The organism is Psychrobacter sp. JCM 18901 (genome assembly GCF_000586435.1).
Taxonomy (GTDB): Bacteria; Pseudomonadota; Gammaproteobacteria; order Pseudomonadales; family Moraxellaceae; genus Psychrobacter.
Genome location: NZ_BAWH01000003.1, coordinates 57,672 through 115,342, shown reverse-complemented (window position 1 = coordinate 115,342; position 57,671 = coordinate 57,672). Strand labels below are relative to the sequence as shown.

The window sequence follows — 57,671 nt, the reverse complement described above, 5'->3', positions numbered from 1 at the left end:
CTGAAAAGCGCATGGAGAGTAGCCAGCTGGATAAACGAGATAAATAAACGACCCATCGCCTACTCTCCACATTTATTTTTAACACTTATTCTCAACTTTTAAATACCTTCAAACCTTATCAACACTTCTACTGCTTAGTCCGCTAAGCAATAGAAGCTAAGGGTTTGTTGTCTGTAAAAACAGGGAGCCGCACATGCAGCGCCATACTTTACGCCCATTTGCAGGGCGAACATCATCCGAACCTGGTAATAATCCAAAAGCATCAGTCAGTGAAGTCATGCAGCAGGCGGCTCATTTTTCAATTTATGCGCCTCTGCGGTTACTTGCATTGATGGCATTATGCATAACAACTTTCACCACCACAGCGTATGCGGATCATGATGGTCAGGTACATGACCACGATACGGATACCGCTCATAGTGAGCAATCTTTGGTCACACCTGTCAACGTAGCCACTTCTACTCAAGCCAGCACCTCAGATACCTCAAATATTTCAACAGCAACTTCTACAAACTCAGGCGATGCCATTCAACAATTTGTGGCGGGTGATTTTAGCCAGCGTCAAACCATGTTAAGTGACTGGCCTGGATCGGTTGAGAGTCTAGATAGCTTGGTTGAATTCATTGCCAATGATGAGCTTTATCAAGGCAACGGTGGGCAAACGTATTTACTGAATAAAGATGATCAGTTATTTACCTATCCCAATAAAGAAGAGACAGCCGATTGGCCTAGTGACTTATCACAAATCACCTTGACCAATGCGCTACGCTCGGCGCTTATCTTTGGGCAAGCTAAGGTAAAGCTAGCATCTGACAAACCTGCACAGCGACTACAAGCTGTGGACATTTTGGCCGACAATATTGACCAAGTAGATCCAGCAACTATTACGACAGCAGCGGCAAATGAAGACAACACTAAAGTTAAAAAAAGCACTAACCGCATTACAGGCTCGTATAGATTTCAAAAATGGTGACCTACCCACTCAAATCGCAGCTGTGAACCTACTTGCAGATAGTGATAACCCACAAGTTTTGGTCGATATTGAATCTGCTCGCGGCTGATGGCTAGATGCCTCGCTTAAAGCTGCACTTATCGATGCTGAATCTAGCGTGTCACGCCGTATCGAAATCAGCACATGGACGGGTCATATTTTCACCGGTATGAGCACCGCCAGTATTTTACTGCTAGCGGCGCTTGGCCTTGCCATTACCTTTGGTCTGCTTGGCGTGATTAATATGGCGCATGGTGAGCTGATTATGATTGGGGCTTATACCACTTATATGGTTCAAAACTTCTTTCAAGCTTATATCCCAGATATGGCAGGTTGGTATTTGCTTGCTGCTATTCCAGCTGCTTTTTTAGTCAGCGCTGTCATCGGTATGATTATTGAACGTATCGTGATTCGTCCACTATATGGTCGTGAGCTAGAAACATTATTGGCTACCTTTGGCGTAAGCTTAATATTGATGCAGTTGGTACGGATGATTTTTGGTGCGCAGAACGTTGAAGTCAGTAACGTGGCGTGGCTCAGCGGCGCATATCAGGTGTCCTCAAGTCTCGTACTGCCTTATAACCGTATTGCCATTATTGGCTTTACCGTCATTGTCGTGGCACTACTGGTGTACTTACTCAACAAAACGCGCTTTGGATTGTTTATAAGAGCCGTTACCCAAAACCGCCAAATGGCACGTGCTGTTGGCATCCCCTCTGCACGTATCGATATGATGGCATTTGGTTTGGGTTCTGGCTGGCTGGTATGGCTGGCTGTGCCCTTGCCCAAGTAGGCAACGTAGGTCCTGATCTGGGTCAAACCTATATCATTGATACCTTTTTGGTCGTCGTTGTTGGCGGGGTCGGACAAGTATGGGGTGCAGTATTGGCCGCCTTGGGACTTGGTGTGAGTGGTACGGTACTTGAGATTGGTATCGGTGCAGTATTGGCTAAGATTGTGTTGTTGGTTCTTGTGATTCTGTTTATTCAGAAACGGCCACAAGGTTTATTTGCACTCAAAGGCCGCTTTGTCGAATAAGGAGACTGCTATGATACTGACCAAATTACTGTCTGATACGCCGCGTAGTGCTGTTTTAATTGGCTTATGTTTTGCCGTACTACTGATATTGCCTTGGCTACATCTTATGCCGGAGACTTCAGCTTTTCACCTTTCAGCCTACTGGATTACCCTAATTGGCAAAATCATGGCGCTAGCGATGGTGGCTTTGGCACTAGATCTCGTCTGGGGCTATGCCGGTATTTTGAGCTTGGGACATGGTCTGTACTTTGCTTTGGGTGGTTATGCGTTTGGCATGTACCTAACACGTGAGACAGCAGGCGATGGCTTACCGGACTTTATGCGGTTCTTGAGCTGGACTGAAATGCCCTGGTATTGGGCTGGCACGCAGCACTTTTGGTGGGCAGTCGCACTGGTTGTATTAGTGCCTGGCTTGGTTGCATTTATCTTTGGTTTCTTTGCCTTTCGCTCCAAAATCAAAGGCGTTTATTTTTCTATCATCACTCAAGCCATGGTCTACGCGGCAGCCTTGCTGTTCTTCCGTAATGAGACAGGCTTTGGTGGCAATAACGGCTTTACTGGTTTTACTACCCTTTTAGGCTACGACATTACCGCTGCCTCTACTCGCTCAATGCTGTGCTTTGTCACGGCCTTAGCATTGTTAGTCTCTTATATGGGTTTGCGTCATTTAATGAATCAGCCTTATGGGCGAGTCCTCGGTGCCATTCGTGACAGCGAGAACCGCCTGCAGTATCTAGGCTACCGTACTCTGTGGTACAAGCTATCTGCTTGGGTATTATCCGCTGTCATTGCTGGTGTCGCAGGAGCGCTATACGTGCCACAAGTAGGCATTATCAATCCGAGTGAGATGAACCCAGTGAACTCAATTGAGATAGCTGTCTGGGTAGCGACTGGTGGTAGAGGAAGCTTAATTGGCGCGATTTTAGGAACTGGTGTGGTAAATGCTGTGAAAACCTACTTTACGGTCGCCTACCCTGAATTTTGGCTATTGATATTAGGCGGACTATTCGTCGTCGTGACGTTGTTTTTACCCAATGGCATTATGGGCTTGTTCGATCGATTCAAAAAGGAGAAACAATAATGCTAAATGATAAATCACCATCGACCGAACAATCGATTAAGGCGCTGTCTGAATATGATCATACTGATGGACGTGACGGTCTCAGTCATCCCAAAAATCTGGCGTCGACTTTAGCCATGGTATTGCTCTGTACTTAGAAGATGTGAGCGTTTGGTTTGATTCGTTTCGCGCACTCAACAATCTGTCGCTCTATATCGAAGAAGGCGAGCTACGCTGTATCATCGGCCCCAACGGCGCTGGCAAAACCACGCTCATGGATGTCATTACAGGTAAAACCCGCCCTACGGAAGGCAGCGTGTTTTTTTGGTCAAACTCACAACCTTGCCAGCTTATCTACCGAACAAATCGCTGAAGCTGGCATCGGACGTAAGTTTCAAAAACCTACTGTCTTTGAAAATTTTACCGTAATGGATAATCTGTTACTTGCCGCGCCAAAAGACAAACGTGTGGTCAAAAGCTTATTTAACAAACTCGATGCCGATACTCGCGATACCCTTGACGCGACTCTACAGCAAATTCGCCTGACCGACAAAATCAACAAGCCCGCTGGATTGCTTTCACATGGGCAGAAACAGTGGTTAGAGATTGGCATGCTACTGATGCAAAGCCCCAAGCTAATTCTGCTTGATGAGCCTGTGGCCGGTATGACTGATGCAGAAACTGAACATACCGCTGAGCTGTGTCTACGGCTCAAAAAGAACCATACCTTAGTAGTAGTCGAACATGACATGACCTTTATCGATGCCATCAGTGAAAAAGTCACAGTATTGGCACAAGGGGCGATTTTGGCCGAAGGTACGTTAGCTGAAGTGCAAGCCAATGAAACAGTGATTGAGTCCTACTTAGGTCGATAGCCGAACGAATCATCTAGACGAGTCAAACGAATATTCCCTTTGAAATATTAGAAAAGTTTTAGAGTTTAGGAGACAGCCATGTTACAAGTGAACGATATCAACCAGTATTACGGCGGCAGTCATATTTTACGAGATGTCTCGTTTACAGCGCCTGTAGGCGCATGCAGCGTGGTACTTGGACGTAACGGCGTAGGCAAAACCACGCTACTTAAATGCTTGATGGGGATACTACCGATTAAATCAGGAGAGATTTTGCTCAATGATAAAGACATCAGCAAGATGTCTCCAGAGCAACGTGTCCGAGCAGGTCTAGCTTATGTACCACAAGGTCGCGATATTTTTTTCGACACTGACGGTAGAAGAAAACATCTTGATTGGTATGGCCAAGTTTTCACGCAGCAAGGCCAAACATGTACCCAAGCATCTGTATAATATTTTTCCAGTACTAGATGAGATGAAGCATCGGCGCGGTGGTGATCTGTCTGGTGGTCAGCAGCAGCAGCTTGCTATCGCCCGTGCCCTAGCCTCCGAGCCGACTGTGTTAATTTTGGACGAGCCAACTGAAGGTATTCAGCCCTCTATCATTAAAGATATTGGCCGAGTTCTACGAGACCTAGCAGATAAAGGTGATATGGCCATTGTACTGGTTGAGCAGTTCTATGAATTTGCCGAAGAGCTTGCTGACAATTACACCGTGCTATCACGCGGCAAAGTAGTGTCACAAGGCGCTGGCGATACGATGGTTGAAAACAAAGTACAAGATCTGGTCGCTATCTAATTTCTTTTAATAATAGATGTAATAATACAAATTGGTAGTGAACGCTCGATAATGCTAAAAATGGCACTTTTATCTCAAGCTACTAGCTACCAAGATTACATATCATCACGAAAACACTCCTTAATTAAAGTCATTTTTTTCACCTCACTTCTTATCTTTTTTGACTCTTAGCCTATACATTCTGTATCATCTCAAAGAATCAAATTACTCATACACTCTGATTGGCACTAGAGCAATTATGTATGCCCAGCGAACGAAATTTGCTATTATAGTCAGCATTTTATTATCAATATTATGATGCCTTTATGATGATTCATCCTCAGTACGATCCTGTAGCATTAGCAGTTGGACCTGTCGAAGTCCATTGGTATGGGCTGATGTATTTGTTGGCATTTGCCGCCGCCTACGGACTGGCGTGGTATCGCAGTACCAAACGTGAAGGCTGGACGACAGATATGGTTTCAGACTTGGTGTTCTTTGGCGCACTTGGTGTGATATTAGGTGGCCGTGTCGGCTATGTATTGTTTTATCAGTTCGGTGAACTGCTCCAAAACCCTGCCTATCTGTTTAAAGTCTGGGAAGGCGGTATGTCATTCCATGGTGGCCTGATTGGTGTCATGTTGGGTATGCTGTATTTTGCCCGCAAATATAAAAAGACACCTTTCCAAGTGCTCGATTTTGTCGTTCCCTGCGTACCAACTGGTTTATTGTTCGGACGTATTGGTAATTACATCAATGCCGAACTATGGGGCCGCGTCTCTGATGGTGGCTATAACTGGTTGACCTACTTCCCGCAGGCCGCTAGCGTTGATATGCAGCAGCTACAAGCCAATCCTGCGCTACAAGACCTGATGACTGAGGTCAATGGCCAGTACCTGTTGCCTCGTCACCCGTCGCAACTGTATGAAGCCCTTGCAGAAGGTCTACTGTTATTTCTATTCTTGTGGTGGTACTCATCGAAGCCCCGTCCTCGTATGGCAGTGACTGGTGTCTTTATGCTTGGTTATGGCTTTAGCCGTTTCATCATTGAGTTTTTTTCGCCAGCCAGACATCGACCAAGGATTCATCTTGCTAGGCTGGATGACCAAAGGTCAGATACTAAGCGCCCCAATGATAATTATCGGTCTGTTCTTGATCGGTTATGCCTATAAACGCGGCATCTACGACTGGGGTAAGCAAGCTGCTTATTAAGCCTACCTTTTTGTGATAAAGGTTGATGACTTAAAATAGGATAAGCTGTCAGAACACCTACCCTAGCAATACTTTTAATAATGACAGTGTATATATCGACTATCCATCTAGCCTGTATGTACTGTCAGCAGTAACTAAAGAGCATTTTATGATCAATGGCACCCAAAGTAATAACGAGCAAGGCTATTTAGATTTGCTACGCCACGTTCTCGACAATGGCGCCGAAAAAGGCGATCGTACTGGTACTGGTACGCTTAGCCATTTTGGCGCACAGCTACGCTTTAACTTAGCAGATGGCTTTCCACTGCTAACGACCAAAAAGGTTCACTTTAAATCTATCGCTTATGAGCTATTATGGTTTTTAAGTGGCAGCACTCATGTCGATTATCTACAACAGAATAATGTTCGTATCTGGAATGAGTGGGCAACAGCAGAACAGACCGCACGCTTCAACAGACCTGCTGGCGATTTGTCCTATCTATGGTCATCAATGGCGTAACTATGGCGCGACCAAAAATGAAGATGCCAGTTATAACGCTGATGGCGTCGATCAAATCGCACAGGTCGTTGAACAGATAAAGACCAATCCGAATTCACGCCGTTTGATTGTTTCTGGCTGGAATCCAGGTGAAGCAGAGCAAGTAGCCCTACCACCATGTCATACGTTATTTCAGTTCTTTGTCGCAGACAACAAGCTGTCATGCCAGCTGTATCAGCGTTCGGCTGACTTTTTTTTAGGCGTGCCTTTTAATATTGCGAGCTATGCGCTATTGACTCATATGGTCGCGCAGGTATGTGGTCTAGAAGTTGGAGAGTTTGTCTGGACAGGTGGTGATTGCCATATCTATCAAAACCACCGTGAACAGGCTGAGCTACAGTTAACACGCTCGCTATATAAACTGCCGACATTGTCTTTGAATCCTGATGTTAAAGACATATTTGCGTTTGAGTACGAAGACATTAACGTCAATGACTATGAGTCGCACCCTGCTATCAAAGCCAAAGTTGCCGTATAAAGTTAGTCTGGTTAACTACGCTAAATAAAAGCAAAATTTAAGAATATAATAAAAAGGATATATTATGAGCTATGCCCATACCGAAGTTGCCCAAATCGCTGCTATTAGTAGCAATCGTTGTATCGGCAAAAACAATGAGCTACCGTGCATATCTCAGCAGATTTGCAACATTTCAAAAGCATGACGACCAAAGAAAATGATAGTAAGATTCAAGGTATTGTGATCATGGGTCGTAAGACATTTGAGTCAATGGGTAGCAAACCATTACCAAAGCGTGTGAGCTTCATTGTCACGACACAGATGGACTATGCTGAGACAAAAGGTCTTGCAGATAGCAGCAATGCTTATGTGGTACACAACTTAGATGACGCACTGACACAAGCAGCTAGCCTGGCTCATGGCGCGCATCTCGATACGATTTGGGTAATTGGCGGCGAGCGTGTATTTAGTGACGCTCTGATGTACACCGACCGTATTGAGCTGACTCATGTAGATACTGATATTGCTGACGGCGATGCATTTTACCCTGATCTGCCAGAACGATTTAAAGTAGCAGACGAATCTGAGCAAATGCACGATGAAAAAAAGTGATTTAAGCTTTAAGTTTACCACTTATAAAGTAGAAACTGATAAGTAGTAAAAGCCTATTGAAAAAGGGGCAGTCTTGGATAATTTTACTTATCCAAGACTGCCCCTTTTTTTGTTTAATGTTCATACAGCCTTTTACATAACTAACAAGATAAGAACTTCTGTTTGGTAATATCTAATCTATTACTCATGCAATACCTTGTACACCGTTTTTGCGAGTACTGGTCCGATGCCTTGTACGCCTGCCAACTCTTGCTGTGAAGCACCAAGCAGCTGCTGCATACCACCAAAGTGATTGAGCAAGTCACGACGACGTTTCTCACCCAGTCCCGGTATCACCTCTAGCACTGATGATGAGCGACGCTTATCGCGTTTTTTTACGGTGAGCGGTAATCGCAAAACGATGCGCCTCATCACGAATATGCATCAGCAAATGCAATGCTTTGCTATCCATCGGTAGATCTAACGGCTCGTGATCTAAAAAGTGCAATACCTCAAGCCCAGCCTTGCGCCCTTCCCCTTTTGCCACACTGATGAGCAAGGTGTCGCCAAGAATACCCAATTCAGTCAATACTTCTTTGGCAATGCCAAGCTGACCTTTACCACCATCAACCAATAGTAAATCCGGCAATGGTTGTTTCTTGTAACGCCGAGTCAGCACTTGTTTCATCGCTGCATAGTCATCGCCACCTTGGATATCATGGATAGCATACTGACGGTAATCACGACGGCGCGAGCCACCTTGGTCAAACACCACGCAGCTACCAATGGTCGCCTCACCCATCGTATGTGAGATATCGAAGCATTCAATACGATCAATCGTCCGATCAGTGACAGTCGCCAGTACGTCTTTTAGCGCACCAAAGCGCGCATGTAGCTCTAGATAATCGCCAAGCTTGGTTTTTAATGCATTACTGGTATTTAGTGTTGCTAAGTCCAGCCACTCTGAACGGTGCTCACGCACATTGGTCTTGATGACTACTTTATTACCGAAATGCGTTGCCAATGCTTCACTTACTGCCACTTGATCTGGTATCTGATGGCTCAATATGATTTCAGCGGGCAAATCATCGGTCACTTGGAAATAAAATGACGTAATAAAAGCCGATAAATTATCTGCTAACGACTCACTACCATCCACATCTGGGAAATAATTTTTTTCCACCCAATACACGTCCACCACGTACCGTCAGTACGTTCACACAGGTCATGCCAGCCTGACTGGCAATCGCAATCACATCTGCCTCACCTTGTACGGTATAGACTGCTTGCCTTGCTTGTACTTCACGTAGCATGGACAGCTGATCGCGATAAAATACCGCCTTTTCAAAATCTAACGCTTCAGCTGACGCTTCCATCTTTTCAATCAGCGTACTATGGATGTCACTAGAGTCGCCTTTTAAAAAAACGGATGGTATTGTTCACATCTTCTGCGTACTCTTCTGGCGATACCAAACCGACACAGGGCGCACGGCAACGTTTGATCTGATACTCAAGCAAGGACGTTGACGCTGCTTAAAAAAGGTATTGGTACATTGACGCATTTGAAACATCTTTTGCATCAAGACCAACGTTTCTTTTGCCGCATGTGCAGAGGGAAACGGGCCAAAGAATCGACCTTTTTGATGATTGCCTTTGCCGCGACCGTAAGCCAAACGTGGATAAGCTTATCGGCTGAGATAAATACATACAGATAGGATTTATCATCACGCAGCAGCACATTATAAGGTGGACGATGCTCTTTGATTAGATTCTGTTCAAGCAACAGCGCTTCGGTCTCACTACGCGTAATGATAGTCTCAATATTATGAATCCGCGCCACTAGCGCCCGCGTCTTTGGATGATCAATCGTCTTGGCAAAATAGCTATTTACTCGGCTTTTTAGCGACTTAGCTTTACCAACGTATAAGATGTCGCCGTTCTTACCCAGCATCTTATACACCCCTGGCAAGTTAGGCAGGCGTTTAATCAGATGCTTAAGACGGGCTTTTTTTATCATCGACAGGACTCGATTCTGAGACATTAACCATAGAATTTATTGCTCTTAAAAATCTTAGTAATACTGCTAGTTATGGGGCGGGAGTCATTGTTTTACAAGCCAATTATTATCGCAGCGCTACCCATAAAAAAAAGCCAGCTTTCGCCGGCTTAGTTTGTTCTATTATCGTTTATTCAATCACATACTACTAATGACGGAAGTTTGCCATCAGTGCTGGGATACCCGGCAGCATACCGACGATAGCCATGACACCTGTCAGTACCACGAACATAATACCCGGTATGATCCAGCGGCTCATCTTAGTCAAATTCGCACTACGTTCTTTAGAGCCAATCAAGCCCAAGTTATCAAGCAACAACGTGAGCGACCAACCAAAGGCAGGATTCACCAATGCAGAGGCAAAGACCACAATCGCAGCAGACTGCGTGGTTTTACCTTCACGCGTCATCTCCATACCAGCTTCTAGTAATGGAATAAACACCCCAACGATCAAGGCCACACACATCACTGGTTGCCAGATGGCTAAATCCATTGGATAGCCCCAAACCCCTGCGATAATACAAAATAGAGCCGTCAATAAAGCACCGGCAGGAATTGGACGTTTAGCAATCGCCGCAGGAACAATATACGTTCCCCAAGATGACGCAAAGTTGGAGCCGCCCAATACAGAGCCGACTACCTGACGAAATGAAGCACTGGTCATAGTGTCATCAATATCCATAAGCACTTTTTCAGTACGCTTAGGATAGCTGATTTTTTTGGAACACCTGATGGCCCAAGAAATCTGGCGACCACATTGCCACGGCCAAAATAGCAAACGGCAGTACTACAATGAAGCTTTCAATCGTCGGCAGACCTAACATCCAACCTGTGTTTTCGCCCCACCAATACATTGGATTCATGTTTGGTAGACCTGGCGCTGTTTTGAACTCAAAAGGTGCGCCCAATGCAAATGCAAGACCTCCACCTAACACACAGCTTAGCGGAACCGCGAGCCAGCGTTTTTGCCAATGCTCAAGCAATGCATACAGCAGAATAGTCGCCAGAATAATAAAGAAAGCGATATGCGACATGCCAATCCCTTCTGCCCAAGCAAAGAGATTTTTGACCTGTGATGTGGTTCCGATAAAGCCCAAGTAAATCAATAGGCCACCGCACACACCTTTACTGGTTAAGTTGGCTAGTAGACTCCCCCCTTTACTAATCGCGAGGAGCAGACCAAAAGCACCGATAAGCAAACCAAAGGCCATCGGGTGCCCACCAGCTGCTACCACAATAGGAATCAAAGGAATAAGTGGACCGTGAGTACCAGCAAGGTTGGCCGTCGGCAATAAAAATCCCGAAAATAAGATAATAAAGAAGGAGACGATCAATAGCTCGTAGCGTACGTTTTCTAGAACAAACGCATCACCTAAGCCGAGTGGACCTGCAAAGGTTGCTGCAATGGCGCCCACCATAACAACTTTACCGATGGTCGCGGCCATTGCTGGAATAGTATCTTCGTATTCAAAACGGTAATCACGGAATGGTAAATTAGGACGCCAGCGTTTCGGCTGCATGATTTGTAATTCATGGTTTAAGTAAGCATCACGACTGTCAAAACTAGAACTGGCTTATGCAAATCTACATAACTGCCTTGTACTTGACTGTCGTGGTTTACGTTCGAGGTCGGCGGATTAGACCTGAAGAGGGGGTCTGAGGGTTACTCATCACATTTCCTTGTGTCGATTACGTCTTTGATTGACTGCACACGCTCTGCTCTAATGTCATAGACCAAAGCGCCTATTACAAACTGCGAACTATTGTATGCCAAGACTTGATGAAATGCGAACCTAAAACCATTTAAAGATACTATGTATCTCATTATAACATATAAACTAAAGTTTTCATTTAAGACAAAATTGACCTTAATAGAAAACCATGAGGAAAAAATCTCTCTGTTATAGACTTTGAATTAGGATAAACGACCGTTTTATTGATAACAATTTACATCTAGGTGGATTTTTATCACATAGATGAATAGCAAAGATAGTTATAATAAATAATGATCGTTACCTGTAAGTGGGCATAAATATGTCATTTCGGTTACGCTTTAGAGCTAGCGGGCTGGGTACTTTTTAATTATGATAAATACTTTTTATCGATTTATTTCCCAGTGATACTGTGTAAAACCGCATTATTGATACAATCAAAAAAATTGAGAAAAGGCAACAGGACAAGTTTATGAGCGTATTACCTACCAACCTTGAGACTTTGAAACGTCGGGCCAAGCAAAGCATCATGCCATTGCTGACACCGCATTTATTAAAGCTACGCCTTAATACTTATGCACCATACATTGGCGCAGGTATCAAAATCGATCATATTAGTCTCGATCAGGGTTTGTGCGTGGTCAGCATGGGACTAAACACTCTGAACAAAAATATCGTCGGTACTCAGTTCGGTGGTAGCTTATATTCAATGGTTGACCCTTTTTATATGCTTATGCTGATGCATCAACTGGGTAGTAATTACGTGGTGTGGGACAAAAGCTCACATATTGATTTCATTGCGCCTGGCAATAGCAAAGTCACTGCACGCATGAAAATACCTAGCTCTGAAATTATTACTATTCAAGATCTAGCAAAAGAAGGCGAAGCGGTATTCCGTGAATATAAAGTCGATATCGTTGATGAGCAGCAAAAGCTCATTGCAACCGTTACCAAGACTTTATACATTAGACTGCGCAAATACAGTAAGTCCAAAGAGCAAGTCAACCGCATCGATACATTTGATGCTCAATAAACTTTGGCTTATAACTGGCACTATCAGAGCTGATAAAACTCAAATTATTAATGCTATACATACAAAAACCCCAATCTAGCTTTCGCATAGATTGGGGTTTCGTCTTTTTTGGTATGGCCCGCTTATTTATAAATAAACCTATGAATAAGGGCTTGTATCTACTATTACCTTGTCTTGAGCCAATCCTAAAATTATAGGACTAACTCAAAACGGCAAACTTGTGCTTAGATACCAGGTGCAGTATCAACTGCATCAGGTACACCAGCGTCAGTTTTTTTCTGAGCTGGACGTGGCGCAAGTTTTTCGCGGATACGTGCTGATTTACCAGAACGCTCACGTAAGTAGTACAGTTTCGCACGGCGAACAGCACCGCGGCGTTTCACTTCAATGCTATCGATGATTGGTGAATGCAATTGGAATGCACGCTCAACACCAACGCCGCTTGAGATTTTACGTACGGTAAACGCTGAGTTTAGACCGCGGTTACGCTTAGCAATTACAACGCCTTCAAAAGCCTGTAAACGCTCACGCTCACCTTCACGTACTTTTACTTGTACCACAACGGTATCGCCGGGTGCAAAGTTTGGGCGCTCAAGCAATTGAGCGTTTTCGATGACCTGAACCAATGGATGCTTGTTGCTCATGAGAGTTATCTCCTCACATTAGATAATAGAGGCTTAACGCATATCACCTGTTTGTAATAATTAATCGCATCTCTTTATAGTGAGACACAACGTAAATGGGTTATAACCAACGGCCACTATGTGATGACTCGTTTTATTATTGCTCAAAATTCTGTTTCTTAACTGTTTATCAAACCTAGTAACAATAAAGTCAGATTTTAAAAACCTACTTTTTATCTGCTTTGGCCAATGCTTTCAACCACTTCGCTTGCTCTACCGTTGGGGTAAACGCTTGCCATAAGTCTGGACGACGCGTTTGCGTACGACTGACTTGCTGACTAAAACGCCACTTAGCGATATTGGCATGATGACCTGAAAGTAATACCTCAGGAACCGCCATACCCGCAAACTCATGCGGCTTAGTATAGTGAGGGCAGTCAAGCAAGCCATCGACAAAAGAGTCTTGCTCCGCTGACTTATCATCACCCATGATATCGGGCAGACGACGTATCACACTATCCATCAGCACCATTGCTGGCAACTCGCCACCAGTCAACACGTAATCACCTAACGATACTTCCATATCGACATATTGTGATAGTAAACGCTCGTCAATACCTTCATAACGACCGCATAATAAAATCATGCCATCGTAATCAGTCATATTGACTACGCTACTCTCACTAAGCGTCTGTCCTTGCGGTGACATATAAATCACCGGACAGTGCTCACTATCGACACGGCAACCATGTTGACTGGCACGCAATCGTGCATCCTCAATGGCTTTCGATAATGGCTCAGCATCATCACCATCCCAGGACCACCCCCATAAGGCGCTCATCAATACGGCGATAGTTATCGGTGGTATAATCACGTGGATTAATGCATTCAATCGTAACTTGCTCTTGAGTCACTGCTCGGCCCGTGATTCCAAATTCACGAATCGTGGCAAACATCTCAGGAAAAATACTAATTACGGCAAAATACATCTGATGTCTACTTGCGTTAAGGCTAAAACAATCGGTGTAAGTAATAATAACGTCTGACTAAAAAGCCAGAAACGCTATTAGTAATCACTCGGCCATGCCACAAGCACTGTTTTTTCAGTCATATTGACTTCTATCACAGTCTGCTTATGCCATGGAATCAGGCGTTCTTCATTGTCCAAACTGTCTGAATTTGCCGTTACACGCATGATGTCATGGGCACCGGTTTCAAACATTTCAGTGATATTACCTAGATACTCATCCTGCTCGTTCATCACTCGCAGACTGACCAAATCCGACCAATAATATTCGTCTTCAGCTGTTTCAGGCAGGACGTTTTGTTCGACCCAAACGGTAACACCGTTCATAGTCTCAGCAACATTACGATCAGGAATCTGCTCAAATTGAGCCACAATTCCTGTTCCTTGCTCACGCCAAGCTTTCACAGTCAAAGGTTTCATGCCAGTGGCAGTTTTCATCCACCACGGCTTCATGTCGAATATTGCTGTACGGTCATCCGTATCACTGAATACCCAAAGCCAGCCTTTAATGCCGTAAGGCTTCTTAAGCTGACCAATTTTCATAAGGGCACTAGCGTTTGGAACAGATGACATAGCAGCTAACCTAACAATGATTAAAACAGCAATTGCAAAAACAATTGCGTCAAAAGCGATAAACAGTTAATGGCGCACCCTGGTTAGACAGTTACGCTATGTATTCTAAAGTCTACTGAATCAACTTGTAGTTAGACTATAAGTGGCTCAGTAACAGCAAAAACTTAAGCAGTTGCTTCAGTTTGAGCTGCAGACTTGTTGTAAGCTTTTGCTAATGAAGCAACGCGATCTGAAGGTTGTGCACCTTTTGCGATCCACGCATTGTACGCTTCCATGTTTAGGCGTACTGCTTCTTCAGACTCTTTAGCGAGTGGGTTAAAAAAAGCCGATGTTTTCAATATAGCGACCGTCACGCGCGCGGCGTTGATCAGCAACAACTACTTGATAAAATGGGCGTTTCTTGGCACCGCCCCGTGCTAAACGAATAACAACCATGTGAATTCTCTCTTTCGCAGGTATACCAAAAAGGGCATAATTATATCACAGTCTTTATTTGTTGAAAACATAAACTGTGCATATTTAATTATTTATTAACAATAGCTTAAATGTCGACCTAAGTAAAATATAACTGATGATAATGGCTTATTTTTAAATTTTTTTCTTTAGATTCTATAAATTACTATCGCTCTCTCTGAAAAACAGATGGTTGCTAAATACATTTATCCTTAAGCTTAACTTTATATCTATTCCAATAACTATTTGGCTCGCTCGTCGATTGCATACTGTATCAGTACTATTTATTGATTATGCTATTCTATGATATACCGCTATAGATTGATGCACGGACTAGCCTTAAGGCAATCGTATTCAAAGAGCTACACGCTATATCATAATAACTTTTCTTTTACTCTGTTGGACCCATATGATCTCTCCAAACCCAAAGCCGCGTCGTAAAGGTTGGCTGCCACGCTCTTATTCCAACACTTGGCTAACAACCTTGATGGTTGCCTTTATCGTGCTTATTAGTGTGAGCTTATCAATTTTGTTCTTTTGGCGCAGTCTGTATCTGCCAGAGTTAAAAAAACCATGCGCGTTATTTGACGAGTGAGTTGCAGCTGATCAATAGTGCCAACAAAGACTGGCAAGGTCGTCCCGAAGTACGCCAATGGATTTACCAGCACTCTCATGTCGTCGTGGTAAATAATCCGAGCGACTTTCCAGAAGTCGCTGACAAGCCATTCGTGAGCTTTTTTACGGACGTACTACAACGTGAAATCGGTGCGCAGCTCGGTCGTCCTGTAGAGGTCTATTTTAAATTTAAGCCAACGCCGCAGCTATGGGTACAAGATAGCCGTGATGACAGTTTTTGGGTGCGTGAGCCTGTGGTTTACTATTCACAATATAGCCCGACATTACTGGTGCTATTTTTGATTGGACTGCCTATCCTATCGTTACTCACGATTATTCTATTAGCCCGTCAATTAAATCGCCCGCTACGCTACCTACAGCGGGCAGCTACTAATTATATTCGTCTCGGTCATGCAACCACACTGCCAACTCAGAAAGGCCCCACAGAAATACGTCAAGTTAATATGGCATTTAACCGACTGTTTACGACCTTAAACCAAGCGCAAAAAGAGCGAACAATCATGCTTGCCGGCATCTCACATGATTTGCGGACGCCGTTGACACGTATGCGCTTAACCGCAGAAATGCTACCAGATGATTTCTTCCGTGAAGGGCTGATTTACGATATTGAGGATATGGATGCTATTTTAGAGCAATTCATCTCGTTTATGAAAGATGGTTCTGATGAGCCAGTCAGCTTGACCAACCTAGACACTATATTTAATGAAATCATGGTGCAGTTTGCGCCAATGAAGTTTGTATATGAGTCAGAATGCGACAAGGTTGTTCCTGTACGTCCATTATCCATCAAGCGTCTGATTATCAACTTGGTTAATAATGCCAATCGTTATGGAAAGCCACCAATTTATTTATCGGCAACGGTTGTACCAACATTTATAGAAACTATCGAAGACGAAGATACGGATGTGGTCAGCGAAAATGTGGTGAACAAAGAAGCTCAAGAACAACTAGTGATTTGTGTACGAGATTGCGGTGATGGCGTCGCCGACGATCAATTAGAGCGGATTATGCAACCGTTCGAACGTGGAGAGACGGCACGGACTACTCAAGGTAGCGGACTAGGTCTTGCGATTGTTGATCGTATTGCACGATTACATCACGGTACCGTCGAAGCCATTAACCACCCTGAAGGTGGGCTACAAGTATGCGTACGTATTCCCCTACTCTCCAAAGTTGCTGGAGATACGACATTAGCGGCTGACGTAGAAGAGGTATCTGAGGTAGACAGTACGGTGACAAATTCAAAATAGCGATGAAACTTTAATTTGAATAAGCAAAGAGGTCAACGCTAGTCTTTGCTACCAATAGCCGGTGGAATATACTCAGCACTGTTAGTGAAAGCTAGTGGCTGGGTAATTTCAGCCTGAGCTGTTTGTAGTGTTTGGGTCGTTGACGGCTGTTTTAAAAATAAATAATAGCCTAGCGTAATCGCATTCAACACTACCAAGCCACCAAATAAATATGGCATCCTATGCCTCCTATGACATTGTCCAACTGCCTTAAAAATAGCGACAAGCGCGTCACCTAGCTATAAAGCGCTATCTTTTTATACCATTAAGATGCCGCTGATTCTCTTTAGGAACATGACTAATAATTATGGCGTAGTATGATAACTTAGTCTTATAGCTTAGCCGTATAACTTGGTCTAATCTGACAACTTAGTATCGAAGTCGCGCTCGCTTTTCTCCTGCGTCAATTCATCAGCAGCCAGAATTTGCGTCAATGGTTTGATAGGCCATGTCATCACAAACCTTGCACCGCCCAACTCACGACTCTCATCTACTTTCATACTACCATTAAACCAAAATGCAATACGCGATACAATAGACAAGCCTAGACCATAGCCACCTGACGCGCGTGTACGGCTGTCATCTAAGCGTGAGAATGGAATGAATACTTTTTCGCGATCTGCTTCAGGAATACCATGTCCATCATCTTCGACACTGACGAAGCATTGCCTTTTTTTGACACCTGCACTAATGATAATGGTTGTTTCTGCATAGCGTAACGCATTACCTGCAAGGTTCTGAATCACACGGTGTAAGTAGCGTCTATCCGCAACTGCTGTGACTTTTGCATTTGGTAAACTGGTTACTATTTTGATAGATTTACCTAGCGCATTGGTTTCGCGCTCGATCTGCTCTAACAGCTCTCTTAAGTTTACTGGTTCTAAATCTAACTTTGGTGACCCTTCCTCAAGCTTAGCATAGGTCAAAATCTCATCAATCAAACCATTAAGCGATTCAATATCTTCATCAATATAGTCACGCTGCATAAAACGTGAGTCTTCGTCATCCGTATCAGCAAGCATATCTACGGCAAATCGAATACGAGCCACTGGCGTACGAAGCTCATGTGAAACCGCTCGGGTAAGCTCTCGCTGTGATTCAATCAAACGCTTAATATGCGAGGTCATGGAATTAAAAGTTGCTGACAAACGTGCTATTTCATCTTGACCAATAACTTGTACTTGAATATCAAGGTTACCTTGACTGACCTCATTCACACCTACCTGAATCAATTGCAGCTTACGCTCAAGCGGGAAGATGAGTGCATATACACCTAAGCTAATTAGGAACATACTGATAAGAATCATACTAATAATTAAGTTAAGCGGGAACCAGTTGAACAACGGCACAGGACCAATCAATATCGCCATATCATTGATTTCAGACGGTACCACTACTCTAATAGATGAGTTACTTTTGCTGCTATTAGTATCTTGCAATGAGATAACCACTTCGTCACGGCGCAAACGCGACATCTGATCTGAATCCAAATCGAGCGTATTGACAGCAGTAAACGCTAAAGGAAAAGAAAATTTCTCCTCTAACTCTGCTAGACGCGCACGCTTATCAGACAAGGTCATCTGATAGGACAAATCATCTAGTAAAAATATTGCGATAGCTCGTACTTGCTGCTCTGTGACTTGCGATATTCGCGCGGTCAACACGTTCTCATTGTCTGGCAGACGATAATACACATCTGCATAGACAGGTTGGCTCATATAACGAACCACTGTGGCATCGCTCTTAAAGCGTCTTAATTCACTGGCAGTAAAGTCTACCTCATCGATAGGGACAATCTTAAACGTTGAACCAAATAGACTACTGGCATCAGACAGCCAATACTCACGATCTTCTTTAGTATCTTGATGAGAGATACCTTCACTTACTAAATGAAACGCCCCCATCGCCATACTCTCGCGATAGGACTGCACACGTTCCTTATTGATGGTGTCCATCAATAACTGCGCAAACAATGCTACGCATAAACAGACTATAAGCAGTCCAGCATAGATACGAACAAAAATACTGTGTTTTAAAGAAGAGACTAATGACATACGTGCCGTGACCAACTTAATAGATAGAGAGTGCCGATATCATTCGCTACATAGTGAGCGCCATATACTGATATCGAGTATTATCAAATAGAGATAGACTTTGACTACTGCAGTCTAATTAATCTGCAATAATCGCCCAAATATAGATACAAGTCACCCATATTCGATCAGTGTCTATAATAATGGGTTAATTAAACCACATAACACTGCATTTAAGTTCAAAAGTTAAAATTTAGCCACAAAAAAACCAGCAAAGATGCTGGTTTTTTCGAAAATGACTAATAATTAATCGCTACGTAGATGCAGTAATCTTAGTTGCCTTCTTTCACAAACAGATAACCTTTACTACGTACGGTTTTGATACGCTTTGGATTTTCTGGATCATCACCGATTTTTGGACGAATACGTGAAATACGCACATCAATTGAACGATCCTGACCATCATACTCAATACCACGTAGACGCTCAAAGATATCTTCACGAGATAAAATGCGACCTGCGTTAGAAGCAAGTAACCACAATAGATCATATTCAGCGCTAGTAAAATCAACCAGCTCATCACCTAGATTGACTGAGCGACCACCGTTGTCAATGACTAACTCGCCAAACTCTAAACGCTGCGGCACATCTTCTGATGGTGCGTTTTCTGAACGACGTAATAAAGCACGGATACGAGCGAGCAATACGCGCGGCTGAGCAGGTTTGGCGACATAATCATCAGCACCCATCTCTAGACCCAATACTTGATCCATATCTTCGGTACGCGCAGTCAGCATCAAAATAGGATTTTGATAGTGCGGGCGAACTTCACGGCAAACTGTCAATCCGTCGCTACCAGGTAGCATGACATCAAGTACGACCATATCTGGTTGTTCATTGACAATGCGGCGAATAGCACGGTTACCGTCAGTTTCAATTGCCACTTCTAAACCATTTTTGACCAAGTAATCTTGAGTCAACATGGCCAGACGCTCATCATCTTCAACAATCAGGATTCGGGGGGTGTTGTCTTCTTCAGTCGTTGTCATTGTTATATCCTCTAATACATCTAATTTAAAAGCAGTAAAAGTAAGAGCGGTAAAATTAATAGCACCATAAAGCGGTACAATTGATGTTCGTATAGCTGTTACAAAGTTGGTAGCACAGTATACTATTAAACCTACAGCTTCCTATACTATAGCTGATAGTCGTTAACAAAACCTATAAACTACCTCTAATAAAACTTTAGTTTGCGTCCAAGAATAATCCTACCTATCTCAATAATAGGCAGTAATTTCGTTTTCGTTAAATACTTACAACCAGAGCGCATCTTAATAACCAATGTTAGTGTCTTACATCGCACAGACGCACCACAGTATCACTCCATACTTACGATATTTCATAGTCTAATATAACCACATATTACCCTTACTGCTAGTGGCATTTTAAGGAAATCCAATATTATCTTGTTCTCAAACGATAATTAACGGAGGCTCATAAAATACTTATCTGTCCAAACACTGATATAAGTAAAAGTAGCAGCCATAGCATTGGCAAATTCAAACTAACAGACATAAAAAAAAGCAGCCCATATAATGGACTGCTTTCTGTCTTCAACTACACTGTTAGCTTCAGATAACTATCTATCGCTAACAGTGATAACTATAACTAACAGTGATAAATTACACGCGATTTTTGTACTTGCGAATAGTCTGTAGCTGTCCTACTGACTCTGCAAGTGAGGCTAAAGCTGCATTAGTCTGTAGTGTATCAGACTGGTTTACTAGCATTTGCTCAGCTTTCTTGCGAGCTTCGACAATCTTACTTTCATCAAGATTGCTTGCACGCATAGCGGTGTCAGCCAATACGGTAACCATCTTAGGTTGTACTTCTAGTACACCACCTGAGACATAAATTATTTCTTCTTCACCATTTGGTGTTTGCACTCGCATTGCACCTGGCTTTAACAAAGTAATAAGCGGTGTGTGACCTGGCAATACACCAATCTCGCCTTCGGTACCAGTAGCTATTAACATGCTAATTTCGCCTGAATACAACTCTTCACGAGCACTTACGACGCGACATTGTAACGTTGCCATACTTAATTCCTTACCATCAAAGCGCGATCAAAAAACAGTAAAACTGCGATGCGTTACTGAAGAGTAGATACAAGGTTTATATTATATCTACTCGTTAGCTTATGCTTATACAACTTACGCTGACTTAGACTTCATTTTTTTCAGCTTTAGCGACTACTTCATCGATGCTGCCAGCCATGTAGAACGCCTGCTCTGGTAGGTCATCGTATTCACCAGCAATGATTGCTTTAAAGCTAGCAATGGTATCGCGTAGTGGCACGTATTTACCAGGTGCACCAGTGAAGACTTCGGCTACGTGGAATGGCTGAGACAAGAAGCGCTGAATCTTACGAGCACGATAAACAACCAGTTTATCTTCTTCTGATAACTCATCCATGCCCAAGATAGCGATGATGTCTTTAAGCTCTTTATAACGCTGTAGAACTTCCTGAACACCACGAGCAACATTGTAATGATCTTCGCCGATTACTTGTGGATCTAACTGACGCGACGTTGAATCCAATGGATCAACCGCAGGATAGATACCTTGTGATGCGATATCACGGCTTAGTACAACTGTTGCATCCAAGTGAGCAAACGTTGTAGCAGGTGATGGATCGGTCAAATCATCCGCAGGTACGTATACCGCCTGAACTGAAGTAATAGAGCCTGACTGAGTTGACGTAATACGTTCTTGTAATAAGCCCATCTCTTCAGCTAGTGTTGGCTGATAACCAACCGCTGACGGCATACGACCAAGTAGTGCTGATACTTCTGTACCCGCTAGTGTATAACGGTAGATGTTATCAACAAACAATAGTACGTCACGACCTTTGCCAGTAACAGGATCTTTAGTATCACGGAAGTACTCAGCCATGGTCAAACCAGACAGTGCAACACGTAAACGGTTACCCGGTGGCTCATTCATCTGGCCATATACCATTGCTACTTTAGACTTACTGAAGTCTTCAGTGTTTACAACGCCAGCTTCCTGCATTTCGTGATAGAAATCGTTACCTTCACGAGTACGCTCACCAACACCAGCAAATACTGACAAACCTTCATGTTTTAAAGCGATGTTGTTAATCAGCTCCATCATGTTAACGGTTTTACCAACACCGGCACCACCGAACAGACCAACTTTACCACCTTTAGCAAACGGGCAAAGTAGATCGATAACTTTAATACCAGTCTCTAGTAGCTCAGTGCTGTTTGACTGATCCGCGTAGCTTGGCGCTTCACGGTGGATAGACCATTTTTCGTCAGCAACAACAGGACCTTCTTCATCGATAGGACGACCAAGAACATCCATGATGCGACCTAGCGTACCAGTACCTACAGGCACAGAAATAGGTGCACCAGTATTAGTAACCGGTAGGTTACGCTTTAAACCTTCGGTTGAACCCATTGCAATAGTACGTACAATACCGTCACCTAGCTGTTGCTGTACTTCTAGGGTAGTTTCGGTACCGTCTACTTGCAAGGCATCAAAAATTTGAGGAACTTCATTACGGTTGAACTCAACGTCAAGAACCGCGCCAATAATCTGTACAATACGACCGCTACTCATTGCGTTCTCCTTGAACTTCTATATATAGGTGTAGTCAATTATGAAACAGCAGCAGCACCGCCAACGATTTCCGAGATTTCTCGGGTAATCGCCGCTTGACGCAGCTTGTTATAAACCAACTGTAAATCGTTAATAAGGTCACCAGCATTATCTGTTGCCGCTTTCATCGCAACCATACGTGAAGACTGCTCAGAGGCAATGTTTTCCATTACCGCTTGATAAACAATCGACTCAATATAGCGACCAAGCAATTCATCAATTAACGTCTTGATGTCAGGCTCGTAGATATAATCCCAGCTAAGTTCTGTCTGTAGACCACTGTCTTCATCATCAAATGACTGCTCTGGTAGAGGAACCAACTGATTAACCGTTGGTTTCTGAGTCATTGCATTGACGAATCGGTTATAGACTACATAAATACGGTCAATATTGCCGTTATTATAGTCTTCAAGCATCGCTTGAACCGGTGCATTCAATTGTTCAAACGTTGGTTTATCGCCATAATCGGTCACAGCCGACGTAACTTTACCACCAAAGTTTTTGAAGAAACTCACACCTTTGGCACCGATGACTGCAAACTCAGCCTGTACAGACTGATCTTGATAATCTTGGATACTTTTAGTTAGGGCTTTGAATAAGTTAATATTCAAACCACCCGCTAGGCCACGGTCAGAGGTAATGACAATATAGCCAACCTTATTGACTGGACGCGATACCATATACGGATGTTTATAGTCTGATGAGGCATGCACCAAATGTGAAATAACCCGGCGCATACTATCAGCATACGGGCGACCCACGTCCATGCGCTCTTGCGCACGGCGCATTTTACTTGCCGCTACCATTTGCATAGCACGAGTAATTTTCTGGGTGCTTTTAATACTGGTGACTTTGGCACGTATCTCTTTTAAGCTTGCCATAATGATTCCAATATAAGAGGGTTAAAAAGCATTGGCGCATGCGACAATCGTTTGATATACAACATCAGTCCTACAGAATAACATTTTATATCTTGTGGCATTACGCGATCTAATACCGATAATGGTTAAAACAGTGGCGCAAATATCTGGTCAGACAACGCGCCACTTTATCAGCTCTAAGCTACAGTTATAACCAATTCGGCTTAACCCGTTAAATTAATAACTGTGATTTTGTTTAAAGGTCTCTAGAGATGACTTTAAACGACCTGCGATATCATCATTGTAGTTCGCAGTGTCATCAATCTCACGCATCAATTCACTTTGCTCATCATGCATATAACGTAGGTACGCTTCTTCGAAAGAACCAATCTTTTCGACAGGTACGTCAGCTAAGAAGCCTTCGTTTGAAGCATAGATAACGGCTGCTTGCTCAGAGATTGACATCGGCTGATACTGCTTCTGCTTCATCAATTCAGTCACACGCTCACCATGATCAAGCTGTTCGCGAGTTGCGTCATCAAGATCTGATGCGAACTGAGCAAATGCTGCTAATTCACGATATTGAGCTAGAGCGGTACGAATACCACCAGATAGCTTTTTGATGATCTTAGTCTGAGCGGCACCACCAACACGAGATACCGAGATACCAGCGTTTACTGCTGGACGGATACCTGAGGCGAACAAGCTAGACTCTAGGAAGATCTGACCATCAGTGATCGAAATCACGTTGGTTGGTACGAATGCAGATACGTCACCAGCTTGTGTTTCAATGATTGGTAGTGCGGTTAAAGAACCAGTTTTACCTTTCACTTCACCGTTAGTGAACTTTTCTACATAATCAGCATTTACACGTGATGCACGCTCAAGTAGGCGTGAGTGTAAATAGAATACGTCACCAGGATAAGCTTCACGACCTGGCGGACGACGTAATAGTAGTGAAATCTGACGATAAGCAACTGCTTGCTTTGATAAATCATCAAATACAATCAGTGCATCTTCACCGCGGTCACGGAAGTATTCGCCCATCGTACAACCTGAGTACGGTGCGATATACTGAAGTGCTGCAGGCTCTGATGCTGAAGCAACCACAACAGTGGTATATTCTAGTGCGCCAGTTTGCTCAAGCTTACGTACTACGTTAGCGATAGTCGAACGTTTCTGTCCGATAGCCACGTATACACATTTAATGCCTGAAGCTTTCTGTGCGATGATCGCATCGATAGCCATTGCTGTTTTACCAGTCTGACGGTCACCAATGATAAGCTCACGCTGACCACGACCGATTGGAATCATGGTATCAACAGCTTTATAACCAGTCATTACTGGTTGATCTACTGATTGACGGTCGATAACGCCTGGAGCGATCTTTTCGACTTTATCAGTCATTTTGGCATCGATAGGACCTTTGCCATCAATAGGATTACCCAAAGCATCAACAACACGGCCTAACAGCTCAGGACCTACTGGTACTTCAAGAATACGACCAGTACAATAGGCTTTTTGACCTTCTTGCAGCTTTAGGTAATCACCAAGTACTACCGCGCCAACAGAATCACGCTCTAAGTTAAGCGCCATTCCGTAGATTTCGCCTTCAAACTCAATCATTTCGCCGTACATGGCATCTTCAAGACCATGAATCTGCACGATACCGTCAGATACTTTGACAATCGTGCCTTCATTCTTTGCAGTTGCACCCGCATCAAGGTCTTGAATACGCTGCTTAATCAGGTTACTGATTTCCGCTGGATTCAATTGTTGCATTGCCTTGTTTCCTTTAATTTATGATAACCCGCCCACTGACTTAATTGCTCTTATAATCATACAGCCAATATTTGACTATATTGATGATTGGCATTAGGCAGTTAGCTGTGTTTTTAACTGTTGTAACTTGCCGCGCATCGAATCATCAATGACTTTGTCACCGACTTTGATTGTAGCGCCTGCCAATAGACTTGGATCAACTGATTCGTGAATCACCACACTCGCATTTAGCGAGGCAGCAAGACGTGCTTGAATCGTTTCACGTTGAGCGTCAGTCAATGGGTAGGCAGAGGTCACATATGCGTCAAGCTGCTTTAAGCTTATTGCCTTGTGACGGCGATAATGCTCATAAACTTCAGGAAGCAGCGCCAGACGCTCTTGTTCTGATAACTGTTTAACGAAGTTACTAAGTGCTACTGATACTTTTGGATAGCTTACGTTACTGTCAAGGCTAGTCCCTTGAGCTTCGCTTAATAACTGCTTGAAAGCAGAATCATTAGCGCTAGCTACTTGCGTATCATAAAGATCGACCAAAGCAGCTGACTTATGCTCAGCAGAAACAGCTGGATTGTCTAGCCAAGTACTGAACGACTTGTCATTGACAACAGTGCTAGCAACAAGTAAGAAGTTTTCCCACTCGTTGACTGCGCCGTTTTCGTTGGCATAGTCAAACGCGGCTTTAGCGTACGGTCGTGCTAAGGTTGATAAGTCAGCCATTATATCCTCACAATTACAGCTTCGCCGCCAGTTGGTCTAACATACTGGCATGTTTTTGCACATCGACTTTGTCTTGCAAAATCTTCTCTGCACCAAGTACAGCCAGTTCAGCAACTTGGGCACGCAATGATTCACGCGCTTGATTGATTTCTTGATCGATAGATGCTTGCGCTTGTTGACGAATGCGCTCGCCTTCCGCTTGGGCTTGCGATTTTGCATCTTCGACGAGCTGATTGGCACTCTTGTTCGCTTGCTCGATTAGAGCGGCAGCCTTGGTCTTTGCAAGATCAAGTTCCTGCTGGACATTTTGCTCCGCGGTCGCCAAATCTGCTTTTGCTTTTTCTGCGGCATTCAGACCTTCAGCAATTTTACGCTGACGCTCATTGATGGCACCGATAAGTGGTGGCCACACGAATTTCATGCAAAAAAATCACAAATATTGCAAAAGCAATGGCTTGACCGACGAGGGTAAAATTGATATTCACGTGATCACCTCTTTGTTAATGAAAAATCAGTTTCATTGATCATGTTTGGTAGTCAAATCTTGACTATATTTGATAGAAAGTCTCCGAATACCAAACATTTACAACTGAGCTTTCGGATTAACCTGCTAGAGGGTTAGCGAACAACAATAGCATAGCAATACCAACACCGATCATCGGAATAGCATCAAGAAGACCTGCTACGATGAACATACGAGTTTGCAATTGTGAGCCAAGCTCTGGTTGACGCGCAACGCCTTCTAAGAATTTTCCACCTAGAATAGCAAAACCAATACCTGTGCCAAGTGCGCCAAGACCGATAAGTAGTGCTACTGCGATAACTGTGTAACCACCTAATACTGGATCCATTGATGTATCCTCATTTACCTATTGAATGTCTAATTAATGTTCAGTTGATGATGCAAGCGACATGTAAACTATCGTCAGCATCATGAATACGAACGCTTGAAGTGTAATAACTAAGATGTGGAAGATAGCCCACGGTACCGATAACGCCCATTGAATCCAAAACGGCATTAGAGCAATCAGTATGAAAATCAATTCCCCAGCATACATGTTGCCGAATAGACGCAAACCAAGTGATACAGGTTTGGCTATTAGAGTAACTGCTTCTAGGATGAAGTTGATGGGAATCAAAATCGCTTGTACGATTGGGTTTTTGGCGCCAAACGGATGTAGTGTTAACTCACCGATAAAGCCCCCCAAACCTTTTTCTTTAATGCTATAAAAGATAATCAGTGCAAAGACAGAGAACGACATGCCAAGCGTGATGTTAGGATCAGTCGTTGGAACGATCTTAAAGAAAACATGATGTGGATCATGGCCCATAGCGGCACCGATTTGCCCAGCAATACCTGGAATGAAATCAACAGGTATTAAATCCATCAAGTTCATCAAAAAGATCCAGACAAAAATGGTCAACGCCAATGGCGCAATCAGTTTTGATGTACCACTGTATGAATCACGAACGTTGTTATCAACAAACTCAACGATCATCTCAACTGCTGCCTGAGTTTTTCCTGGCACGCCTGAAGTGACTTTTTTTGGCAACCATCCAAAAGACGGCGCAAAATAAGATACCTAGACCAATCGACCATAGCATAGAATCAAGATGGATAGCGTTAAAGCCCATTACCCCTGCTTCTTCAGCAGTATGAGCAACTTTCCAACCTTCGCCCGGCAGATAGCCATACGTCCAATTCGTTAAGTGGTGAGAGATATATTCTGATGATGTTTGCTCGGATGCCATAATGTAAGCTTCTTATTAATCAACGATTTAATCAACTACCAAAAATATGGTTGTCATCTGATGAGGTGTAGTATTTATATCTATCTTGCTATTAAGCAAATAAATAAACCGTACTAAATCACTCATGTAACCAACAACATCCAACCCATAGTTCTATTACTAATATGCAGTATTTGATAGCGTGAGATAAATTTTAGCTATCAAAAAAGGGCTTATGATAACTCAGTAATAGCCCTTGCATTTTTATACGCAAAATTATTATATATGTGCTTGCCCACTGACCGTTTTTTTACGATCGGCGCTTAATGTAGCGCTTATAAGCAAAATATTTAGCCGCCTATATTAATGCAGCGTTGTATTCGTGTAAAGTCAATTGTGATTTTTTTATCCACTGTATGAATAAGTTAGCCACCAGTTTTACTTGCTAATATAACCACTAACCATAATTAGATAACCGTACTCTAATTATCAGCGATACAGATAGTTGAATAACCCCTACCCTCTCACTGCATACTACGTCTAACATTGAGACTCATAGTGCGGTCTTTATAATCACTGGTGCTATCCTAAGACAGCGTTGTGCTTCGACTTTTCGAACTAGTCATAGAGAAGCTGGACGGCAGGGTGACTTGCCAGTACTATTAATAAACCATCTGTTTAGCGATCATTTATTAGCGCTAGCGTATATGCCACAACATCCAACTGTGACTAATTTGCATTACCATAAAACCGATAAACAGCGCTGGCGCAGATAGGGGTTGTACGGTAATAAAAATTAGTGCAAAACCAAACACGGTCAATAACCATTTTGACATCTGACCCCGATATAGCTGGCTAACGATGTGTTGGCGCGCGCGATATCCGGTGTACCAAAAAAATAAAAAACGCAAATACTGCTTGAGTGATAAAACTTAGTAGCGCACCAATTGCAGTGCTTTTTGCTATCGTAAGCTCACTATGTAACCAAATAGTATCTACTATCCAAGCAATGATAATAAGGATAAATAGTATCCATGCTTGTCGTTTAATATAGATGCCAATCTTGTCTTTTTGCGTGCGTTTGGCAGGCTTGGTCATCGGTATTCCTATAGCCCTTACAGCATTGGGACAATATATCATACTTATGATAATTTTATCCGTGAATGACTTACTCCACAGGCATTACCTTTCGGCCAAAATAAAACGCTACTTATTATAGGTAGAGCGTAACTATTAAGCAAGTAAAATATGACTTTTATCAGTCACCTAACGCATTTTGCTAAGATTATTATATTACGTAGTCTGTAATAAATGCTTAAAGCGAAGCTATACAACCAACTCAAACAATCCTAGCAAATTGCTGTTTTTGATTACATTATGAGATACATTGATATATCTGTTTGGCCATACTCTGCCAACCGCTGATAAAGTCATCGCTACTACTCATATCTTCAGGTTGTACCGTACTCTTCACTGGTTGTAGCTTCGCAAGTAAGCCCTTTGCCGGCTCACTTGGACTAACCAAACACATTTGCTTGGCTGGGCGCTGCTCATTCAACCAACGGAGTTGGCTTGCTTTGGGTGATAGATGATGATCTACGCTAAGGCTACCAACGAGCGTTAAGTGTAAGCTGTCTTCGATATATTGATAAGCATCATGATAGGCCCAATAAGGTCGTGTTTTTGAGGCACTTTTAATAGAGGTTTGCTCCAATGCAGTAACTTTTTTTATCTAGTTGCTGTGCAAATTTTTTTTCGCGTTGGCTTGGTATAGGTCTTTATATTGCGGATTGGCATGGCTATGAATCACAGCCAATGCACGGGTAATGGCTTTGGCATTTTCAGGGTCTAACCAAATATGTGTATCTAGTGTACCCGCGATAGCGTCGCCCTTTATATCACGTAATGGATGACGATTGAATGCATCAAACTCAAATAAAGCAATGGCATTTGGGGCTGTTTTTAGACTTGCTGCTAGATTGTTTTCTAGCGGCTCACCAAACCATACCACAAACTTACTGTCTTTGATTGACTTGATATCACCTGGCTGATACTACCATGATGTCCCACCTCCCCCGTTTGCAACAATCGTTTGGCTGACGGCGCGCCTTCTGTTACTGCTTCACTTAACAAGAATAGCGGATAATTGCTAACACTGACCGTTGCAGCTTGTGCACTCAGTGTGAAAGACCCTAGGACTATCAATCCTGTCATTAGCAAGCGCTGTAATGTGATAAGCGAACGTACGGAGTAAGTAAAAACAGCGTTCATAGTAAGCTCTTTTATTGTTAGATAGCATTGTTGGATAACGAACGTATGAGTAATAGTATCTTGCCCCACTCCTGTAAAAAGGGTAGATATACAAGACTACTAGTAAGACAATTCACTCAGTTCTTATTTTAGTATGTTATACTATAACAATAAAAAACGCTATCATAAAAAATGTCATGCGATTACCATGCTATTTTTAGGAGCTTGTACCATGTCTATTACTTCATCGATTTGCGAACATTTGCATGATGTGCAAGATCTGACTCCGCATGATGTTCATGAACGCTTAGCAGCAGCTAAAGAACATTGTCGTCTAAATGGCGCGCGCTTTACGCTTTTGCGTCAGCAGATATATCAATTGGTCTTGGAGCAGATCAGCCCGTCGGCGCTTATGACCTAATCACTCAGTTGCAGCAAATGCGACTGTCTATACCTGATAACAGCGATATTCAAAAAGTAGCGAGCTCACCAACACTGTCAGTAGACACTAATACAACCAAAAAACAAGCGCCGAAAAATGTCGCGCCGCCAACGGTTTATCGCAGTTTAGAATTTTTGCTAAGTGAAGGGTTGATTCATCAGTTGACCTCTATCAATGCTTATGTTCCTTGCTGTCATCCTCGCGCCCAGCATACAGCCGCATTCTTGATCTGCGATCAGTGTCAACGTGTGCAAGAATGCAGCAGTCTACCCGTTCAAGAAATGATGAGCTTTGCCGAGCAAGATGTGGGGTTTGTGGTTGAGCGTAGTGTTATTGAGCTTAGCGGTCGTTGCCAAGCTTGCCAGTAAAATTAAAGCTACTATAGTTTGTGTAAACGTTTTAAGCAAGATTCGTCGATTGTCTATTTACCTATGCGTTGTCATATTATGAATATCTCTACCCTACCTTCTAATCAGTTAAATACTACTGTTGCGAATAGCAGTACTGTGAGTAATGCTGACAAATTATTGAGCTTAAACAATATCAGTTACCATATTGGGCCTCAACGTCTGCTCTCTCACATAGATATCGACATTGCTGTTAATGAGACGGTCAGCCTTATCGGTCCCAATGGTGCTGGTAAGTCAACGCTAGTCAAACTTATTTTAGGTTTAATTGAGTCAACTGATGGCTCTATGACAGCACATCAGCCGCTACAGCTTGGCTACGTACCGCAGCGATTTGCTGTGCCACCGATATTGCCATTGCGCGTTTGCGACTTGTTGGCGCAAGCAGATAAGAAACGTCTAACCCCTGAGCAGCGGCAGTTTATTTTTGATAACTTATCATTAACGCATTTACTGTCACGGCAGATGTTGCATTTATCAGGTGGTGAGACGCAGCGCGTACTATTGGCCAGAGCGCTACTAGACAAACCCAATTTGCTTATTTTAGACGAGCCGATGCAGGGTCTCGATCCTGATACTGAAGTTTGGCTATATCAGTTCATTGATGAGCTGCCTGATTTCTTACGTTGCGCCATGCTGGTGGTGTCTCATGATTTGCACTGGGTCATGAAAGGCAGCCGCCGCGTTATTTGTTTGAATAAGCATATTTGCTGTGAAGGACAACCAAGCGAGCTGGCTATTAGTACTGAATTTCAAAAGCTATTTGGTCATCATTATGAACAGCCATACGTGCATCAGCATCATGCCTGCGAACACCATGCACCAAGCGAGTTATAGCGTTAGTAATCAAGGTTCAAAATTGTCGAAATCCAGCTCATTAAAGCCAAAACTATTAAACATATAAATAATACGGCTTTACTCTTTATAAAAATTTTTACGGACATTCATTATGACTGCTTGGTTAGCCATCATTGCGCCTGCTTGGATCGCTGGCAGTATATTAGCGTTATTATCAGCGCCGTTAGGTTGCTTGGTATTGTGGCGGCGTATGGCGTTTTTCGCCGATGCCTTAGCTCATGGCACGTTGCTAGGTGTGGCTTTGGCTGTGTGGTGGCAATTACCAATGGGTATCGGCATTGCATTGGTCAGTGTCATGGTCGTACTGGGACTGGTCTTGATTGATGATGAGCGTCTGCCAGTGGATGCTGTATTGGCAGTCGTGTCAGTGTCTCTCCTGTGCCTAGGCTTACTGGCTTTGACCCAATTGACTGACCAACAGGCCAATGTGCTCGGATTTTTATTCGGCAATTTGCTAGATCTCGATTGGGCAGATTTGCCTTTGCTTGCTGGTAGCGTATTAGCTGGCTTGGGACTGCTTATCTACATTTGGCCTGCGCAAATCAAGCTTGCAACGCATGAAGCATTGGCACGTATTCAAGGTATCAACCCAACACGGCAACGGCTGTTTTTTATGGGTGTACTGGCAGGGTTTTGTGCGATTGCTCTACAGGCGGTTGGTAGTCTATTAATCAGCGGATTATTAGTGCTACCTGCACTGACCGCACGTCTATGGTCAGCATCGCCAAAACAAATGGTGATTATAGCGTTGATAGTCGCTCAACTGGGTGTGACACTTGGCGTGTGGGGCAGTATTTGGTTAGACATTCAAACAGGTCTTTCTATCGTCTTGATATTAGCTGCTTTATTTTTTTACTGCACTCATTTTTTTCGAAGTTAATAAAGATAAAACTTTAGTTAGCGTCGCTGTAAATACGTTATAATAAATAAAACATGACTGTTTTTCGCTATCTTTTTGTTCGACTTTATTTTATTAATATAATGAATACTTTAGCTCAATAATACTATAAGGTGGCTCTAGACTTTAAATTTGCTATTGCTAGTTGATAGTATAAATATTGTTGATTAGAGTTAAAGTAAGCTCAAGGCAAACGCTGTGCTCTTTTATAGTAGATTAATAATAATTATAAATACCCAGTGAAAAATAGTAGCTCATTTATCCATACTCGCGCTAACAATACTTATTGTTGTGATTCGATAAGGGACTGAACCAATGCCAAACTATCCTGCCAATAAGTTAAGCACCTCTGACCAAACGATAAATATCTTACAGATTACTGATTTGCACTTATCGACGCCTGTCTTTGTTGATGAGAATAATACCTATAATGATGACGTGACTTGTCAGCGTAGCTTTGAAGCAGTGCTTCAGCAGGCGCTTAGTGAAGATATTCGCTGTGATTTGATTATTGTGACCGGTGACTTGGTCAATCGAGTAAAGTCTTCAATTTATGATCATATCTTTACTGTATTACAGGCGACTCAGATTCCTTTTGCTTGTATTGCTGGTAATCATGATGTGACGGACGAGAATGGTAAAGACTTGCCATTTTTTTCAGCGAGAGCTTGTCGCTCAGCCTGCTGACTCACGTTTGTTAAGTCGTCATGTCATTGAGACTGAATACTGGCAGCTGTTGTTATTAGACTCCTCCATTTCTGGTAAGGTCGCAGGCGAGATTACGCCTGCTGATATCAATTGGTTATGTGAGAGACTCAGCAGCTGTGATAAGCCTGCATTGATCGCCCTGCACCATCATATTGTCCCAGTTGATTCTGATTGGATTGATACCCATATGGCAGAAAACACTGAGAGTTTTTGGCAGCATATGGCACCATTTGAACAGCTACAAGTAGTGATCAGTGGCCATACTCATCAAGAGCAAGTTCGACTGCGCCAAGGCGTCACGGTGTATAGCACGCCATCTACCTGCTATCAGTTCAAACCCTACGAAGATGATTTCTCTTATGATGAGCATGCATTACCAGGATATCGCTGGTTGCAATTAGCCAACAATGGAACAGTTGCAAGCTGGGTTGAAAGACTGGATACTTGATGCCCAGAATTATTGGTGCTGGTATAAGTCTTAGCCCTTTATACTTATAGCTTTCACCAATATTTTTGATAAAAAAACACAGTAATAAACAAATAAAATATGCATTCAGTATAAAAAAATCACTTCATTATTATTACAAACAATGATACAACTTATGAAATAAAGCAAGGGTGGCCCAATATCTAATATGAAGCCACTGCACGATAGCTAGGATGGCCCATTAACCACAAGCTCAGTTTTCACAATCAATGACCTACGGCATGCTTTAGACAGTATTATTAAATACCGAAGTTTATATAACAACTTATCTAACAATCGGTATATAACTGTCAAGATAGAAAGTCTACGATATTATTTGATCAGCTGTGTTACTTGTATTACCAAGTGGTGAAACGTTTGATAAAAGGACAAATTGTAGCGTTTGTAGCATTAATAACGTCTTGTCTTTTGATACGTCGTTTTATTGAATTAATTTGAAAAAGTAGGATACCCATATGAGCACCCTGACCACGAATCCGAGTGAAGTTAAATTTACTCCTTATGTGCCGGCCAAAGACGAAGAGTATATGTCTGATGCGCAGTTGGAGCACTTTAAGGCTATTTTATTGGATTGGAAAAACCAACTGATTGGCGAAGCGGATCGTACTAAAAACTACATCCAAGATGAGTCAAGCGCCATGCCAGACATCAATGACCGTGCCACTCAAGAAGAAGAGTTTGCATTGGCATTACGTACTCGCGACCGTGAGCGCAAACTTATCCGCAAAATCGACAAATCTATGTTAGAAATCGAAAATGATGACTATGGATTTTGTGAGACTTGTGGTGTAGAGATTGGATTACGTCGCCTTGAAGCACGTCCAACCGCTACTCAATGTATCGACTGCAAAACCTTATCTGAAATCAAAGAACGTCAAAACCAAGGCGCTTAGATCAGATATTACAGATATAAATGTCAGCAGAAGCGACCTTATAATAGGTCGCTTTTTGTATTTTAGACTGTCACTATTTTGCTGTATTGCTGACTTTGCTCTGACAAATACAATCGTCTAAATAATGACATGACTAACAAAACAATCTCATTTAATGAATATCTTTTGATACTCATATTTATTATTCTATCTTTATTACCTCTTATAGACAGCCATTTATTTTGAAAACAATGCCTACCACCATGCCAAATCAAACGCCACCATCACAGCCCATTGGCCGCTTTGCGCCTTCACCAACGGGTGAGTTACATCTCGGCTCTTTAACGACTGCGCTTGCCAGCTTCTGCCATATCAAATCAATCGGTGGTAAGTGGCTGCTGCGTATGGAAGATACTGATACTGAACGCTGCGATAGACAGTTCACTGAGCAAATTTTGATGGATCTTGAGGCACTTGGGCTACATTGGGATGGTGATGTCATTTATCAGTCTGAGCGCATTGATATCTACAACGATTATCTATCATCATACCTAGGGCCGTTGACCTATGGCTGCCAATGCTCCCGTAAGGACTTAGAACAGTACTGGGCGCAAGAAGAGATAAGTAGAAACCATAGTCGTGCTAGCTTAGCTGCGCTGACCGACCAGACATCGTTAGACGAACAAGTTTCACCAATTGACCAAGTACAGCCAAATCGGCAGCGCTATCCACGTCGCTGTGTGGCATCTGACCTTGATAGACAACAGCATAAGCTACGTATTCAGCTACCAGACTATCGGATTGGCTTCAATGATGGTATTCAGGGACTACAATGGGATAATCCGCAGCAGACGTTAGGCGATATGGTCGCTCGTCGTCAGGATAACATGATTAACTATATACTGGCAGCCAGCTCGATGATGGTCTACAGCAGGTTACTCATATCATGCGTGGTCTCGATATTCTACCTATGACGACTGCGCAAATCGGTATCATGCAAGCCGCCCGCCTACCTACTATTGACCAATGGTATCATCTGCCATTGATTAATAATGCTGACGGCCAAAAACTCTCTAAGCAAAACCTTGCTCAACCAATCGACACATCAAACCCGAGTCAACTTATTGCTGAAGCACTATCGCTACTGCAGCAACCAAAGGTCGATATCGATACCCCAGAAAATATGCTTGAACAAGCCATTGCGCAATGGGATAACACCCCGCTACAAGGCAAGCAGCAGTTAAATTTATCTTATTAACAAATAGTTAATACATCAACAGCCGTAAAATAGACAATAAAAAGCGCCACTAAGAGTGACGCTTTTATTGCAATAATGCTAAACACTATTTACCGAAAATCTGAAGCTATGCAGAGACTATTATATATAGAGCCTATTAGTAATAACGGCATTGGCTTTTCTCGATTTCAGGGCTTTCTTTATATATCTTTAATAATAGCGCAACCATAACCAAGCTAATCAACATAGACGATCCACCATAACTAAAGAACGGCATAGTGAGACCTTTGGTTGGAATGGCACCCATATTCATCGCAGCGTTAATAATCGTCTGGGCAATAAATACCACGCCGATTCCGAAAGCGGTATAGCTCATACGCATTTGACGACGTTTTAGCGCATTGTAACTGATACGCATCGCACTACCGATGATCAACGCTTCAAGTATCAGTACCATACTGACACCGACAAACCCTAACTCTTCACCTGTAATGGCTAATAAAAAATCCGTATGTGCCTCAGGCAAATGCGACAGTTTCTGTACACTTTCGCCATAGCCAACACCCGTGAACTGGCCACGGCCAAAGGCAATCAAACTACGTGCGAGCTGATAATCAGTATCCTGCACATCGTCAAATGGATCCATAAACGACATCACACGCACCAGTCGGTATTCTGCCGTAGTCACCATCAAGACAGCCCCGCCAACAGCAGCAGCACCCAATGCTAAGAAATGCTTGTAAGGTGCCCCAGCGATATAAAAAAATCGCGAACAGCGTACCAATAATAACGACAAAAGAACCAAAATCTGGCTGCGACAATAGCAGTATCGTTATCAGCGCCACTACCAGCATAATTCGCAAGAAACCATCTAGCCATTACGAACTTCAAAAGATCGCCGCACCACAAAGTCAGATACAAACACAATCATGACCAGTTTGGCTAACTCAGCTACCTGAAAATTAAAGCCGCCTACTGTGAGCCAGCGTTTAGAGCCATTAATTGGTGTGCTAAACAACGTGGCAACAAGCAATAGCCCCGTGATGCCCAGCAAAGCAAACTGGGTCTCGGTCTTATATAGGGTGCGTAAAGACACGCCATAATAAGGAATGACCGCAACGATTAAACCAATCGTCATATACAACAGCTGATTCTTGAAAAAAATACAGCTCGGTCATACCGCGGCTGAGCGCAAAAGGAATAGAAGCAGAAGCCACCATCAGCAGACTAAGCACCATCATACAGCCGACGCTTGATAATAAAATTGCGCGCGCTGATGGCATAGACAGAACACCGTCTGAGCCAGAGGTTTGCTTGGTTTGGGGCGAGGAACGAAAAAAAGAAGAGAGCGCCATAATTTTATATACACTAACAAACGAAAAAAACACGGCGTCTATGAAACGCCACCGTTTAAAAAATCATAAAATAAATCGTACTAAATAGATGGTGATAGAAAACCTGTAACCCTCGGCAAACGCCTTAGCTAGCACCTATTTTAGTAATCAGGATTATATGCTTGACAGTAGCAGCAATCTATAAGCAAAACAATCATTTATCCAGAAAATACTGGCTGTTGCTAAAGGCGCGATATGTGCTATGCCAATCTATATAGCTGATTGACATATTCGGCTACTTATTAAGCTTCTGATTGTGCAGTATCTAATTGATTGACCAGTTGGCTAAAGTGGTCACCGCGAGCCGCATAACCACTATATTGGTCAAAACTAGCACAGGCAGGTGACAACAATACAGCCTGTACTTGCGATAAACTACTGGTAGTGACTTGTTGGATAGTCGCAAACGCATTCTCTAGTGTCTGACACTGATGTAGTGCGACATCATCACTCAATTTCGCAGCTCTTAGATGTTGTTCAATCTGCTGACCATCTTCACCAATGAACAAGACTTGGCTCACATATTGATTGATAAAAGGCGTTAATTCACCAAACTGTTGCCCTTTGCCTTGCCCGCCTAAGATTAATAATAGCTTACCGTCTTTTGGCGCATAGACTGCGCCCAAGCCTTCGATAGCGGCCATGGTCGAACCAATATTGGTACCTTTAGAATCATTGAAATAATCAATACCAGCAGCATTAGCCACATATTGGCAGCGGTGCTCAAGACCTGTGAACTGCTGCAAAGTAGTCAGCATACTCTCTAGCGGTAATCCTGCCAGCTCGCCAAGGGCCAGAGCCGCTTGTGCATTCAATAGATTATGACGACCTTTAATCAACAGTTTGTCTGCCGACAGTAATCGTTCTGTACCACGAGCAAGATAAGTTTGGCCCTCTGTGTCGGTAATAAGACCATACTGACCTTTATCAGGGGCATGAATACCGGTGCTAATTCTCGGTAGGTTGTCTGCGACCAATGGACGAGTCAGTGCATCTTCGCGGTTAATCATCACCGACTTGGCACCTTGGAAGATACGGTGTTTGGCTTGATGGTAACCGAGCATATCTCCATGACGATCTAAATGATCAGGCGACATATTGAGCACAGTCGCTATCTTTGCGCCCAAATTGGTGACGGTTTCTAATTGGAAACTAGACAGCTCAAGCACCGCAAGTTCCATATCAGTATTATCTAGCAATGTTAAAGCTGGTACACCGATATTGCCGCCGACACCCACATTAACGCCAGCATCTACCGCCATTTGACCAACTAACGTAGTGACTGTACTTTTAGCGTTAGAGCCTGTAATCGCTACGATGGGTGCGGTACACGCTTCACAGAACAGTTGAATATCACTGACTACAGGAATATTGGCTTGGCGAGCAGCAGCCACAGCGGCAGTTTCAAGAGAAATACCTGGGCTAATAATAATACGTGCGGCTTGCTGCAATAAATCGGCATCTATCCCACCAAACTGACGAATCTCTATCTCGGCTGGCAACTGATCGGCCAACTTAGGGGTAACTTGAGCATCAGTGACTGCGACTTGATAGCCTTGCTTGGCCAGATAATGCGCGACGGACAATCCAGACTGCCCCAAACCGACTACGACTTGTAGACCACTACCCTTATGAAGTAAGGTTTCTGTTGCTGTATTAGTGGTCATATCTATTCCTTCTATTAAACGAGAAAAATTGCATCAAATAAATCTGCTGTATAGCGACTCTAACCGACGCCGCTAAGATGTGCAGCATCTTAACGCCATCGTTCAGATTTCGGTACTGATTTTTTTATGACTTTATGCTATTATTCGCCTGTTTTTATATTAAGTGGCTAATGCTATAATAGTCAGCTTGATTAATATTTATCAGTATTTTGCTGAGCACATTGCTCAAGCATTTTAGTTTAGCATGTTGTCACATTTATCGCGCTATTGTCATGCCTCTTCATCAACGATTCTTGTTGTGATAAGGGTGTATCAGACAATTTTGATAATTTGACGAGTGATATATCACCTTCTATTACAGCAAGTGATTGCTGACTCTATATATTATTGTAGGTACATCTATCTAGTTGCCTATTTTAAGCAATCTTTTAAAAAAATATTTTTAGGTAATTTACTGCCCTTATCATCGTATTGATTATTGATGAGCGTATTTTTGATACCAAAAAAATCAGTAGATACCTCGGTTATTAGTTTCTCACAATTCAACACAGCAACATGACCTAGTGCATGTTGAAGTAAAAGAAAAATGAATAGCTATTATTAGCGACGCGATCATTTTATAAATGAGTAATGATTACTTTTTTTGCCTCTAACCCTATGTAGTTTACTTATGACATCTTTTATTGATAACTTGCGTGACGAGTGGTTTTCCAATGTTCGCGGTGACGTTTTATCGGGTTTGGTTGTAGCCCTAGCTCTTATTCCAGAAGCCATTGCCTTTTCTATTATCGCTGGTGTTGATCCAAAGGTTGGCTTATATGCCTCATTTTGTATCGCGGTAGTGATCAGTTTTGTCGGTGGTCGTCCTGGGATGATCTCAGCAGCGACAGGGGCTATGGCACTGGTCATGGTAGATTTGGTTGCTGACCATGGTCTACAATACTTGCTTGCCGCTACCTTATTGTGCGGTGGTATTCAAATTGTAATGGGTATCTTAAAACTTGGTAACCTGATGCGCTTTGTCTCTCGTTCAGTGGTGATTGGCTTCGTCAACGCTTTAGCGATTTTGATATTTGCCGCGCAATTACCAGAACTGAACCCCATGACTGAGCGTGTTGGCATGACCGTTTATATCATGACGGCAGCTGGTTTAGCGATTATTTATCTGTTTCCACTTATCCCTAAAATCGGTCGCATCGTTCCTTCACCGCTTATTTGTATTGTAGGTTTGACCGCTGTTGCAATGTATATGAATCTCGATATTCGCAATGTTGGCAGCATGGGTGATTTGCCAGATTCATTGCCAGTATTCTTGTTACCTGATATTCCGTTAAACCTAAATACCTTGCTGATTATTGCGCCCTACTCTATCGCGCTTGCCATTGTCGGTCTTTTAGAGTCTATGATGACAGCAACGATCGTCGATGAATTGACTGATACCCCAAGTGATAAAAACAAAGAGTGTCGTGGTCAAGGTATGGCTAATGTTGTATCAGGTTTCTTTGGTGGTATGGCAGGCTGTGCGATGATTGGCCAGTCAATGATTAACGTCAAATCGGGTGGTCGTACGCGTCTGTCTACTTTGATGGCTGGTGTCGTCCTTCTGATTATGGTCGTGTTCTTAAGTGAATGGGTCAGTCAAATTCCAATGGCAGCCTTGGTTGCAGTCATGATTATGGTATCGATTGGTACGTTTAACTGGCAATCTATTCGCGAGTTTAAGACGCATCCAATGTCATTTAATATCGTTATGCTAGCGACTGTATTGACTACCGTCTTTACTCACAACTTAGCTTACGGTGTCGGCGTAGGTGTCTTGCTATCTGCCTTGGCATTTGCCAATAAAATTGGTCAATTCTTAACCATCTTTAGTGAATATGATGACAGCAGCAATACCCGCTACTATTATGTTCAAGGGCAGGTATTCTTTGCCTCGACCACCCAGTTCTTGCATAGTTTCGATACCAAAGAAGCTGTAGACAGTATTCAGATTGATGTAAGCCAAGCACATTTTTGGGATGTCAGCGCTGTTGATACCTTAGACAAGCTAGTGATGCGCTTGCAACGTGAAGGTATTGATGTCAAAGTGGTAGGACTCAACAATGCGAGTCGAACACTGATTGATCGCTTCTCTGTTCATGACCGCCGAGACATTGGCTTGTTAGACTAAGCGACACTGCTAAGTAAATCTACGCGGTTGCCATGTGACTATATTATTAGTCTATGGATAATGTATCGGATATTAATAGACAGTTATATGGGTAAAAGGGTTGGATGTATTTTTCATACGCCAACCCTAAGCTGAGATAGCAGATTTTTATTATTAAAATGATGTGGTCGTTTTATGAGTAATTTAAAACCAGATAGTGTGATTGCTTGCTTGGACTGTCCTGATCATGTTCAAGCGGTATTAGAGGCCAGTATGTGGCTTCTATTCGCCTGCGTGCGCCTGTTGGCTTATTGCACTCAATGCCGAGCTTGCAGCAAAAAGCCGCTATTAATTATTCTGGTTGCCTCAATATTGATGACGAAAACGCTTTGCTCGAACAGTTCACATCCAAAGAGCATCTGAGCAACTGTGAACTAAAAGCGCAGGGGCGACTGCTATTATCTCAAGCGACCTCGTATTGTGAGCAGCAACGTCATAAGTTAAAGACATATACACTGCATCGTCATGAGAACCTCAATCAGAGCATTGATTACGTCGATGACCAAGCACAATTGATCGTTATAGGTCATCATGTCACCTGCAAATCAACACTGAGCCAACTCATTCGAGTCAGTCACTGCCCCATTTTGGTGACACATGCACCATTTTTGCCCCCTACTACCGCTTTATTTGCGTTTGATAACAGTCCAACATGCCATAAACTACTAAATTGGCTGTGTAAAACGCCACTGGTGCGTGCACTAACGGTTCATATTGTGATGGTCGGCAAGGAAACTTCTGATAACTGTGATGCGTTGCGTGAAGCCTACGCAAAGCTCAAACAGGCGGGTATTAAATCCAAAAAGACATTGCTGGACTGCCGTGATGTAGCTGCGGCTTTGAACTACTATCAAAATCAGCATGATATCGGTTTACTTATGACTGGGGCTTTTGGCCAATCTCGTCTACGCGAATTACTACAAGGTAGTGACACTAAAAAGCTATTGGTCAGCACAAAAACCCCTTATCTACTATTTCCTAAAGCATAACGACGTATATATAAACACGCCCAAACCCTTTGTCTACATAAGCGCGGGGGTCTGACTACCATGTTAGGCTCTGCCGCTTATCTCTATTTTCTCTCTACCTTTCCACCATTCATCTTTGATACGCTTGCATGAAAAGGCCAAGCTAACGACCAAACTCAAGTTAGCAAATCGTCACATGAAATAAAGGGATAGCCTCCCCAAGCACTCAAAAAGTTGGTTATAATAAAGTTTTCGTTAACCAAACGCTAAAGATTGATTCACCTTTATTATGCTTGTAGCGATGGCTCTAATCGTTGCATCGTAGCCCATACTCTATGTTACTACTGTTATTACTTTTTAATGAACAACGCCAATTCTACCTCCCCCCTTGAGTAGGTTGGCACAGTTCTTGAATAACTTACAGTAAGCAAGGCAGAGATATGATGATGCACCATAGTACTTCTATCAATCTGCGGCATCACACAAATAAGGAATTTTTTTATGAAGCTAATCACTGCGATCTTAAAACCGTTTAAGCTCGACGACGTGCGTGAAGCGCTTTCCGACATCGGTGTTAAAGGTGTCACTGTCACTGAAGTCAAAGGTTTCGGTCGTCAAAAAGGTCATACAGAGCTCTATCGCGGCGCAGAATACGTGGTGGACTTTTTACCTAAAGTAAAAGTCGAAGTCGCTGTGATCGACGAGATGGTTGAGCCTGCTATCGAGGCAATCACTCGTATCGCTAGCACTGGTAAAATTGGTGATGGCAAGATTTTCGTCACTGCACTTGAGCAAGTTATCCGCATCCGTACGGGTGAAACAGGACCTGACGCTATCTAAATTTGAAGACCTACCTACGGGCATAAACTTATAGGTACAGACTCTTACAGCATTTTTATCTATCGGTAATGCCGATATCTATATTATAAATTCAAGGGGGAATTTAAATGGAAAGTCAAATCTTTGAGCTCCAATATGCGCTCGATACGTTTTACTTTTTGATATGTGGTGCGTTGGTCATGTGGATGGCAGCAGGCTTCACTATGTTAGAGGCCGGACTGGTCCGATCAAAAAATACAGTCGAAATCTTAACCAAAAACGTCGCACTATTTGCAACGGCTAGTATCATGTATATGGTATGCGGCTATGCGATTATGTATGGTGGCGATCTATTCTTAAGCGGAATTGCAGGCGGTGATACGTTAGTAGAAGACGCCCTAGCAGCCTCTGCTGAAAACGGCTTCGGTGGCGACTCTGTCTACTCTGCCGCATCAGACTTTTTCTTCCAAGTGGTCTTTGTAGCGACCTGTATGTCAATCGTATCAGGTGCCGTTGCTGAGCGCATGAAACTGTGGTCATTCTTGTTATTCGCTGTGGTCATGACTGGTGTTATCTACCCATTAGAAGGTAGCTGGACATGGGGCGGCAACGATGTCTTTGGTTTATTCAACCTAGGCGACATGGGCTTCTCTGACTTTGCAGGCTCTGGTATTGTACATATGGCTGGTGCTGCAGCAGCTCTAGCAGGTGTACTACTCTTAGGCTCACGTAAAGGTAAATATGGTCCTAACGGTGAGATACGTGCTATTCCTGGTGCCAACCTACCATTGGCGGCACTCGGTACACTAATCTTGTGGATGGGTTGGTTCGGTTTCAACGGTGGTTCAGTGCTTAAATTAGGCGACATCGCTAGTGCTAACTCTGTTGCAATAGTATTTTTGAACACTAATGCTGCTGCTGCTGGTGGTGCTGTCGGTGCCTTGATCTTAGCTCGCATCATCTTTGGTAAAGCGGATCTAACCATGCTCCTAAACGGTGTACTAGCTGGTCTAGTAGCCATTACTGCTGAGCCTTCAACCCCTTCTGCACTACAAGCCACTATCTTTGGTGTTATCGCCGGTATCATTGTAGTGTTATCAATCTTAGCCTTAGACAAAATCAAGATTGATGATCCAGTTGGTGCAATCTCAGTTCACGGTGTGGTCGGTCTATTCGGTTTACTAATTGTACCTATCACTAACCCAGCATCTACCTTCATCGGTCAGATTGTGGGTGCTGCAACCATCTTTGCTTGGGTATTCATTGCCAGCCTAGTGGTTTGGTCTATCATCAAGCTAGTTATCGGTCTACGTATCTCTGAAGAAGACGAATACGAAGGTGCTGATATTGCAGAATGTGGTATGGAAGCTTACCCAGAATTTATAAGATAAGCTCCTTTCCAGTAAGCTAAAGATTGCTGTTGAATGCGCTGATACTACCTACTGTAGTATCGGCGCTTATAATTTTAGTGTTTAAAGCTCTCCCCTATTGAAACTATAAGCTTGAACCTAAAGCGCAAAAAACCCGCGAGACCTTTCGGTAACGCGGGTTTTTATATATTACGCTGAAACTAATTTTTTTAGTTTATTTCTTTTTCCACTCTTGGCTACGAGAGAATGGCCCGATATAGCCTTTTAGCTTCAACGTGTTGCCGCTTAAGCTTGCAGTCATACGATAGTCTTTGCCTTTTTCAGGGTCAGTAATCGTACCACCACTATATTTACCACCACCATCAGCTTGTAGACCTTTAATAATGGTCGTACCAACGTGCTTTTTGCCTTTAGCTGAGTTAGTAGCAATAAGAGTACCGGTCAACACACCATTTGACTCAGTGATCTTTACCGTACCTTTTGGCTTGCCTTCATCATATGTCTGCCAAGTAGTGTTGGCTAATGGGTCAGCGGCGAATGCCATGCTAGCAATACCAATACCAGCAACTGCTAAAGTGGTCTTTGTAAATAATTTCATAGATTGACTCCCTTCATACAATGATTACTCGAAACGTTATGTTTCTGTTGTCCTATGCTTATCCTTTGCTAGAACCTTTCATTACGAGCTTTACGGTTTCGACCTTTTTAAATGATAGTTACCATTACAACTTATAAGCTTTTGGTTAAAGATTCGAGCGATACAAGCGATGTCTTAACTCATTATAAGCAATTTTTAGGTTTTGCCTAGTAATTTTTTTTACAGTTTCTTATTTCTGTAAAAATAAAACCATATCAAAGACTTATAGGAAAGGATTGTCGATATCTTTATCTAATTGGTCATCATTTTCCTTTGACTTAGCATCATTCTTGCTATATAGATTTTTATCTTCAAATGCTTGTACGATTTTTCCCGACAGCTCATGTAGCTGTTGGGCTTGGTCGTATCCTAATTCGTCAAAAGTGAGATCAATATCACCATATATAATAATCTTGTCTTTTTGATTTTCAATGACAAGATCACCAATCTGCATGCTTTGATGGTCGTTGGCGAATGGCTCAATCATTTGATTATCCTTATTATCAGTAACATTGTATTTTTTCAGAATGAGGCGGTTTTAGGGTCTTACTTTCAGCTTAAGCCTGCAATTGTGCAATTAACCACTCTAAAATAGCCCAGACAAACAGCATCCACTCAGGCTCCTCCACAGGCGCCTCAGGGGTATCTGAGCTCTCACCCGCCTTCAATGGTAAATCAAACGCTTGAGATTTGGACTGACTATCTAGCATAGGTAATACATCAATGCCAATCTCAGTGGTCAGCTCATCGATACTAATTACGTCGATGCGTTCTGACTCATCATTTGGGGCGTAATACACGCCTGCTTGATTGGTTGCTGGGATATATACAGCTTTGAAGAAATGGCTAGGCACAAGGACACGGTTAGCGAGCTGCTTGGTTTTTTTATTAGTAAATGCCACACCTGTGATGGTATACACCTCACCGTATTGCTGAGTCAAATATCGAGTGGCAGATTCAATATTACGCCAAATGTAGCGATTGTTACGTGGTGACTGCGGGGCAATATTGGCTAAACTAAAACTATCATACTGCTGGCTGCGATTGGCCATATTGGCATTGGGTGCCAAATGTCCTCGATCGTAGCCAGAACCTGAATAATCAGATAATGAGGCTCGTGCTGACTTTGGTAGTTTACTCTCTTCGTGAAAGCTGTCTTCACGATCGATGTGTTTAGCTTGTTGTAGACGCGTGCGATCGAGATACTCTGCTGACCAGAGCGGTGTACGCGATACCCCCGAGTACATAACCGCAAAGCCATCCATACATAGCGCTTGTGTGTCTTTTTTTAACTTGGTGTTGGTAAATTCAGGATAAACACCACCATAAAAAGACTGGCTACATTGGGTCAAATCATCAGCATGTGTTTGGGTAATACCCGTCGCAACAAGCAATACTGCCATCAGCGCACTATTCTTACATCCGTACTTAAGCCTACTAAAACTTATCATTCAACTTTCAACCATTTATACTTGCCGTGACATACTTGCTATCCTAGCAGGCGCTTGCCAATAAAGAAAGATAGCGCGCAAGTCGTGACATTTTAAATGGTATCCGCTATACTTAGGCGTTCAAAAAACGGTGAAGTGGGTGAGTGGCTGAAACCGCACGCCTGGAAAGTGTGTATACGTTCATAGCGTATCGAGGTTCGAATCCCTCCTTCACCGCCAATCTTATTCTGCTTAAGTAAAACCTCAGCTTTTCTATCTTGTTCTACCCTTTCCTAAATATTCTTTATATATTTTAACAGTAAGACTTTCAGTCTATACTCATCCTCTACTGCTGTCTGAAATATTTCAGTTTAGCCTTAATTCCGGATGTTGTATAAGTCTAATAACTATATACCTAGTCAAATAACACATTAATTGACCAAGCTAAAAATTTCGTACCATGGGCTGAGAGTGACTCATAAAATGAGTAGATACTCTATTACGATTCGTTTTATTAATAGCTTAATTTTCTTATTAAACCCTTATACGAAAAGGCTTTGAGTTTTTCTGTGGCGCTTAATCTAGCTTTGTATCTATATTTACTATCATTGCTATTCCGTACAAAAATGTAATAACAGTAGAGTCACTGATACTTGGTAGATGCCATTGTCAAAAAAATTGGATTATAGTAGATATTGGTAGTATTTATTTAAATAAACTAAAGGATACAATAATGAAAACACTAGGAATGTGTATCGTAGCAGGACTCGGATTGAGTGCTTGCGCTACTGGCATGGGCGGCATGGCAACAGGCACCAATCAAAATAACAACTCTGCTAACGTAGTCACTCAATACCCAGTTGAGACTGCCTTACTCAATATCTATACCAAACAACGTAGTGAAAAATTGGTCGCTACTGTCGGCGGACAAAGCGTAGCCGCAGATATTCAAATCACTCCTAAAGGCAGCATGCGTTTTAATAATAAAATGGTACAAGGCGCAGAAGTCAGCACAATCAACACAGTGAATCAGCAGATCACGGATCAGTCAGTCGCTATCAATTATTTTACGCTAGACCCATTGGTGTTCCATGGTTTTACGGATAGTACGGGTGAGTATTCAATCGCTAAACAAACGACTAGTATCCCTAAAATGGCTACTGTAGGCGACTCAAATCAGCTCATCACTGAAAACGTATATGCTGACAGCAGTATGCGTCAGAAAACCGCCACTTATAAGCAGGACTGGTCGCTCACACAAGATACGAATAGTACAGCGTGGCTCTGTATAGAAACCTCAGGCAATCTACTTTTGACTTCTGACGCTGCAGGTACGTCTTCAGAATGCTATAAAATCAATGCCAAAGGCAATGTTTTGAGTAGTAAAGTCACACTCACTCAGCCTAATAAAAGCGGCATATCCAAATCAATGACGTTTATCAGTCAGTAGTGTTCACCTAACTAGTAACGCTCAATAGTGTCATATAAGAACAAAAAATAGCGCCTAATTAAGGCGCTATTTTTGGATGCTAGGATCGTATTTCTATGAGCGACGATCATGGTTATTTCTGTCATAATTGTTTTTGTCGTGGCTGTTTTTAGCATGGACATTTTTGGCTGTTGTTTTGTGTTTAGCAGCCACTACATTCGCTTTATGATGTGAGACTTTTACCTTGCTTTTAACATGCTTATGGCTATTACTGGCCTTGTTATCATGTTTTTGGTGTTGTACTTGGACTTTATGATGTTGGTCATAACTGGGTGCAGCATTGGCTTGACCCACCATCGACAAACAAGCAGTAGCGGCTAAAATCGAACTAACTAGTATCTTTTTCATCATTTTATTCCTTTGAATTCATATTTAGAGTAGTTATAGATAATTCACTTAGTGTTAAATGAACTATCGTGATAAAGCTTTACTCTATCGACAAAGAGAATGATAAATGATTATAGTATTAAGTAGATTTATGAAACTTGAAGAAAGGTTGCGATTGTTACGAGGGCATGCGCGATTAAAGGCATGTTAGGTGTTGGCGTAATGTTTGGTTAAATGACAGCGTATTTACGCTTTATCAGTAAGCATCGTAAACAGGATATTTATAAAAACGCGAATGTCTAGCTGATTGTTGAAGAATGCAAATACGGAAACGGTTAGCTAAATTTCCTGATAGCAATACTTCTGCTATTCGAAAAACCTAACTCATTAGAAGTTTCTGGTTAATGTTTAAAACGAGCATAGCAATACTCCATACTGCGATGCTCTAAATGTGCTAAACAGGCGTTTTCTGCAAAATATAAACCACAAAATTCGCCTCTGTGCTAAATGCTGCTGTTTCTACGGCAGCCAATAGTGCTTGCCTTTTTTCGCTGCGGGCACGGTAAGCGTAAGGTGTCATCGTCATCAAATCAGCCAAATCCTCTGCGGATAACGTCAGCTCTGTACTGACACGGCAGGTCTCAACCAACGTAAAATATGGTACCAATTCTTGCAAAAATTTATCAGAATCGTGCTCACGTACATCATCAAATAACACATCACGCATCGTTGCCAAATGCCCAACATCAGGTTTGGCAATAATCAGATAGCCACCATCCATCAATACATTATCAAATGCCTCGGGCAAAATGGGGCTAAAAATACTACTAATACCCGTCATACTGTGCGGGCGTAATGGTAGATGTGCAGCACTGGTCACTAATGGATAGACTGCTGTCGTCTTGGCAGTATCTTCTTTGCGCGGCTGATACCATAGACGACCTGCTATTTTACTGACTTTGGCCAGCTCAACCACTGCAGGCTTACTGATGTCAGCGGCTATCAGTGTGTCTATGACATCCGATCCCATTTGCGCCATTGCTTGCGTGTAGTAACCTTCACCGCAGCCAATATCAAGCCAATTGACCGTCTTGCTATCTTGCTTATCTATTAACTCATCGTTAGACAGCAATTCTATCATTTTTTGGCTAATTAACTCTTGGAGCGGTGCATAGTGTCCATGATTCAAAAACCGCTTACGCGCATCGATAGATTCTTGGCTATCCCCAGGTGCTTTGGACTTTTTTTGTTGTACTGGTAGTAAGTTGACATAGCCTTGACGCGCCACATCAAAGGGATGTGAAGTCTGCTTAGGGTGCAAACTACCATCACAGCGCCAAGTATCTGCAGCGGGCTGTAGCGGTGACTGACAAAGTGGACAAATAAATAACGACACGGGCATCTCAAAGTGATAGCAATATGCTTCGCATTTTAACAAAATTCATCTGCCTTGAGCGACAAAAAGCCGTCTCAATCATGATTGAAACGGCTTTTTGGAGTTTTGCAAATTAATATCTATATAGATATTCGTCTGTTATAGCTTAACGTAGCTTTAGCGTCATTAACCCGAGGATGACAAGGATAATGGCAATAATCCAAAATCTCGCCACCACTTGCGTTTCTTTCCAGCCAATTTCCTCAAAATGATGATGCAGCGGTGCCATACGAAAGACGCGTTTTTTGCGCAGTTTGTACGAGCCAACCTGCAACATAACTGATAGCGCTTCTGCGACAAACAAACCACCCATAATCGCAAAGGCAATCTCTTGGCGGGTCATAACGGCGATAGTACCTAGCATTGCACCTAGTGCTAGTGCGCCAACATCACCCATAAATACTTGTGCTGGATGTGCGTTGAACCATAGGAAACCAAGACCTGCTCCGACCATTGAGCCACAGACGATGATGACTTCGGAGTTGTAAGGAATATAAGGCACATGTAAGTAATCAGCAAAGCGTACATCGCCTGATACATAGGCCATCGCGCCCAAACCTGCAGCGACGAGAACGACTGGCAAAATCGCCAAACCATCCAACCATCGGTTAGATTGACTGCGTTAGAAGCACCATTAATCACAAAGTAAGTAAAGATGATGAAGCCAATACCAAATGGCACTACTGAAAATGGAATCATCCAGTCTTTGAATACTGGCAATAGCAGATCCTGCATCTCACGCGTGGTGTTGATATCTGGTTGTAGCGTGGCGATATAATATAAAGACACACCGACAAACAGTGCCCCCATAGACAGCCAAAAATACTTTTTGCGAGCGATTAAGCCTTTTGGATCTTTGTACTTAATTTTTAGCCAATCATCAGCCCAACCGACGGCACCAAAGATAACCATAACCACGAGCAAAATCCAAACATAAGGATTGTTTAGTCGTGCCCATAGTAGCGTCGATATACCAATCGCACTTAGGATCAATACCCCGCCCATGGTTGGCGTACCAGTCTTGGCCAAATGCGACTGAGGCCCATCATTACGAATGGCCTGACCATATTTGAGCGATCGCAAGTGCCGAATGACACGGCCACCAAACATCATGCTAAATACAAGGGCGGTAACAACTGCAAGCAATGCTCGTAGCGTCAACGAAGAAACCGCAGAAAACGGCGTATAATACTGGCCAAGCCAGCCGAACAACCAAACTAACACCGCCTACTCCTCTACTAGCGCATGAATAAGTGTTTCCATTCCCATGGAACGAGAGCCTTTGAACAACACAGTACAAGGCTTAGCTTGTTGCGCCTGCAAATACGGCTGTAAATACTCTAATAAACTGTCTTTGTCAGCAAAGGCATGAGCACTGATATCAGATACCTCTTGCGCACCCGCAACGGTATAAGGGGCATATTCGCCAACACAAAGCAGCACGTTGATACCTGTGGTTGCGATAGTACGGCCCAAGCTTTGATGCTCACTGATAGCCGCCTCTCCTAACTCACCGATATCGCCCAATACCATCACTTGCGTACCTGTTTGCGCAGCCAATACTTTGGCGGCAGCACGCACCGAATGAGGGTTGGCATTATAAGTATCATCAATGAGACGATGCATACCAAGTATCTGGCTATTTAGACGACCTTTAGCAGGACGCGCATTTTCTAGCCCAATGACGATGTCACTCACCGCAATATTTAGTGCATGCGCGCAGGCAGCAGCAGCCAAGGCATTATTGACATTGTGTTCACCTGCCAATGGCAAGTTGATATCATGGACTTGGTTACCGATATGTAGCTTAAATTCGCTACGCTCAGGCTCTACGTCTAGATGGCTTGCGCTTACATCCGTATTACCAAAGCCAATCACATGTGGGGTATGCTTTTCAGCGATACGACGCAGCTGATTGGTAAAGTCATCCTTATCAGGAACAATCGCAAACTGCGCGTCCGTCAACGTATGGTAAATCTCAGCCTTGGTTTGGCAAATACCTTCGCGGCTACCAAACTCACCCAAATGCGCTGTACCGATGTTTAAGATACAGGCCACGTCAGGCTGAACGATTTCAGTCGTATAAGCAATCTCACCAATATGGTTTGCACCTAGCTCTAAAATGGCATAACGATGATGATCCGATAGCTCAAGCAGCATCATTGGTACACCCAAATCGTTATTGAGGTTACCACGAGTGATTAAGGTCGGTGCCAATCTACCAAAAATACTGCCAAGCATTTCTTTGCAAGTAGTCTTGCCGCTAGAACCCGTAATAGCAATCACGGTTAAATCTGTATGCTGCTGACGACGATACGCTGCCAATTGACCTAGTGCCAAACGAGTATCGCTGACTACCAATTGTGGAATAGCATTTGGGCCGGACAACGAGGTAGGACGCGAGACAACAGCGGCAACTGCGCCTTTTGATATTGCTGTCTCGATATAATCGTGACCATCGAAATTATCGCCGCTTAGCGCCAAAAATATATCACCTGGCGTTATCGTGCGGGTATCGGTGGCTATACGTTTACTGGACAAGGCCGTCTGCTCTGCTGCATGGCCTTGTGGTAGTTGCCACTGCCCATCGAGCGACGTGGTCGCTGCGAGCAGATTGTCCATTTGCCAGACATAGAGCCCTTGCGACTGGGCAGTATTATCGGTGTCGGCTGTCATAATGATTACCTTATATGATGATTACTTAATTTTTATATTTAATGATCAATTTTTACTAATGCATGTAACGCGAGCCAACCAATTACACACGTCCCGTCTGATTCAATGCCTGCTGCAAAACAACACTGTCATCGAAATCATAGCGAACGTTATTAATCTCTTGATAGGTTTCATGACCTTTGCCTGCGATGACCACGATATCATCCACACCTGAGTGACTAACTGCATATTCAATAGCAGTTTGACGGGCAGGCTCGATATGGGTTCGTTGATATTGCTCAGCTGTCATACCAGCCTGCATATCTTGCAAAATCATATTGGGATCTTCGGTACGTGGATTATCCGCGGTCAAAACAACTTGATCAGCACCTGCCAGACCTGCTTGCGCCATCAACGGTCGCTTGCCTGCATCGCGATCTCCGCCGCATCCAAATACCGCCCAAAGCTGACCTTTACAGTGAGTTTTTAAACTTGCGAGCACTTGGCTTAGCGCATCTGGAGTATGCGCATAATCCACGATAAAGCAGCCATCATTTGACGGTACACGCTGCATACGCCCAACTGCACCTTGCAACTGTGCAACAGCAGGCGCAATACGCTCGATATTCATAGTCAAGTCAGTATCAAGTGCTACGACAGCCGCTATCGCTGCGAGCAAATTGGCTACATTGAAGCGACCTAATAACGGACTGACAATCTCTATGTTGTCAGTTCTCTCATTACCAAAATCAGTGCGCAGATTTATTTTGACGCCTTGCAGACTTGGTATGATATCAGCGGCAACAAAAGTAGCAATTTTTGATGAATCCAAACTGTATGTCCATACCGTCAAACCGCTATCATTTGCCATATCTAACATAACTTGAGCGTGCTCATCATCGATATTAATAATGGCATGGGTCAAATTTGGAAAATGGGCTTTATCAAACAGCTTGGCTTTGGCAGCGGCATATTCTGCCATATCAGCATGATAGTCTAAATGGTCACGGCTCAAATTGGTATAAATCGCTACAGTGACTGGCATACCTTGTAAGCGTTGCTGATCTAACCCGTGAGAGCTGGCCTCTAATGCCAATATTTCTGCTTGCTCTACTCCCATTTGATATAGGAACTGCTGGACAGCTAACGCATCGCCCGTGGTATGGCTGGCTTGTACTAGAGCACCAAGTCTACCATTACCTGCCGTACCCATCACCGCACTACTCTGACCCATCAACTGAGTAAGCTGTGCTACTAATTGACTGATGGTTGTTTTACCATTCGTACCAGTCACCGCAACCACGGTCGGTAGAGTCACTGGCTGCTGATATTGCAAGCGTGCTTGAATTAAGCTACCTAAAAAATCGCGAATGTTAGGAACATATAAGACAGGGCATGGCAATGCTGCTAGGTGCTGCTGTGCATTAGCAATACTATTTGTCTGAGGTTCACTACTGGTATTTGAGGAATTTGTTGCTTCGCTAAGCGAAACGCTAGGGTCAATTTCTGAGAGAATAAATGCGGCTTGCTCAGCGGCTTGCCGTAAATAGTCGCGACTTTTTTCAGAATTGGCTGTTTGACTTTTTAACAGGACAAATACGTCATTCGCTTCCAATTGGCGATTGTCCAAGCGAAACTGTTGAAACGGAATATGGGCAATAGACTGGGATTGATCTGAACCTACCTGATTAGATGCTTTCTGAATCGATGCTGCTATCATCGCTATAAGCTGCTCAGGCAGTTTTTGCTGCTGGCTTTTATTGGCATCTATAAGCTGTTGTAAAGTAACAGTAGCGCTATCTAGCGATGATATAGTCATAGATAAATCCTAAACAGTTAAAACGTGTCAGCTCAGTAGAGCTGGACATTTAAAATAATTGAACGCTTACTGCGCTTCCGTTTTTAGTGGCTTATCCAAAGGCACATTATACAATCGCAATGCTTCTTTCATCACATTATGGAAGACCGGGGCGACCGTTAGACCAGCATAAATCTGACCGCGCGGGTCTTCGATAAGCATTACGCCTACCAGCTTTGGATTGGATGCAGGTGCCATACCAGCAAAGACGTTACGATACTGGTCGGTATAATAACCACCGTCTGGATTGATACGTCGTGACGTACCCGTCTTACCTGCCACGCGATATCCATCAATGGCAGCGGCTTTCGCCGTACCACCAGGCTCAGTTACGCTCTCAAGCATCTGTACAATCGACATTGCCTGCTCATGCGCCATAATACGTTTGCTTGGCTGCGACTTATCATCTTTAATTAAAGTTAATGGATGCATGACCCCACCTGCTGCTAGGCTGAGTACGCCTGTGCAACCTGTGCTAATGTCACTTGTAGACCATAACCATAACTAACCGTCGCACGGCGCGAGGTTTCTTTTTCTTTTGGCGTGACGATCAAACCGCTGCCCTCACCTGGGAACTGCAAAGGTGTTTTTGAGCCAAAGCCAAACTGTCGTTGCATATTACTAATAGCATCGGCTGGCAGTGATAGCGCAATCTTGGTGGAGGCCACGTTACTGGATTTCTGTAATAGCGTGGCCATGTTAATCATACCTAAATTATTATGATCTCGAATGGTATAGCCACGTACGCGAATCGAACCAGGATTGGTATCAATCAAAGTCGTTGGCGTATATTTGCCCGAGTCTAGCGCTGCCGCCACGGTAAACGGTTTCATCACCGAACCTGGCTCGAACACATCTAACAGTGCGCGGTTACGCTGATTTTCACCCGTCATCTCATTAAGGTTGTTCGAGTTAAACGACGGCCATGTTGATAGTGCCAGCACTTCACCAGTCTGCACATCAACGATCATACCCGTTGACCAACGTGCTTTTTGCAAACGCCCAGCCTTTTCTAGCTCTTTATACAGCAAATACTGTAAGCGCGAATCAATCGTCAATGCCACATCTTTGCCAGGTACTTCTGGCTCGATCTGTTTGATTTCTTTTAGGCTGTTTTGTTTGGCGTCTTTTAGAACTAAAACTTTTCCGTCATCACCTGCCAGATCTTTTTCGTACTGACGCTCAATACCAGCACGGCCTTCGTAACCGCCTTCAGGATCTTTGGCGTTTTGACCCATAAAGCCCAGCAGCTGCGCATTAGACTGTGGCTGTGGATAATAACGCTGAAAGAAATTCTTTTCGTAGACGCCAGGGAAATCGAGCGAGCTGACGCTTTGAGCAATCTCAGGTGTGACTTTATTAAGCAGTGGCAAATAGTGTGAGCCCGCACCAGATGGCAAAGCAGCTTTTACGGCTTTCTCATCGGTCACATCGATACTGTCATCAATAGCCGTGACTTTTTTCAACTCATCGACCGAGATATTGGCAGCAGCGGCTAACTTTGTCAGATCCATACTATCTAGACGCTTTTGCATACGCGCCTGTAATTGTGGACTGCTAGGATTGGTAATGATGATGCGCTTTAGCTCGTAATATTCACGAGAATAATCATGTGGACTAAACGAAACTGTCGCGAGCGGTGCACTGACCGCAAGCGGTAGATTATTGCGATCGGTAATCATACCGCGATAAGACTTTTGGGTACGCTCACTGGTAATGAGCTCATTACCTTTGTCTTGATAAAACTGTGCGTTGGTAACCTGAATATAATAGGCGCGGCTAATCAGTAGCGCTAATATGACCAGCGCTAGACCCCAGACCATACGAAAACGGTTTTTGTCTTGTTCGAAACCACCGAGAGCAGAAGCACCTGATGCTTTGCTCGAAAAAAACCATTTTGCTTTTGCGGTTTTTTACACTGGTATAAGCGCCTTGGGTGTCGCTTTTTTTGATGCGTCCAAACAATTTTGCCTTACGATTGCTTGCAGCTTTATCGGGCTTGCTGCTCGTCTGACCAGATTTAGCCGCACTGGCTCGGCGGAGAGGTTTGGTTACCTTGCCGCTGGCTGGTTTTTTGCTGGTGTTTTTTGCGGTGGATTTAGGCTTTTTCTCACTCATTGTCCTGCCTCCGTCGCTGGTTCTTCAGGAGAAATATCGGTAGAGACACGTGGCCCGATGACGTCAGATGCATCCTCATCTGAGTCTTCTGTAACCACTGGCACCAATGCAGTTGCGACGCCAGGTTGGATAATCAGCTTATCCTTTAATGTTGGCGAATACATACCCAATTCAGCAACCGCTCGACTGGCAATCTGCGGCGTGGCGCTAAAGGTTTGTTGCTCAATTAATAGACGCTGATGCTCTACTTGTAGCTTACGTTCTTGTTTTTTCATGTCTTGCAAGGTTTTGTAGTCCTGATGATATTGCTGAACTTCTTCGGCAGTTTTGATACCACTCCATACAATCGTGGCTGCCAATAGCAATAGCACGACCACATAAATGCTCACCACATTGAACCGGCGCACGAACAGCTCGCCGACATCGGTATTATAAGGTGTAGCAGTGCGGCGATTCGCAGGTTTGTCAGATATTGCCATGACGATCTCAAAAAGGTGAACGTAAACGATAGAGTAGATAACGGATTGCGAAAGATGAACGTGTCATTATTCGGTCATACCATCGATAAATATAAAACCAAAGACACTTATAAGTGTAAAAACCATACTTAAAAAAAACGAACGTAAAAAACACATCCAATAGCCAATTTACTCAGGAGCCATAAATCATCACAACTCATGGCTATCAATATGTCATACCACAACCAAACACGTTGAATGGCTATACTATATAAAACCATTCAACTATTAAGCAGATAAAAACTAACTGCTGAGCCTAACAGACAATATTTACAGATTTTTAACAGTGGCGTAGCCATTAGGACATTTGCGCATCATTTAGACAAACATTAGCAACCTCAGGCAACTCACTAATCATATTCGACTATGACTTGTGGCGTCGTGATGTTCTTCTATAACCCTGTTGTCTGCTCATAAGCTGTGTCAGTACGCGTTGCCATACGCAACCATGCGCTACGCGCGCGCGGGTTTTGACTAGTCTCAGCTTTGCTTGGGCCAACACGTTTTGGCTTGCTAAAATAGCGTGGACGATTGGGCGGCATTGGCAAGTTTTCGTCTTCTGGATACTGCCCTTTGCTATGACGCTGCAAAAACTGCTTGATGCGGCGATCTTCTAGTGAGTGAAAGCTAATCACTGCAAGCTGTCCGCCCGACTTTAAGATAGGAATGCTTTGCGCTAAAAAGTCGTCAACATCGCCCAGCTCATTATTAATAAAAATACGCATGGCTTGAAAGCTTTGCGTCGCTGGATGTTTACCCCGTTGCCAGTTAGGATGCGCGACTTTAATCACTTCTGCCAACTCAAGTGTAGACTCGTAGCTTTCCATCTGTTTGATAGCGCGTGCAATACGGCGGCTATGACGCTCTTCGCCAAACTCATAAAGCAC

Annotated in this window: 40 protein-coding genes, 1 tRNA gene and 18 pseudogenes (1 of these 59 only partly in view); 23 read left to right on the top strand and 36 right to left on the bottom strand. The window is 43.2% G+C overall.

Translation table 11 applies throughout. From position 1 onward, the window contains the following. Positions 1-331 precede the first annotated feature (331 nt). The 8 genes and pseudogenes from urtB to TT11_RS04120 all read left to right on the top strand — a co-directional run bounded on the left by urtB (position 332) and on the right by TT11_RS04120 (position 7,586). A pseudogene (gene urtB / locus TT11_RS04155) lies at positions 332-2,029 on the top strand (urea ABC transporter permease subunit UrtB). A 10-nt stretch (positions 2,030-2,039) separates the two neighbouring features. After that, the gene (gene urtC / locus TT11_RS04150; RefSeq protein WP_201549058.1) at positions 2,040-3,110 is read left to right on the top strand and encodes an urea ABC transporter permease subunit UrtC; all 1,071 of its coding nucleotides are present in this window, start codon (positions 2,040-2,042) and stop codon (positions 3,108-3,110) included. After that, positions 3,110-3,247: a hypothetical protein gene (locus TT11_RS04145; protein WP_261869171.1), complete on the top strand. Its 138-nt coding sequence runs from the start codon at positions 3,110-3,112 to the stop codon at positions 3,245-3,247. The genes urtC and TT11_RS04145 overlap by 1 nt, the downstream gene beginning before the upstream one ends. Beyond that, positions 3,211-3,964, top strand: a pseudogene (urtD, locus tag TT11_RS04140) (urea ABC transporter ATP-binding protein UrtD); the annotation flags it as partial. The gene TT11_RS04145 and the pseudogene urtD, both read left to right, overlap by 37 nt. A 78-nt stretch (positions 3,965-4,042) precedes the next feature. Then, positions 4,043-4,742, top strand: a pseudogene (urtE, locus tag TT11_RS04135) (urea ABC transporter ATP-binding subunit UrtE). A gap of 305 nt (positions 4,743-5,047) precedes the next feature. After that, a pseudogene (gene lgt / locus TT11_RS04130) lies at positions 5,048-5,933 on the top strand (prolipoprotein diacylglyceryl transferase). Between the two features lie 148 nt (positions 5,934-6,081). Next, positions 6,082-6,949: pseudogene (locus tag TT11_RS04125) on the top strand (thymidylate synthase). 64 nt (positions 6,950-7,013) lie between these two features. After that, a pseudogene (locus TT11_RS04120) lies at positions 7,014-7,586 on the top strand (dihydrofolate reductase). A 134-nt stretch (positions 7,587-7,720) separates the two neighbouring features. On the opposite strand, the pseudogene uvrC reads toward TT11_RS04120, so the two are convergent. Next, a pseudogene (uvrC, locus tag TT11_RS04115) lies at positions 7,721-9,567 on the bottom strand (excinuclease ABC subunit UvrC). Positions 9,568-9,723: 156 nt separating this feature from the next. After that, positions 9,724-11,246, bottom strand: a pseudogene (locus TT11_RS16995) (DUF3360 family protein). Positions 11,247-11,759: 513 nt separating this feature from the next. On the opposite strand from TT11_RS16995, the gene TT11_RS04100 reads away from it, so the two are divergent. After that, positions 11,760-12,320: a DUF4442 domain-containing protein gene (locus TT11_RS04100; RefSeq protein WP_102092092.1), complete on the top strand. Its 561-nt coding sequence runs from the start codon at positions 11,760-11,762 to the stop codon at positions 12,318-12,320. 224 nt (positions 12,321-12,544) lie between these two features. On the opposite strand, the gene rplS is transcribed toward TT11_RS04100, so the two are convergent. The 4 genes and pseudogenes from rplS to rpsP form a co-directional block, all read right to left on the bottom strand. After that, positions 12,545-12,964, bottom strand: a complete 420-nt coding sequence (gene rplS / locus TT11_RS04095) for a 50S ribosomal protein L19 (protein ID WP_101205948.1) — start codon at positions 12,962-12,964, stop codon at positions 12,545-12,547. Positions 12,965-13,169: 205 nt separating this feature from the next. Then, a pseudogene (gene trmD, locus TT11_RS04090) lies at positions 13,170-13,932 on the bottom strand (tRNA (guanosine(37)-N1)-methyltransferase TrmD). 77 nt (positions 13,933-14,009) lie between these two features. Then, positions 14,010-14,543: a ribosome maturation factor RimM gene (gene rimM / locus TT11_RS04085; protein ID WP_101205950.1), complete on the bottom strand. Its 534-nt coding sequence runs from the start codon at positions 14,541-14,543 to the stop codon at positions 14,010-14,012. Between the two features lie 164 nt (positions 14,544-14,707). Continuing rightward, positions 14,708-14,978, bottom strand: a pseudogene (gene rpsP, locus TT11_RS04080) (30S ribosomal protein S16). A 427-nt stretch (positions 14,979-15,405) separates the two neighbouring features. On the opposite strand from rpsP, the pseudogene TT11_RS04075 reads away from it, so the two are divergent. Then, positions 15,406-16,882: pseudogene (locus tag TT11_RS04075) on the top strand (ATP-binding protein). Positions 16,883-16,920: 38 nt separating this feature from the next. Here the strand turns inward: TT11_RS04075 and TT11_RS04070 are convergent. The 16 genes and pseudogenes from TT11_RS04070 to TT11_RS03995 all read right to left on the bottom strand — a co-directional run bounded on the left by TT11_RS04070 (position 16,921) and on the right by TT11_RS03995 (position 30,002). Then, positions 16,921-17,100 (bottom strand): hypothetical protein, encoded by a 180-nt coding sequence (locus TT11_RS04070; RefSeq protein WP_057761990.1) that lies wholly within the window; start codon positions 17,098-17,100, stop codon positions 16,921-16,923. Between the two features lie 177 nt (positions 17,101-17,277). Then, positions 17,278-18,975, bottom strand: coding sequence for an ATP-binding protein (locus tag TT11_RS04065; RefSeq protein ID WP_261869168.1), 1,698 nt, complete (start codon positions 18,973-18,975; stop codon positions 17,278-17,280). A 311-nt stretch (positions 18,976-19,286) separates the two neighbouring features. Further along, positions 19,287-20,003: a response regulator gene (locus TT11_RS04060; protein ID WP_058023509.1), complete on the bottom strand. Its 717-nt coding sequence runs from the start codon at positions 20,001-20,003 to the stop codon at positions 19,287-19,289. Between the two features lie 633 nt (positions 20,004-20,636). Next, positions 20,637-21,053, bottom strand: coding sequence for a F0F1 ATP synthase subunit epsilon (locus TT11_RS04055; protein WP_261869167.1), 417 nt, complete (start codon positions 21,051-21,053; stop codon positions 20,637-20,639). Positions 21,054-21,177: 124 nt separating this feature from the next. Further along, on the bottom strand, positions 21,178-22,602 hold the full coding sequence (gene atpD / locus TT11_RS04050) for a F0F1 ATP synthase subunit beta (RefSeq protein ID WP_261863364.1): 1,425 nt from the start codon (positions 22,600-22,602) through the stop codon (positions 21,178-21,180). A 38-nt stretch (positions 22,603-22,640) separates the two neighbouring features. Next, positions 22,641-23,522: a F0F1 ATP synthase subunit gamma gene (atpG, locus tag TT11_RS04045; RefSeq protein WP_101205955.1), complete on the bottom strand. Its 882-nt coding sequence runs from the start codon at positions 23,520-23,522 to the stop codon at positions 22,641-22,643. A gap of 216 nt (positions 23,523-23,738) precedes the next feature. Continuing rightward, complete coding sequence (gene atpA, locus TT11_RS04040) at positions 23,739-25,283, bottom strand: F0F1 ATP synthase subunit alpha (RefSeq protein ID WP_057762002.1); 1,545 nt, start codon at positions 25,281-25,283, stop codon at positions 23,739-23,741. Between the two features lie 93 nt (positions 25,284-25,376). Continuing rightward, positions 25,377-26,000, bottom strand: coding sequence for a F0F1 ATP synthase subunit delta (locus tag TT11_RS04035; protein ID WP_261869166.1), 624 nt, complete (start codon positions 25,998-26,000; stop codon positions 25,377-25,379). Positions 26,001-26,013: 13 nt separating this feature from the next. Continuing rightward, positions 26,014-26,485, bottom strand: a pseudogene (locus tag TT11_RS04030) (F0F1 ATP synthase subunit B). Positions 26,486-26,602: 117 nt separating this feature from the next. Beyond that, positions 26,603-26,851 (bottom strand): F0F1 ATP synthase subunit C, encoded by a 249-nt coding sequence (gene atpE, locus TT11_RS04025; protein ID WP_010197960.1) that lies wholly within the window; start codon positions 26,849-26,851, stop codon positions 26,603-26,605. A gap of 33 nt (positions 26,852-26,884) precedes the next feature. Next, positions 26,885-27,752 (bottom strand): annotated as a pseudogene (atpB, locus tag TT11_RS04020) (F0F1 ATP synthase subunit A). Positions 27,753-28,429: 677 nt separating this feature from the next. Further along, positions 28,430-28,642, bottom strand: a complete 213-nt coding sequence (locus TT11_RS16630) for an ATP synthase subunit I (protein ID WP_305079958.1) — start codon at positions 28,640-28,642, stop codon at positions 28,430-28,432. Further along, positions 28,587-28,829 carry a hypothetical protein gene (locus TT11_RS04010; protein WP_261869164.1) on the bottom strand — a complete coding sequence of 81 codons (243 nt, stop codon included), beginning with the start codon at positions 28,827-28,829 and terminating at the stop codon, positions 28,587-28,589. The genes TT11_RS16630 and TT11_RS04010 overlap by 56 nt, the downstream gene beginning before the upstream one ends. 277 nt (positions 28,830-29,106) lie before the next feature. Beyond that, entirely contained in the window at positions 29,107-29,445 is a 339-nt protein-coding gene (locus tag TT11_RS04005; RefSeq protein ID WP_261869163.1) for a hypothetical protein, read from the bottom strand. 18 nt (positions 29,446-29,463) lie between these two features. Further along, entirely contained in the window at positions 29,464-29,742 is a 279-nt protein-coding gene (locus TT11_RS04000) for a metal ABC transporter substrate-binding protein (RefSeq protein WP_261869162.1), read from the bottom strand. Further along, positions 29,718-30,002, bottom strand: a complete 285-nt coding sequence (locus TT11_RS03995; RefSeq protein WP_261869161.1) for a hypothetical protein — start codon at positions 30,000-30,002, stop codon at positions 29,718-29,720. The genes TT11_RS04000 and TT11_RS03995 overlap by 25 nt, the downstream gene beginning before the upstream one ends. A gap of 211 nt (positions 30,003-30,213) precedes the next feature. Between TT11_RS03995 and TT11_RS16990 the strand changes: the two are divergent. The 7 genes and pseudogenes from TT11_RS16990 to gluQRS all read left to right on the top strand — a co-directional run bounded on the left by TT11_RS16990 (position 30,214) and on the right by gluQRS (position 35,911). Continuing rightward, a pseudogene (locus TT11_RS16990) lies at positions 30,214-30,791 on the top strand (Fur family transcriptional regulator). 138 nt (positions 30,792-30,929) lie between these two features. After that, positions 30,930-31,667 (top strand): metal ABC transporter ATP-binding protein, encoded by a 738-nt coding sequence (locus TT11_RS03980; RefSeq protein WP_370587778.1) that lies wholly within the window; start codon positions 30,930-30,932, stop codon positions 31,665-31,667. A 112-nt stretch (positions 31,668-31,779) separates the two neighbouring features. Further along, the gene (locus TT11_RS03975) at positions 31,780-32,568 is read left to right on the top strand and encodes a metal ABC transporter permease (protein ID WP_261869158.1); all 789 of its coding nucleotides are present in this window, start codon (positions 31,780-31,782) and stop codon (positions 32,566-32,568) included. Between the two features lie 333 nt (positions 32,569-32,901). Then, a complete protein-coding gene (locus tag TT11_RS03970; RefSeq protein WP_261869157.1) occupies positions 32,902-33,273 on the top strand; it encodes a metallophosphoesterase in 372 nt (123 codons plus the stop codon). After that, positions 33,221-33,742: a hypothetical protein gene (locus TT11_RS03965; protein ID WP_261869156.1), complete on the top strand. Its 522-nt coding sequence runs from the start codon at positions 33,221-33,223 to the stop codon at positions 33,740-33,742. Before TT11_RS03970 ends, TT11_RS03965 begins: the two co-directional genes overlap by 53 nt. A 494-nt stretch (positions 33,743-34,236) precedes the next feature. Continuing rightward, positions 34,237-34,674, top strand: a complete 438-nt coding sequence (gene dksA, locus TT11_RS03960; protein ID WP_057762021.1) for an RNA polymerase-binding protein DksA — start codon at positions 34,237-34,239, stop codon at positions 34,672-34,674. Between the two features lie 230 nt (positions 34,675-34,904). After that, positions 34,905-35,911 (top strand): annotated as a pseudogene (gluQRS, locus tag TT11_RS03955) (tRNA glutamyl-Q(34) synthetase GluQRS). A 136-nt stretch (positions 35,912-36,047) separates the two neighbouring features. Here gluQRS and TT11_RS03950 read toward each other — a convergent pair. From TT11_RS03950 to murD, 3 genes and pseudogenes are all read right to left on the bottom strand, one after another. Beyond that, positions 36,048-37,028 (bottom strand): annotated as a pseudogene (locus TT11_RS03950) (FtsW/RodA/SpoVE family cell cycle protein). Beyond that, on the bottom strand, positions 36,964-37,245 hold the full coding sequence (locus TT11_RS03945; protein WP_261869155.1) for a hypothetical protein: 282 nt from the start codon (positions 37,243-37,245) through the stop codon (positions 36,964-36,966). The pseudogene TT11_RS03950 and the gene TT11_RS03945 overlap by 65 nt, the downstream one beginning before the upstream one ends. A 281-nt stretch (positions 37,246-37,526) precedes the next feature. Further along, complete coding sequence (gene murD / locus TT11_RS03940) at positions 37,527-38,951, bottom strand: UDP-N-acetylmuramoyl-L-alanine--D-glutamate ligase (RefSeq protein WP_261869154.1); 1,425 nt, start codon at positions 38,949-38,951, stop codon at positions 37,527-37,529. 670 nt (positions 38,952-39,621) lie between these two features. Between murD and TT11_RS03935 the strand changes: the two genes are divergently transcribed. The 4 genes from TT11_RS03935 (at position 39,622) to TT11_RS03920 (ending at position 44,338) form a co-directional block, all read left to right on the top strand. Then, the gene (locus TT11_RS03935) at positions 39,622-41,121 is read left to right on the top strand and encodes a SulP family inorganic anion transporter (RefSeq protein ID WP_261869153.1); all 1,500 of its coding nucleotides are present in this window, start codon (positions 39,622-39,624) and stop codon (positions 41,119-41,121) included. A 254-nt stretch (positions 41,122-41,375) separates the two neighbouring features. After that, positions 41,376-42,149: a universal stress protein gene (locus TT11_RS03930; protein ID WP_261869152.1), complete on the top strand. Its 774-nt coding sequence runs from the start codon at positions 41,376-41,378 to the stop codon at positions 42,147-42,149. Between the two features lie 480 nt (positions 42,150-42,629). After that, on the top strand, positions 42,630-42,968 hold the full coding sequence (locus TT11_RS03925; protein WP_010197981.1) for a P-II family nitrogen regulator: 339 nt from the start codon (positions 42,630-42,632) through the stop codon (positions 42,966-42,968). Positions 42,969-43,075: 107 nt separating this feature from the next. Further along, a complete protein-coding gene (locus TT11_RS03920; RefSeq protein WP_261869151.1) occupies positions 43,076-44,338 on the top strand; it encodes an ammonium transporter in 1,263 nt (420 codons plus the stop codon). Positions 44,339-44,531: 193 nt separating this feature from the next. On the opposite strand, the gene TT11_RS03915 is transcribed toward TT11_RS03920, so the two are convergent. From TT11_RS03915 to TT11_RS03905, 3 genes are all read right to left on the bottom strand, one after another. Continuing rightward, positions 44,532-44,915: a DUF2147 domain-containing protein gene (locus TT11_RS03915; RefSeq protein ID WP_261869150.1), complete on the bottom strand. Its 384-nt coding sequence runs from the start codon at positions 44,913-44,915 to the stop codon at positions 44,532-44,534. 262 nt (positions 44,916-45,177) lie between these two features. Continuing rightward, a complete protein-coding gene (locus TT11_RS03910; RefSeq protein ID WP_261869149.1) occupies positions 45,178-45,441 on the bottom strand; it encodes a hypothetical protein in 264 nt (87 codons plus the stop codon). 70 nt (positions 45,442-45,511) lie between these two features. Next, a complete protein-coding gene (locus TT11_RS03905) occupies positions 45,512-46,357 on the bottom strand; it encodes a DNA/RNA non-specific endonuclease (protein WP_261869148.1) in 846 nt (281 codons plus the stop codon). 177 nt (positions 46,358-46,534) lie between these two features. On the opposite strand from TT11_RS03905, the gene TT11_RS03900 reads away from it, so the two are divergent. After that, positions 46,535-46,624, top strand: a tRNA-Ser gene (locus TT11_RS03900). A gap of 493 nt (positions 46,625-47,117) precedes the next feature. After that, the gene (locus TT11_RS03895; protein WP_261869147.1) at positions 47,118-47,834 is read left to right on the top strand and encodes a hypothetical protein; all 717 of its coding nucleotides are present in this window, start codon (positions 47,118-47,120) and stop codon (positions 47,832-47,834) included. Positions 47,835-47,927: 93 nt separating this feature from the next. Here TT11_RS03895 and TT11_RS03890 read toward each other — a convergent pair whose 3' ends face one another. The 8 genes and pseudogenes from TT11_RS03890 to rsmH form a co-directional block, all read right to left on the bottom strand. Next, positions 47,928-48,221 (bottom strand): hypothetical protein, encoded by a 294-nt coding sequence (locus TT11_RS03890; protein WP_261869146.1) that lies wholly within the window; start codon positions 48,219-48,221, stop codon positions 47,928-47,930. Between the two features lie 433 nt (positions 48,222-48,654). Continuing rightward, a complete protein-coding gene (locus TT11_RS03885) occupies positions 48,655-49,602 on the bottom strand; it encodes a putative RNA methyltransferase (protein ID WP_261869198.1) in 948 nt (315 codons plus the stop codon). A gap of 139 nt (positions 49,603-49,741) precedes the next feature. Beyond that, positions 49,742-50,859, bottom strand: a pseudogene (gene mraY, locus TT11_RS03880) (phospho-N-acetylmuramoyl-pentapeptide-transferase). 3 nt (positions 50,860-50,862) lie between these two features. Then, a complete protein-coding gene (gene murF / locus TT11_RS03875; RefSeq protein WP_261869145.1) occupies positions 50,863-52,311 on the bottom strand; it encodes a UDP-N-acetylmuramoyl-tripeptide--D-alanyl-D-alanine ligase in 1,449 nt (482 codons plus the stop codon). Positions 52,312-52,393: 82 nt separating this feature from the next. Beyond that, complete coding sequence (locus TT11_RS03870) at positions 52,394-54,109, bottom strand: UDP-N-acetylmuramoyl-L-alanyl-D-glutamate--2,6-diaminopimelate ligase (protein WP_261869144.1); 1,716 nt, start codon at positions 54,107-54,109, stop codon at positions 52,394-52,396. A gap of 66 nt (positions 54,110-54,175) precedes the next feature. After that, positions 54,176-56,266: pseudogene (locus TT11_RS03865) on the bottom strand (peptidoglycan D,D-transpeptidase FtsI family protein). Continuing rightward, positions 56,263-56,745 (bottom strand): cell division protein FtsL, encoded by a 483-nt coding sequence (locus TT11_RS03855; RefSeq protein WP_102092109.1) that lies wholly within the window; start codon positions 56,743-56,745, stop codon positions 56,263-56,265. Before TT11_RS03855 ends, TT11_RS03865 begins: the two are co-directional and overlap by 4 nt. Before the next feature lie 431 nt (positions 56,746-57,176). Continuing rightward, positions 57,177-57,671: the final stretch of a 16S rRNA (cytosine(1402)-N(4))-methyltransferase RsmH gene (gene rsmH, locus TT11_RS03850; RefSeq protein WP_228706742.1), read on the bottom strand. 507 nt of this gene lie beyond the right edge of the window; 495 of the gene's 1,002 nt are visible here — the last part of the coding sequence; the start codon falls outside the window, past its right edge — the gene reads right to left on this strand; it ends in the stop codon at positions 57,177-57,179.

Bases quoted from the DNA above. Each gene is read 5' to 3' on its own strand.
- urtC (WP_201549058.1), top strand. From the start codon at position 2,040: ATGATACTGACCAAATTACTGTCTGATACGCCGCGTAGTGCTGTTTTA.
- TT11_RS04145 (WP_261869171.1), top strand. From the start codon at position 3,110: ATGCTAAATGATAAATCACCATCGACCGAACAATCGATTAAGGCGCTG.
- TT11_RS04100 (WP_102092092.1), top strand. From the start codon at position 11,760: ATGAGCGTATTACCTACCAACCTTGAGACTTTGAAACGTCGGGCCAAG.
- rplS (WP_101205948.1), bottom strand. From the start codon at position 12,964: ATGAGCAACAAGCATCCATTGGTTCAGGTCATCGAAAACGCTCAATTG.
- rimM (WP_101205950.1), bottom strand. From the start codon at position 14,543: ATGTCATCTGTTCCAAACGCTAGTGCCCTTATGAAAATTGGTCAGCTT.
- TT11_RS04070 (WP_057761990.1), bottom strand. From the start codon at position 17,100: ATGCCATATTTATTTGGTGGCTTGGTAGTGTTGAATGCGATTACGCTA.
- TT11_RS04065 (WP_261869168.1), bottom strand. From the start codon at position 18,975: ATGTCATTAGTCTCTTCTTTAAAACACAGTATTTTTGTTCGTATCTAT.
- TT11_RS04060 (WP_058023509.1), bottom strand. From the start codon at position 20,003: ATGACAACGACTGAAGAAGACAACACCCCCCGAATCCTGATTGTTGAA.
- TT11_RS04055 (WP_261869167.1), bottom strand. From the start codon at position 21,053: ATGGCAACGTTACAATGTCGCGTCGTAAGTGCTCGTGAAGAGTTGTAT.
- atpD (WP_261863364.1), bottom strand. From the start codon at position 22,602: ATGAGTAGCGGTCGTATTGTACAGATTATTGGCGCGGTTCTTGACGTT.
- atpG (WP_101205955.1), bottom strand. From the start codon at position 23,522: ATGGCAAGCTTAAAAGAGATACGTGCCAAAGTCACCAGTATTAAAAGC.
- atpA (WP_057762002.1), bottom strand. From the start codon at position 25,283: ATGCAACAATTGAATCCAGCGGAAATCAGTAACCTGATTAAGCAGCGT.
- TT11_RS04035 (WP_261869166.1), bottom strand. From the start codon at position 26,000: ATGGCTGACTTATCAACCTTAGCACGACCGTACGCTAAAGCCGCGTTT.
- atpE (WP_010197960.1), bottom strand. From the start codon at position 26,851: ATGGATCCAGTATTAGGTGGTTACACAGTTATCGCAGTAGCACTACTT.
- TT11_RS04010 (WP_261869164.1), bottom strand. From the start codon at position 28,829: ATGACCAAGCCTGCCAAACGCACGCAAAAAGACAAGATTGGCATCTAT.
- TT11_RS03995 (WP_261869161.1), bottom strand. From the start codon at position 30,002: ATGAACGCTGTTTTTACTTACTCCGTACGTTCGCTTATCACATTACAG.
- TT11_RS03975 (WP_261869158.1), top strand. From the start codon at position 31,780: ATGACTGCTTGGTTAGCCATCATTGCGCCTGCTTGGATCGCTGGCAGT.
- TT11_RS03970 (WP_261869157.1), top strand. From the start codon at position 32,902: ATGCCAAACTATCCTGCCAATAAGTTAAGCACCTCTGACCAAACGATA.
- TT11_RS03965 (WP_261869156.1), top strand. From the start codon at position 33,221: ATGGTAAAGACTTGCCATTTTTTTCAGCGAGAGCTTGTCGCTCAGCCT.
- dksA (WP_057762021.1), top strand. From the start codon at position 34,237: ATGAGCACCCTGACCACGAATCCGAGTGAAGTTAAATTTACTCCTTAT.
- TT11_RS03945 (WP_261869155.1), bottom strand. From the start codon at position 37,245: ATGGCGCTCTCTTCTTTTTTTCGTTCCTCGCCCCAAACCAAGCAAACC.
- murD (WP_261869154.1), bottom strand. From the start codon at position 38,951: ATGACCACTAATACAGCAACAGAAACCTTACTTCATAAGGGTAGTGGT.
- TT11_RS03935 (WP_261869153.1), top strand. From the start codon at position 39,622: ATGACATCTTTTATTGATAACTTGCGTGACGAGTGGTTTTCCAATGTT.
- TT11_RS03925 (WP_010197981.1), top strand. From the start codon at position 42,630: ATGAAGCTAATCACTGCGATCTTAAAACCGTTTAAGCTCGACGACGTG.
- TT11_RS03920 (WP_261869151.1), top strand. From the start codon at position 43,076: ATGGAAAGTCAAATCTTTGAGCTCCAATATGCGCTCGATACGTTTTAC.
- TT11_RS03915 (WP_261869150.1), bottom strand. From the start codon at position 44,915: ATGAAATTATTTACAAAGACCACTTTAGCAGTTGCTGGTATTGGTATT.
- TT11_RS03910 (WP_261869149.1), bottom strand. From the start codon at position 45,441: ATGATTGAGCCATTCGCCAACGACCATCAAAGCATGCAGATTGGTGAT.
- TT11_RS03905 (WP_261869148.1), bottom strand. From the start codon at position 46,357: ATGGCAGTATTGCTTGTTGCGACGGGTATTACCCAAACACATGCTGAT.
- TT11_RS03895 (WP_261869147.1), top strand. From the start codon at position 47,118: ATGAAAACACTAGGAATGTGTATCGTAGCAGGACTCGGATTGAGTGCT.
- TT11_RS03890 (WP_261869146.1), bottom strand. From the start codon at position 48,221: ATGAAAAAGATACTAGTTAGTTCGATTTTAGCCGCTACTGCTTGTTTG.
- TT11_RS03885 (WP_261869198.1), bottom strand. From the start codon at position 49,602: ATGCCCGTGTCGTTATTTATTTGTCCACTTTGTCAGTCACCGCTACAG.
- murF (WP_261869145.1), bottom strand. From the start codon at position 52,311: ATGACAGCCGACACCGATAATACTGCCCAGTCGCAAGGGCTCTATGTC.
- TT11_RS03870 (WP_261869144.1), bottom strand. From the start codon at position 54,109: ATGACTATATCATCGCTAGATAGCGCTACTGTTACTTTACAACAGCTT.
- TT11_RS03855 (WP_102092109.1), bottom strand. From the start codon at position 56,745: ATGGCAATATCTGACAAACCTGCGAATCGCCGCACTGCTACACCTTAT.